61 protein-coding genes, 2 riboswitches and 1 other annotated feature (2 of these 64 running past the window's edge) are annotated in these 57671 nt (G+C 42.9%); of the genes, 17 read left to right on the top strand and 44 right to left on the bottom strand.

The window, feature by feature from the left end:
• Together ACY8D0_RS06775 and ACY8D0_RS06770 are read right to left on the bottom strand one after the other, a co-directional pair.
• A protein-coding gene (locus ACY8D0_RS06775) for an MDR family MFS transporter (protein ID WP_462409711.1) crosses the window boundary here: on the bottom strand, positions 1-1032 show its 5' portion. 189 nt of this gene lie to the left of the window's left edge; 1032 of the gene's 1221 nt are visible here — the first part of the coding sequence; its start codon is at positions 1030-1032; its stop codon lies beyond the left edge, outside the window.
• Between the two features lie 358 nt (positions 1033-1390).
• On the bottom strand, positions 1391-1657 hold the full coding sequence (locus ACY8D0_RS06770) for a phage holin (RefSeq protein ID WP_462409710.1): 267 nt from the start codon (positions 1655-1657) through the stop codon (positions 1391-1393).
• Between the two features lie 349 nt (positions 1658-2006).
• Between ACY8D0_RS06770 and ACY8D0_RS06765 the strand changes: the two genes are divergently transcribed.
• The gene (locus ACY8D0_RS06765) at positions 2007-4109 is read left to right on the top strand and encodes a PBP1A family penicillin-binding protein (protein ID WP_462409709.1); all 2103 of its coding nucleotides are present in this window, start codon (positions 2007-2009) and stop codon (positions 4107-4109) included.
• Positions 4110-4127: 18 nt separating this feature from the next.
• Here ACY8D0_RS06765 and ACY8D0_RS06760 read toward each other — a convergent pair whose 3' ends face one another.
• From ACY8D0_RS06760 to ACY8D0_RS06700, 13 genes are read right to left on the bottom strand one after another with little or no spacing between them, the layout of a single operon-like run.
• The gene (locus ACY8D0_RS06760; RefSeq protein WP_462409708.1) at positions 4128-4847 is read right to left on the bottom strand and encodes an ATP-binding protein; all 720 of its coding nucleotides are present in this window, start codon (positions 4845-4847) and stop codon (positions 4128-4130) included.
• The gene (locus ACY8D0_RS06755; RefSeq protein WP_462409707.1) at positions 4844-5356 is read right to left on the bottom strand and encodes an ECF transporter S component; all 513 of its coding nucleotides are present in this window, start codon (positions 5354-5356) and stop codon (positions 4844-4846) included. The genes ACY8D0_RS06760 and ACY8D0_RS06755 overlap by 4 nt, the downstream gene beginning before the upstream one ends.
• Positions 5331-5915 (bottom strand): cob(I)yrinic acid a,c-diamide adenosyltransferase, encoded by a 585-nt coding sequence (locus tag ACY8D0_RS06750; RefSeq protein WP_462409706.1) that lies wholly within the window; start codon positions 5913-5915, stop codon positions 5331-5333. Before ACY8D0_RS06750 ends, ACY8D0_RS06755 begins: the two co-directional genes overlap by 26 nt.
• Positions 5912-6361, bottom strand: a complete 450-nt coding sequence (locus ACY8D0_RS06745) for a bifunctional adenosylcobinamide kinase/adenosylcobinamide-phosphate guanylyltransferase (protein WP_462409705.1) — start codon at positions 6359-6361, stop codon at positions 5912-5914. The genes ACY8D0_RS06750 and ACY8D0_RS06745 overlap by 4 nt, the downstream gene beginning before the upstream one ends.
• Positions 6313-6924, bottom strand: coding sequence for a histidine phosphatase family protein (locus ACY8D0_RS06740; protein ID WP_462409704.1), 612 nt, complete (start codon positions 6922-6924; stop codon positions 6313-6315). The genes ACY8D0_RS06745 and ACY8D0_RS06740 overlap by 49 nt, the downstream gene beginning before the upstream one ends.
• Complete coding sequence (gene cobS / locus ACY8D0_RS06735; protein WP_462409703.1) at positions 6882-7670, bottom strand: adenosylcobinamide-GDP ribazoletransferase; 789 nt, start codon at positions 7668-7670, stop codon at positions 6882-6884. The genes ACY8D0_RS06740 and cobS overlap by 43 nt, the downstream gene beginning before the upstream one ends.
• Positions 7667-9175 carry a cobyric acid synthase gene (locus ACY8D0_RS06730; protein WP_462409702.1) on the bottom strand — a complete coding sequence of 503 codons (1509 nt, stop codon included), beginning with the start codon at positions 9173-9175 and terminating at the stop codon, positions 7667-7669. The genes cobS and ACY8D0_RS06730 overlap by 4 nt, the downstream gene beginning before the upstream one ends.
• Positions 9172-9747: a bifunctional adenosylcobinamide kinase/adenosylcobinamide-phosphate guanylyltransferase gene (locus tag ACY8D0_RS06725; protein ID WP_462409701.1), complete on the bottom strand. Its 576-nt coding sequence runs from the start codon at positions 9745-9747 to the stop codon at positions 9172-9174. Before ACY8D0_RS06725 ends, ACY8D0_RS06730 begins: the two co-directional genes overlap by 4 nt.
• Positions 9717-10805 carry a threonine-phosphate decarboxylase CobD gene (cobD, locus tag ACY8D0_RS06720; protein ID WP_462409700.1) on the bottom strand — a complete coding sequence of 363 codons (1089 nt, stop codon included), beginning with the start codon at positions 10803-10805 and terminating at the stop codon, positions 9717-9719. Before cobD ends, ACY8D0_RS06725 begins: the two co-directional genes overlap by 31 nt.
• Positions 10780-11745 carry an adenosylcobinamide-phosphate synthase CbiB gene (gene cbiB, locus ACY8D0_RS06715; RefSeq protein ID WP_462409699.1) on the bottom strand — a complete coding sequence of 322 codons (966 nt, stop codon included), beginning with the start codon at positions 11743-11745 and terminating at the stop codon, positions 10780-10782. The genes cobD and cbiB overlap by 26 nt, the downstream gene beginning before the upstream one ends.
• A gap of 2 nt (positions 11746-11747) precedes the next feature.
• The gene (locus ACY8D0_RS06710; RefSeq protein WP_462409698.1) at positions 11748-13208 is read right to left on the bottom strand and encodes an adenosylcobinamide amidohydrolase; all 1461 of its coding nucleotides are present in this window, start codon (positions 13206-13208) and stop codon (positions 11748-11750) included.
• 2 nt (positions 13209-13210) lie between these two features.
• Positions 13211-14272 carry a FecCD family ABC transporter permease gene (locus ACY8D0_RS06705; RefSeq protein ID WP_462409697.1) on the bottom strand — a complete coding sequence of 354 codons (1062 nt, stop codon included), beginning with the start codon at positions 14270-14272 and terminating at the stop codon, positions 13211-13213.
• On the bottom strand, positions 14238-15200 hold the full coding sequence (locus ACY8D0_RS06700) for an ABC transporter substrate-binding protein (RefSeq protein ID WP_462409696.1): 963 nt from the start codon (positions 15198-15200) through the stop codon (positions 14238-14240). The genes ACY8D0_RS06705 and ACY8D0_RS06700 overlap by 35 nt, the downstream gene beginning before the upstream one ends.
• Positions 15201-15364: 164 nt before the next feature.
• Positions 15365-15553: riboswitch (cobalamin riboswitch) on the bottom strand.
• Positions 15554-15669: 116 nt separating this feature from the next.
• Between ACY8D0_RS06700 and ACY8D0_RS06695 the strand changes: the two genes are divergently transcribed.
• Positions 15670-16356, top strand: coding sequence for a Dph6-related ATP pyrophosphatase (locus ACY8D0_RS06695; protein ID WP_462409695.1), 687 nt, complete (start codon positions 15670-15672; stop codon positions 16354-16356).
• A 46-nt stretch (positions 16357-16402) separates the two neighbouring features.
• On the opposite strand, the gene ribH is transcribed toward ACY8D0_RS06695, so the two are convergent.
• From ribH to ACY8D0_RS06650, 9 genes are all read right to left on the bottom strand, one after another.
• Positions 16403-16870, bottom strand: coding sequence for a 6,7-dimethyl-8-ribityllumazine synthase (gene ribH / locus ACY8D0_RS06690; protein ID WP_462409694.1), 468 nt, complete (start codon positions 16868-16870; stop codon positions 16403-16405).
• A 40-nt stretch (positions 16871-16910) separates the two neighbouring features.
• Positions 16911-18104 (bottom strand): bifunctional 3,4-dihydroxy-2-butanone-4-phosphate synthase/GTP cyclohydrolase II, encoded by a 1194-nt coding sequence (locus tag ACY8D0_RS06685; protein WP_462409693.1) that lies wholly within the window; start codon positions 18102-18104, stop codon positions 16911-16913.
• Positions 18105-18134: 30 nt separating this feature from the next.
• Positions 18135-18791 carry a riboflavin synthase gene (gene ribE / locus ACY8D0_RS06680; RefSeq protein WP_462409692.1) on the bottom strand — a complete coding sequence of 219 codons (657 nt, stop codon included), beginning with the start codon at positions 18789-18791 and terminating at the stop codon, positions 18135-18137.
• 13 nt (positions 18792-18804) lie between these two features.
• Positions 18805-19887: a bifunctional diaminohydroxyphosphoribosylaminopyrimidine deaminase/5-amino-6-(5-phosphoribosylamino)uracil reductase RibD gene (gene ribD / locus ACY8D0_RS06675; protein ID WP_462409691.1), complete on the bottom strand. Its 1083-nt coding sequence runs from the start codon at positions 19885-19887 to the stop codon at positions 18805-18807.
• Positions 19888-20005: 118 nt separating this feature from the next.
• A riboswitch (FMN riboswitch) is annotated at positions 20006-20153 on the bottom strand.
• 125 nt (positions 20154-20278) lie between these two features.
• Positions 20279-20746: a GyrI-like domain-containing protein gene (locus ACY8D0_RS06670; protein ID WP_462409690.1), complete on the bottom strand. Its 468-nt coding sequence runs from the start codon at positions 20744-20746 to the stop codon at positions 20279-20281.
• 113 nt (positions 20747-20859) lie between these two features.
• Positions 20860-21693, bottom strand: a complete 834-nt coding sequence (locus ACY8D0_RS06665) for an oxidoreductase (RefSeq protein ID WP_462409689.1) — start codon at positions 21691-21693, stop codon at positions 20860-20862.
• A gap of 158 nt (positions 21694-21851) precedes the next feature.
• Positions 21852-22052 carry a cold-shock protein CspD gene (gene cspD / locus ACY8D0_RS06660; protein WP_462409688.1) on the bottom strand — a complete coding sequence of 67 codons (201 nt, stop codon included), beginning with the start codon at positions 22050-22052 and terminating at the stop codon, positions 21852-21854.
• Positions 22053-22128: 76 nt separating this feature from the next.
• Positions 22129-22896: a Cof-type HAD-IIB family hydrolase gene (locus tag ACY8D0_RS06655; RefSeq protein WP_462409687.1), complete on the bottom strand. Its 768-nt coding sequence runs from the start codon at positions 22894-22896 to the stop codon at positions 22129-22131.
• A gap of 147 nt (positions 22897-23043) precedes the next feature.
• On the bottom strand, positions 23044-23349 hold the full coding sequence (locus ACY8D0_RS06650) for an iron-sulfur cluster assembly accessory protein (protein WP_462409686.1): 306 nt from the start codon (positions 23347-23349) through the stop codon (positions 23044-23046).
• Between the two features lie 384 nt (positions 23350-23733).
• Between ACY8D0_RS06650 and qoxA the strand changes: the two genes are divergently transcribed.
• The 4 genes from qoxA to qoxD are packed head-to-tail and all read left to right on the top strand — an operon-like array spanning position 23734 to position 27558.
• The gene (gene qoxA, locus ACY8D0_RS06645; RefSeq protein ID WP_462409685.1) at positions 23734-24699 is read left to right on the top strand and encodes a cytochrome aa3 quinol oxidase subunit II; all 966 of its coding nucleotides are present in this window, start codon (positions 23734-23736) and stop codon (positions 24697-24699) included.
• Positions 24689-26668: a cytochrome aa3 quinol oxidase subunit I gene (gene qoxB / locus ACY8D0_RS06640; RefSeq protein ID WP_462409684.1), complete on the top strand. Its 1980-nt coding sequence runs from the start codon at positions 24689-24691 to the stop codon at positions 26666-26668. Before qoxA ends, qoxB begins: the two co-directional genes overlap by 11 nt.
• Complete coding sequence (gene qoxC, locus ACY8D0_RS06635; RefSeq protein ID WP_462409683.1) at positions 26658-27263, top strand: cytochrome aa3 quinol oxidase subunit III; 606 nt, start codon at positions 26658-26660, stop codon at positions 27261-27263. The genes qoxB and qoxC overlap by 11 nt, the downstream gene beginning before the upstream one ends.
• A 1-nt stretch (position 27264) precedes the next feature.
• Positions 27265-27558, top strand: a complete 294-nt coding sequence (qoxD, locus tag ACY8D0_RS06630) for a cytochrome aa3 quinol oxidase subunit IV (RefSeq protein WP_462409682.1) — start codon at positions 27265-27267, stop codon at positions 27556-27558.
• Positions 27559-27596: 38 nt separating this feature from the next.
• Here qoxD and pssA read toward each other — a convergent pair whose 3' ends face one another.
• Together pssA and ACY8D0_RS06620 are read right to left on the bottom strand one after the other, a co-directional pair.
• Positions 27597-28292: a CDP-diacylglycerol--serine O-phosphatidyltransferase gene (gene pssA / locus ACY8D0_RS06625; RefSeq protein ID WP_462409966.1), complete on the bottom strand. Its 696-nt coding sequence runs from the start codon at positions 28290-28292 to the stop codon at positions 27597-27599.
• A gap of 257 nt (positions 28293-28549) precedes the next feature.
• Complete coding sequence (locus ACY8D0_RS06620) at positions 28550-29350, bottom strand: TerC family protein (protein ID WP_462409681.1); 801 nt, start codon at positions 29348-29350, stop codon at positions 28550-28552.
• A 350-nt stretch (positions 29351-29700) separates the two neighbouring features.
• Here ACY8D0_RS06620 and ACY8D0_RS06615 point away from each other — a divergent pair, with 350 nt between their 5' ends.
• Positions 29701-31773: a peptidoglycan D,D-transpeptidase FtsI family protein gene (locus ACY8D0_RS06615; protein ID WP_462409680.1), complete on the top strand. Its 2073-nt coding sequence runs from the start codon at positions 29701-29703 to the stop codon at positions 31771-31773.
• Between the two features lie 70 nt (positions 31774-31843).
• Here ACY8D0_RS06615 and ACY8D0_RS06610 read toward each other — a convergent pair whose 3' ends face one another.
• From ACY8D0_RS06610 to ACY8D0_RS06600, 3 genes are all read right to left on the bottom strand, one after another.
• Complete coding sequence (locus ACY8D0_RS06610) at positions 31844-32023, bottom strand: hypothetical protein (protein WP_462409679.1); 180 nt, start codon at positions 32021-32023, stop codon at positions 31844-31846.
• Between the two features lie 221 nt (positions 32024-32244).
• On the bottom strand, positions 32245-32625 hold the full coding sequence (locus ACY8D0_RS06605; RefSeq protein WP_462409678.1) for a hypothetical protein: 381 nt from the start codon (positions 32623-32625) through the stop codon (positions 32245-32247).
• A 133-nt stretch (positions 32626-32758) separates the two neighbouring features.
• Positions 32759-33367 carry a LysE/ArgO family amino acid transporter gene (locus ACY8D0_RS06600; protein ID WP_462409677.1) on the bottom strand — a complete coding sequence of 203 codons (609 nt, stop codon included), beginning with the start codon at positions 33365-33367 and terminating at the stop codon, positions 32759-32761.
• Positions 33368-33463: 96 nt separating this feature from the next.
• Here ACY8D0_RS06600 and ACY8D0_RS06595 point away from each other — a divergent pair, with 96 nt between their 5' ends.
• A complete protein-coding gene (locus tag ACY8D0_RS06595; protein WP_462409676.1) occupies positions 33464-33814 on the top strand; it encodes a hypothetical protein in 351 nt (116 codons plus the stop codon).
• Here ACY8D0_RS06595 and ACY8D0_RS06590 read toward each other — a convergent pair.
• Complete coding sequence (locus ACY8D0_RS06590) at positions 33811-34437, bottom strand: TVP38/TMEM64 family protein (protein WP_462409675.1); 627 nt, start codon at positions 34435-34437, stop codon at positions 33811-33813. The two genes, ACY8D0_RS06595 and ACY8D0_RS06590, sit on opposite strands and share 4 nt — an antisense overlap.
• Before the next feature lie 260 nt (positions 34438-34697).
• The gene (locus ACY8D0_RS06585; RefSeq protein ID WP_462409674.1) at positions 34698-35669 is read right to left on the bottom strand and encodes a C40 family peptidase; all 972 of its coding nucleotides are present in this window, start codon (positions 35667-35669) and stop codon (positions 34698-34700) included.
• Positions 35670-36031: 362 nt separating this feature from the next.
• Between ACY8D0_RS06585 and ACY8D0_RS06580 the strand changes: the two genes are divergently transcribed.
• Positions 36032-37195: a TIGR04053 family radical SAM/SPASM domain-containing protein gene (locus ACY8D0_RS06580; RefSeq protein WP_462409673.1), complete on the top strand. Its 1164-nt coding sequence runs from the start codon at positions 36032-36034 to the stop codon at positions 37193-37195.
• A gap of 44 nt (positions 37196-37239) precedes the next feature.
• Here ACY8D0_RS06580 and ACY8D0_RS06575 read toward each other — a convergent pair whose 3' ends face one another.
• The 3 genes from ACY8D0_RS06575 to ACY8D0_RS06565 are packed head-to-tail and all read right to left on the bottom strand — an operon-like array spanning position 37240 to position 40766.
• Complete coding sequence (locus tag ACY8D0_RS06575; RefSeq protein ID WP_462409672.1) at positions 37240-38343, bottom strand: Ger(x)C family spore germination protein; 1104 nt, start codon at positions 38341-38343, stop codon at positions 37240-37242.
• Complete coding sequence (locus ACY8D0_RS06570) at positions 38340-39413, bottom strand: GerAB/ArcD/ProY family transporter (protein WP_462409671.1); 1074 nt, start codon at positions 39411-39413, stop codon at positions 38340-38342. Before ACY8D0_RS06570 ends, ACY8D0_RS06575 begins: the two co-directional genes overlap by 4 nt.
• Positions 39414-39431: 18 nt before the next feature.
• Complete coding sequence (locus ACY8D0_RS06565; RefSeq protein ID WP_462409670.1) at positions 39432-40766, bottom strand: spore germination protein; 1335 nt, start codon at positions 40764-40766, stop codon at positions 39432-39434.
• 165 nt (positions 40767-40931) lie between these two features.
• Between ACY8D0_RS06565 and ACY8D0_RS06560 the strand changes: the two genes are divergently transcribed.
• A complete protein-coding gene (locus tag ACY8D0_RS06560; protein WP_462409669.1) occupies positions 40932-42308 on the top strand; it encodes a hypothetical protein in 1377 nt (458 codons plus the stop codon).
• Positions 42309-42387: 79 nt separating this feature from the next.
• A complete protein-coding gene (gene corA / locus ACY8D0_RS06555; protein ID WP_462409668.1) occupies positions 42388-43338 on the top strand; it encodes a magnesium/cobalt transporter CorA in 951 nt (316 codons plus the stop codon).
• Between the two features lie 36 nt (positions 43339-43374).
• Here the strand turns inward: corA and ACY8D0_RS06550 are convergent, their stop codons facing one another.
• Positions 43375-43689, bottom strand: coding sequence for a hypothetical protein (locus tag ACY8D0_RS06550; protein WP_462409667.1), 315 nt, complete (start codon positions 43687-43689; stop codon positions 43375-43377).
• 173 nt (positions 43690-43862) lie between these two features.
• Here ACY8D0_RS06550 and ACY8D0_RS06545 point away from each other — a divergent pair, with 173 nt between their 5' ends.
• Entirely contained in the window at positions 43863-44909 is a 1047-nt protein-coding gene (locus ACY8D0_RS06545; RefSeq protein ID WP_462409666.1) for a M42 family metallopeptidase, read from the top strand.
• Positions 44910-45022: 113 nt separating this feature from the next.
• Entirely contained in the window at positions 45023-45238 is a 216-nt protein-coding gene (locus ACY8D0_RS06540) for a twin-arginine translocase TatA/TatE family subunit (RefSeq protein WP_462409665.1), read from the top strand.
• A gap of 74 nt (positions 45239-45312) precedes the next feature.
• Here ACY8D0_RS06540 and ACY8D0_RS06535 read toward each other — a convergent pair whose 3' ends face one another.
• Both ACY8D0_RS06535 and ACY8D0_RS06530 read right to left on the bottom strand, forming a co-directional pair.
• Positions 45313-45438: a hypothetical protein gene (locus ACY8D0_RS06535; RefSeq protein ID WP_462409664.1), complete on the bottom strand. Its 126-nt coding sequence runs from the start codon at positions 45436-45438 to the stop codon at positions 45313-45315.
• A 26-nt stretch (positions 45439-45464) separates the two neighbouring features.
• On the bottom strand, positions 45465-46013 hold the full coding sequence (locus ACY8D0_RS06530; RefSeq protein ID WP_462409663.1) for a hypothetical protein: 549 nt from the start codon (positions 46011-46013) through the stop codon (positions 45465-45467).
• Positions 46014-46294: 281 nt separating this feature from the next.
• Between ACY8D0_RS06530 and ACY8D0_RS06525 the strand changes: the two genes are divergently transcribed.
• Entirely contained in the window at positions 46295-47518 is a 1224-nt protein-coding gene (locus ACY8D0_RS06525) for an NAD(P)/FAD-dependent oxidoreductase (RefSeq protein ID WP_462409662.1), read from the top strand.
• Positions 47519-47669: 151 nt separating this feature from the next.
• Here the strand turns inward: ACY8D0_RS06525 and ACY8D0_RS06520 are convergent, their stop codons facing one another.
• The 4 genes from ACY8D0_RS06520 to hmpA form a co-directional block, all read right to left on the bottom strand.
• Entirely contained in the window at positions 47670-48650 is a 981-nt protein-coding gene (locus ACY8D0_RS06520; protein ID WP_462409661.1) for a DUF2705 family protein, read from the bottom strand.
• Complete coding sequence (locus ACY8D0_RS06515) at positions 48643-49557, bottom strand: ABC transporter ATP-binding protein (RefSeq protein WP_462409660.1); 915 nt, start codon at positions 49555-49557, stop codon at positions 48643-48645. The genes ACY8D0_RS06520 and ACY8D0_RS06515 overlap by 8 nt, the downstream gene beginning before the upstream one ends.
• Positions 49558-49570: 13 nt before the next feature.
• The gene (locus tag ACY8D0_RS06510) at positions 49571-50347 is read right to left on the bottom strand and encodes an SGNH/GDSL hydrolase family protein (protein WP_462409659.1); all 777 of its coding nucleotides are present in this window, start codon (positions 50345-50347) and stop codon (positions 49571-49573) included.
• 260 nt (positions 50348-50607) lie between these two features.
• A complete protein-coding gene (gene hmpA / locus ACY8D0_RS06505; RefSeq protein ID WP_462409658.1) occupies positions 50608-51819 on the bottom strand; it encodes an NO-inducible flavohemoprotein in 1212 nt (403 codons plus the stop codon).
• Positions 51820-52052: 233 nt separating this feature from the next.
• Between hmpA and ACY8D0_RS06500 the strand changes: the two genes are divergently transcribed.
• Positions 52053-52901 carry a DegV family protein gene (locus ACY8D0_RS06500; RefSeq protein WP_462409657.1) on the top strand — a complete coding sequence of 283 codons (849 nt, stop codon included), beginning with the start codon at positions 52053-52055 and terminating at the stop codon, positions 52899-52901.
• Positions 52902-53085: 184 nt separating this feature from the next.
• Here the strand turns inward: ACY8D0_RS06500 and ACY8D0_RS06495 are convergent, their stop codons facing one another.
• Positions 53086-53751 (bottom strand): vWA domain-containing protein, encoded by a 666-nt coding sequence (locus ACY8D0_RS06495; RefSeq protein ID WP_462409656.1) that lies wholly within the window; start codon positions 53749-53751, stop codon positions 53086-53088.
• Between the two features lie 126 nt (positions 53752-53877).
• Between ACY8D0_RS06495 and ACY8D0_RS06490 the strand changes: the two genes are divergently transcribed.
• Positions 53878-54459 carry a YdcF family protein gene (locus tag ACY8D0_RS06490; protein ID WP_462409655.1) on the top strand — a complete coding sequence of 194 codons (582 nt, stop codon included), beginning with the start codon at positions 53878-53880 and terminating at the stop codon, positions 54457-54459.
• A gap of 47 nt (positions 54460-54506) precedes the next feature.
• On the opposite strand, the gene ACY8D0_RS06485 is transcribed toward ACY8D0_RS06490, so the two are convergent.
• A complete protein-coding gene (locus ACY8D0_RS06485; protein ID WP_462409654.1) occupies positions 54507-55067 on the bottom strand; it encodes a GNAT family N-acetyltransferase in 561 nt (186 codons plus the stop codon).
• A gap of 274 nt (positions 55068-55341) precedes the next feature.
• Positions 55342-56772, bottom strand: a complete 1431-nt coding sequence (proS, locus tag ACY8D0_RS06480) for a proline--tRNA ligase (RefSeq protein WP_462409653.1) — start codon at positions 56770-56772, stop codon at positions 55342-55344.
• Positions 56773-56822: 50 nt separating this feature from the next.
• Positions 56823-57040: a binding site (T-box leader), on the bottom strand.
• A 256-nt stretch (positions 57041-57296) separates the two neighbouring features.
• Between proS and ACY8D0_RS06475 the strand changes: the two genes are divergently transcribed.
• Positions 57297-57671 carry the beginning of a cupredoxin domain-containing protein gene (locus ACY8D0_RS06475; RefSeq protein WP_462409652.1) on the top strand. The gene runs 501 nt beyond the window's last position, so only the first 375 of its 876 coding nucleotides appear in the window; the start codon lies at positions 57297-57299; the stop codon falls past the right edge of the window.

Below are 57671 nucleotides of genomic sequence, written 5' to 3'. Positions count from 1 at the left end.
CCCAAAATAAGTTCCCCGTAAGTGTTCCGGTGCAAGCCGGTCAATCATCATGCTATTCGATGGGAAGATTAAAATTTCCCCCAGGGTAAATAGGATCATCGCCAAGATAGCTGTCACCCAGCCATGAACAAGACCAAATCCAGCCAATCCCCCAACCATAAACAGGGACCCCACGATCATGCCTTGCATCATGGTGAGCTTTTCAGCCAAGTGGCTGATTGGCATCTGGAGCACCACTACCATTACGGCGTTAATCGTCAGTAATATCGAGAATAGGTACACCCCGTTTTCGATATTCTTTTCTAAAAACTGTGGGAAATTGGAATCCACTTGGGAATAACCGATATTTATTAAAATAATCCCGGCCACTAAATACCTTAGTGCTTTATCGGTCCTGATGATATGGAAGGCATCCATAAATGATGTTACTTTTTTATTGGCACCGTTCTTTGTAATCGCCATGTTCCGCATGAGGATGAACAGAACGATTCCATATAATAGATAGGTAGAACCTGTAATGGCAAATGAGAGTTTTGCCGAAGTGTTGGCCAAGTAAGCCCCTAATAAAGGGCCGACGGATGCACCAACATTAATGGCTGTATATCGTAAGGAATATACCTTCATCCTGTTTTTCTGCTCGGTTAAATCGGCCATCAAGGCTTGGGCGGTAGGCTCAAAAAACGAATTGCTCAAACCGTTTAGCGCGTTTAGCAGGATAAACCAGCCTGGATCGTTCGCGGCAATAAATCCATAATAGACGAATGCTAACATAAACAAGGCGGTCAGCATTACCGGTTTTCGGCCAAACCGGTCTGACAAGTGCCCGCCGATGAAGCCGCCGACTGTCCCCATCAGCGGACTCATTCCCACGGTCAAACCAATAATGACGGGAGAAATGTCCATATTCCTGGATAAATAGAGCGACAAAAATGGGAGTGTCATAACAGCTGAGCCTCTTGATAACACAGTCCCGATGAGCAACGCCCAAATAATTGGATGGAACTGGCGAATATATTGTTTTAATTTATTCATATGTAACCCTCACACTTTCAAAGACTGCTTTTTCTAGTTAACTATGTTTTTATTTAAAAGTAAAGAATTTCCTGTAAGAAAATCGAAAGCTCCTTGGTCAGCGGCCTATGGCCTCCGCTTTTTGTTTGTGCGATGCCGATGCTGCCGATGCCTTCCTTATGGTGCTCTCCAACTGAGGTAAAGGAAACACGAAGAGCGATAGCGCATTCGTGCTTGACTTATCGTAGGCGGAGAGCGAAGGACACTAGGCGCTGGAGCTGGACAATTCTCGAAGTAAAAATATACTTTCTTATCTTTCAGTCAAAAGAGGCCACTCATTGGAAAAGGTTCTAATCCTCTATGAGCCGGCCTCTTTCGATTAATTCGGGTCTTTATATTTTAATGCCCTGACACTGTCCCGATAGCCTTTTGTTGTCGGGTCCTGAACAATTCCCAACAAGGAGAGCAAAACAAAAACGGCATTGACCAATGTCAGGATGGAATTTTGAATCGTTTCCGTCAGTTGGAAATCGGTGATTCCCAGTGAATTTAACCCTGCAAGGACAAATTGCGCAACAATAAACATCTGTGATAAAAAGGCCAAAACCCAAGTTTTGTTTTTAAACCGGACCTTCCAGTTAATCATCTTTCCATCCCCTTTCCTGCATAAGGTCTCATTACTAACATATGCGGTGGAAAGAAATGGTTGTCCACAGGTACCTATGTTTATTTCATTTCATGCACCAGCTGCATAGAAAAGATTACCATCGATTAAGCGATAATGAAATTAGTATATCTTTATTTATTTTTATAAGATCTACTTATCACCTTGCCAATATCAGTCAGTATTTTGATATTAAAAAAGGCATTTTTTCAAATTGGTAAAATTTTTATAATGTGGGTAAAATAGGTGCAACAATGGGTTTTGTTGGTCTTTTGCGGATAGAAATTCTATAATAGTAAAATCACCATTCCATAGAAGGCAAGGAGATATAATGGAGAAACTACGACCAATATGGGAAATGATTATCCGATTCTGGAAAAAGCGGCACCTTACTCAAATATTCCTTTTGATTATTCTAGTCGTTGTCTTATCGACGATTATTTACTTTGCATGGCTGGCAACACGAGCGAATGTCCAATCATTGAAAGAAGGACTAAGCCAGCCTACCGTTATTTACGATAAAGACGGCGAGGTCGCATCCAACGTGGCGACCAATCGGACCAAGGGCGTTACGATTGAGGAGCTCCCGAAATATGTGCCAAACGCAGTAGTCGCCATTGAAGATGAGCGGTTTTACAAACATAATGGGTTTGATATCAAAGGAATAGCCCGGGCGTTTTTTGGAAACTTGTTTGCCGGTCAGATTACTGGCGGCGGCAGCACGCTCACCCAGCAGCTTGCCAAAAATGCTCTGCTATCACCGGAGCGGACCTATAAACGGAAAGCGGAAGAATTATTTTTAGCCGTTAAAATTGAAAAAGTGTATACAAAAAATGAAATTTTGCAGATGTACCTGAATCAAGTTTATTTTGGGGGCGGCGCATGGGGAATCGGGAATGCGTCCAAAAAATATTTTAATAAAAATATTGAAGATGTATCGATTAGCCAAGCAGCACTATTGGCAGGGCTGCTTCATGCCCCTGACTATCTTAACCCGTACAAAAATTATGACGAAGCCATTCAGCGCCGAAATGTTGTTTTAGCAAAAATGAAGGAATTGAACATGATCAGTGATGCCGAATACACACAGGCAAAAGCTGAAAAAATTACCCTTCATGATGGCGGCGGCAGCAACGTGGAGCGAAAATTCCCCTATTATGTGGATGCCGTGTTAAATGAAGCCGAATCTAAATACGGGCTGACACAAGATGAAATCATGACCCGGGGTTACCGGATTTATACCGAGTTGGACCAAAACCTTCAAACCGGGCTTGAAAAAGTCTATGCCAATAATTCGTTGTTTCCAAAAGGAATGGGCGGCGAACTGGTCCAAAGCGGATCGGTGTTGATGGACCCGACAAGCGGCGGTGTCCGGGCGCTCGTGGGCGGCCGCGGCGAGCATGTCTTCCGCGGATTTAACCGGGCGACCCAATTGAAGGCACAGCCAGGTTCATCGATCAAACCATTGGCCGTGTATACCCCCGCACTGGAGGAGGGATATGACTATGATTCGGAGCTGCAGGATGAACCGATTTCCTTTGGAAATTACAAACCGGAAAACTTCACCAAGACTTACCAAGGAAAAGTCCCAATGTACAAGGCATTGGAAGAGTCATTAAATATCCCGGCGGTTTGGCTGTTAAATGAGATTGGACTGAACAAAGGCCTGGATTCATTGAAACGCTTTGGCATACCAGTTGAAAAAGAAGATGAAAACCTGGCAATCGCTTTGGGTGGTATGAGTAAAGGCGTGTCTCCCTTGCAAATGGCCAATGCCTACACCGTTTTTCCTAATGGCGGTGAGCGCCATGACAGTCATTTAATCACCAAAATTGTCGGACCTACCGACAATATCATTGCCGAGCACAAAGCGAAAACCACCAAAGTAACCACAAAAAAGGTCACAAATAATATTACTTCCATGCTGTTGAATGTAGTTGAGACCGGTACCGGCAAGCGTGCCCAAATACCTGGGGTCCAACTGGCCGGCAAAACAGGCTCGACCCAGCTCCCATTCAGTGGCGTGTCTGGCACGAAAGACCAATGGATGGTCGGTTATACGCCAAACCTTGTCGGTGCGATTTGGATTGGCTTTGACCAAACGGACCGTGAACATTATTTGACAAGCACCAGTTCTGCGAATGTAGTGCCGATTTTTAAGGAAATCATGAGGACATCGGTGCAGTATTTGCCGAAGGAAGAGTTTGAAGTGGTATCGGTTAATGCGCAATTGGCCGGAGAAAATAATCCGGGAAAAAGTGTGAAAGACCAAGCTGCAGAAATTAGTAAAGAACTGAAGGAAAACGCTGATAAAATTGGCTCTGTTATAAAAGAAAAAGCACCTGGGTGGAGAGCCAAGCTGAACCAAACCATCGACCAAGTCGGTGAAGCCGTCGATTCACTAATCGGCAAAATAAAAAGCTCACAAGAATAGCACGCCTGCGATGGCGTGCTATTTTCTCATGATCCTTACCGAATGAAACAGCTCTTTCGATAGTTGCTTCATGAACTCTGCTTGACTTTCGGGAAATGCCGCAATAAAACAGGTGGCCGGCCCTGACGATTTTAAAATATCCACACCGGTTATGACCGACTCTTTTTCTATTATTTCATGAGGAAACATTTGTCTCAACTCATGCAAGACTCCCTTTGAGCCAACCGGCCATGTTACCACGTCCGATAACGTGCATACTTGCCGAAACATTCCCAAGGGGGCCACCTGGTCCTTCTGTTCCATGACCTCGTTCCCGACCAATGGCATCCCGAATACCGCTAGGTTCAGCCCATCTGATGCAAGTGCCTGGGTATCCTTGGCAAGCGGCCTTTTTCCTATGACAACTAACCCTATTGCCGATTGTGATAAAAGAAAATTGCTTTCCGTGCTGCCTGTAACAGGAACCTCTGATAGACCGAGTTCACTTAAACCGGCGCGAATTCCCTTTACCAGTTCTCCCCAAGGTTCATTGCCGCAAAAATTATGGAGAACAACGGAAATGATTTTCCCTCCTGCTGCCATGCATTCCATGCTGGCCACACGAAAGGCATAGTAGCCGACTGTCTCGTACGGCACATGAACAACGTCATTTTGCCTCATGCCTATTCCGCCACTGTTATCACAGGCCAATACTAGACATTGTCCTTCACCAATTGGCACCGTAACAGCATTCCTCATCGATTGGCACCCCCGCCCGAAAAGCCTGGGGCAATTATTGCACGAAGACGTGGAACTAATATGAGTGCGATGACAGTGTTTATAATGGAGCCGATTAACAAGGAAGGAATCATCCCAACAAAAAAGCCGAAATTAATCAAAAAGATAAACGGTATTGGGGCAATCAATGAATTCCCTAAAACAAATACCCCGCCTGAAACCAGTTTATGATTTTTATATAACCTCCCGAACAACCAGACCAATAAGGCCATTTCAGCAGCAATCAGCAAATGCAGCGGTCCTAACGGGAACCCTCCCAGCATCGCTGACAGCAAATGCCCCAATGCTCCGACGGCAGCACCCTCTCCTGTTCCCAAAAGGACTGCGGCGAGCAGTGCCGGAAAGACATCAAGGGCCACACTGCCAATGATGGCCGGTACTTTAATAAACGCTCCAGCGGCTGACAACGCGATGAACATTCCCAGCCAGCTAATCATTTTCCCTTTATTTTTCATCTTTCCGTTTCCCATCCCGAAACACCTTCGCGCTCCGGACATATTCCACATCCTTGACATTTAAGCGGAAGTTGATGACTCTTGCCAAGGCAAAGAAGTAATCCGAGAGACGGTTTAAATATTGCAGGGCAAGTTCCGGGGTTTGCGGATCCTCCTTTAACAGTTTAACCACTAACCTTTCTGCTCTTCTCGTTACGGTGCGGGCTATATGGATGGACGCGGCAGGCTTTGTTCCCCCTGGTAAAATAAACCGTTCCAACTCTGGGGCTTCCTTGATAAACCCATCAATTCTGCTTTCCAAATAATCGATGGATTCCTGTTGAAGCTTTAAAACCCGCTTTTCGGTAATATTGGCGAGATCGCCGCCACAATCAAATAATTCATGCTGGACTTTTTCCAAGTCATCAAGCACGTCCTTAAACAGCACTGGCTCGAGTTCTGCCATCGCCTGACCAACGAAGCAATTTACTTCGTCCACTGTCCCGTACGCCTCGACGCGCACATCATCCTTATCCACCCTGCCTCCAATAATGCTTGTTTTTCCTTTGTCCCCTGTCCTGGTATAAATTCTCATTCATTATTTCCTCCTTTTAATGTTTGGTTAAGCCCATACCAAATGACATCCACTTTTTCCGCCCTTGCCGCCAAGTCTTGATAAAGCCATCCCACAGCATCCCGCCAAATTCTATGCTGTTTTTCGATTGGAACAATTCCTTTTGTGACATCGGTTCCGATAATGACCAAGCGTCGCTGTGTCTCCGCTTGTTCCCAATGCTCCCATTCGGTCAAGCATTGATTCCAAATTTCACGGGTTTGGTCAGGCTCATGTATTTCTATTAATTCTTTAATCCAAACCTCAATCCCTTCCAAAACCACTAAATCATCATGTTTACCCTCCAAGTCTATGGGCAGCGAAGCAAGGTCGTAGGCAGAAATCCAATCTTCGCTTTTCTTCATTATATAGGTTTTCTTTACCCAAGAGCGCTTGCCGTTAAAGGCACCTCCTGTAATAAAATGCATCTAGCGCCCCTCCTTAACCTCTCGCGAGTGAAAATCAATTCAAATCCAACATGATGTGGTGTATGCCAGCTCCAAAAATCACGTTCATCAGGAGCATATCGCGATAACAAATACTTAATGACACCACCATGGGTGATGACAGCACAACTCTTAAGGTTTTCCTCAAGAATATTCGCCTTTGTTTTCGTCCAGCCAGTATCCACCCGTTTGCTGAACTGTTCGTAAGACTCGCCCTGTGGCGGACCGGTAAGAAACGGATTAGCAAGCCATTGTTGATAGTCCTGAAGATGTTTTAGATCCTCGTAAGTTTGTCCTTCCCATTCGCCGAAATACATTTCTCTCCATTCCTTCATTAATTGAAGTCGGGAACCGGGAAATAAGCGGTTTGCCGTCAAAACACACCGCATCAAATCACTGGAAAAATAACCGTCATACACTCGGTTTGTGACAAGCTCTTTTGTATCCCCGCAAAGTGGAGAATCGGTCCATCCTAAATACGCTTTGCGCTGATTCTCTACGGTTATACTATGACGAAATAATGCAATAACCACACGGTCATCCATAACACCAGCTCCGTTCCTTCCACAGAAGCTCCTAGCACATCTCCCGTTATCCCGCCAAAGCATTCAACAGCTTTTCGCCTGGAAAAAACCAAACAGCAGGCCGACACCAGTACCAACACAACTGCCAATAAAAACTTCACATTCACCAAAACGACCGCAACGTATAACAGGAGCAGATAGATAGGATAAACCCAAAGGACTTTTACTGTTGCGGCACTTTGAAACAAGTGGCCCAGGCCCTCCTTTTTGGCGGCTTGAACAGTTAAAAGCAGGATTCCCATTACCGTTTTTCCCAAAAACGGGATGCTGGCGATCAAGATGAATAACAGGGGATGGACATATCCTGTTATTTCGTATATAAATAAAAACCGGGTACTTAGTAAAATGATAACTGAGAGAACACCGAATGCCCCGATTCTAGGATCCTTCATGATTATCAATCTCTTTTCTTGATCCTGATACGAGAAATATGCATCACTCGCATCCATCCAGCCGTCCAGATGAATCCCGCCGGTCAAACAAATCGTCAGCAGCCAGAGCAGGAAAGCGGCAGCCAGATGTGAAAAAGGCGTATAACTGATAATGATAAAGAAGATTCCGGAATAAACAATCCCCTGAAGCAGACCGAGCAGAGGGAAGGCCTGCACGGTACGTTTTAAATGAGCTTCATCCATTGAAAATGTTTTGGTTATGGGAACCGCTGTAAAAAATTGCAGCCCAATCAAAAGGCCAGTAAAAAATTTCATGGTTTGCTTCCCCATCTGTCAATGATGTCTTTGATTAACTCCCAGTTTAAATGGCACCTTAGCTGTTCCGCAAGATGGTCAAAGCTTGCATCCTTATCATTCCGGATCCATTTAATCTCCCGGACATGTTGGCCTTTACTGCTGCGGATTCGGTTTAACCAATGGTTCCTCCATCTGTCATTATGAAACAAATGATGCAAATAGGTTCCGATTATTTTCCCGTCTTTGCCAAAATATCCTTCTTCCCTGCCATCTTCCGTGACGAAAAAAGGATTCCCCCTCTCAGATAAAACGGTTCTGCCAAGATGGATTTCGTAGCCATTCAGCACCTCAGGTTCATGCAGGCCTGTCCCAGGGTGAAACCGTGCAGAAACCCTGATTGTTTGTTTTTCTTGATGAAAAACCGTTCTGGCGGGAATAACTCCCAGTCCTTGCACATGTTTATCCGGTATCCCGGTATCCGAACCCGCTTCATCCCTGATGACTTCACCGAGCATTTGATAGCCTCCGCAAATGCCTACTGAAAAGCCTCCCTTGCCAATGTGCTCGAGAATGCATTGCTCGAGGAGGGTTTCCCTAAGCCATAACAAATCGGCGATTGTGCTTTTCGTGCCGGGGATAATCACCGCATCCGGCTCGCCAAATTCAGCCGGATCTTTCACCCATCGAACGGTTATATCCTCTTCCGATAAAAACGGCTCCAAGTCGCTGTAGTTAGAAATAAACGGCAGTTGAATAACGGCCAGATCAACGGCACCTGTCCCTCTTTTAGAAAATTGCCGGCTGATCGACAATGAGTCCTCCCCGTCCACCATATGATGGTCGATATATGGCAAGACGCCCAAAACAGGCACGCCGGTTCTTTCTTCAAGCCATTTGATTCCATCTTCAAACAAACTGATATCACCACGGAACTTGTTGATGATGACCCCTGCAACCCGCTGCCGTTCACCAGGTTCCAACAGCTCCAGGGTACCCACAACACTGGCAAACACCCCGCCGCGGTCGATATCAGCAACCAGTACAACCGGTACATCCGCCAGTTCCGCCACCTTCATGTTGACCAGTTCACGGTCTTTGAGGTTGATTTCAACCGGACTGCCCGCTCCCTCGATCACAACCAGGTTATATTCTTTTTCCAAGTGGCTCAGTGATTGTTTAATTACCTCGAGTCCCTTCTCATAAAAGGAGTCGCGATAGTTTCTTCCTGACATGGTTTCAATCGCTTTTCCCAGATAGACAACCTCTGATTCCTGTTGGGACCGGGGTTTTAACAAAATGGGGTTCATCCAAACTGTCGCTTCTGTTTTTGCCGCTTCAGCCTGAATTCCCTGGGCACGGCCAATCTCCTTCCCGTCCATAGTGACATAAGAATTATTGGACATGTTCTGCGATTTGAATGGCGCCACTTTTAATCCATCATTGGCGAACATTCGGCACAGGGCCGTCACAATAAAACTTTTCCCGGCATCGGAGGACGTTCCCTGAATCATGATTCCTTTCATTCCCTCACCCCCTTCATCAAAATTGGGATCCCTGCTTCAATCAAGTAAGCACAGTCTGCTTCTTGGACAAAGTGCTGATGCAGATGTCCTAAGAGTCGTCCATACTCATGAACGAGTTCGTTGCCGGAAAATGGTTCATGCAATACTTCATTGCTTACGAGAATGAGAGCTTTGGCATGATGCTTGATTGCCCTTACTCCGGTGATAATGCGTTCTTGAACCTCTTTTAACAGGAAAGAATCCCACGTTTCCCCGTTTGAAAACAGTTCATTATTTAAAAGCGTCGTGATGCAATCCAACAATACGATATCTTGTGGAAGGATAAGATGGGCCGCCTCTTCTATCATGTTTGGCTTCTCAATGATTTTCCATGGCTGAATTCCTATGTTCCGGTCCAGCTTATGTTTTCGAATTCTTTCTATCATCTCTTCATCAGATGGAACTCCTGTAGCAAAATAGGTTAACTGCCCGCCAATTTTTTGCACCAAGTCTCCGGCAAGTTTTTCCGCGAAGCTGCTCTTACCGCTGCGGACTCCCCCGGTTACAAAGAATAAGGATGGGATTTTCTCCACTCCACCAGCACCTCCATCAGACGGGTGTTTTCTTCTTTGCCTTTTATGGCGAAGCGCAGCCATCTTCCTTCCAAGCCAGGAAAATTATAGGTATGGCGCGGGACTATCCCTTTTTGCAAAAGAAAGGTAAATAGCTCAAGCTGGTCCTCAAAATATGAATCTCTCAAAAGATAGAAATTGACTTTTGAATCAGAGGTCTGAAACCCGAAGGATTGAAAAAATTCAAACAGCCGCTCCCGTTCCTGCCCGATAAGCTGTTTGGTTCTGCTGATAAATGGTTCATCATTAAGACAAAGGACCCCAGCCTCTAAAGCAATAGAGTTGATGCTCCAATGCGGCTGCATCCTTCCAAGCCCGGCAATAACTGCTGGGGATGCCGCCAAATATCCCAGCCGTATTCCTGGGATTGCAAACATTTTGGTCATTGAACGAATAACGATTAAATTGGAAAATCGGTTTATGTACGAGATAAAAGACTCATAGTCTTCCAGAAAATCATAAAAGGCTTCATCCAGAATAACAGTACATGCCTGTTTTTCACATTTCTCGATGATGGAAACCACTAAGGAGGTGGAAAATTGGATACCGGTTGGATTGTTGGGATTGCATAAAAACAGTGCATCGGCCCCTGATGTTTTGGCGTAAAATTCCGCCTGGTTCCATTCGAATTCCGGCCCGTTTAACTGGTAATAAGAGATATCACAATCATTCGCCCGGCAGGCAGCTTCATATTCCGTGAAGGCGGGCTGGACAATCAATACTTTTTTTCCTGCCAGCATTCGCCCGACAAGTGTGATGAGCTCTGCGCCTCCATTGCCAACTAATAACGAATCGATTGGGATTCCTTCTTTCTCCGCGATCGCCTCCTTGAGCTGCAATCCGTACGGATCCGGATAGGTTCCTATTTTTTCATAAAATCCAGGCCAGCTTACTTTGATTGATTTTGGCGGCCCCTGCGGATTAATATTGGCGCTAAAGTCAATAAACCGCTCCGGGAGCCTGATATCCAATGCTTGATATAGATGCTTCGGATTAGAGCCATGTAAAGGCAACTTCAAGAATGGTCCCTCCTAACCATAAAAACAGGATAAATAATAACACGGTTTTAATCATTATCGAATTTGCCTTGATGATGTGGATGGCTTGAATCGGCTGTAAAGGATCACCCATCTTGGCCCTGTCCGATACTATTCCTTTATAATAATTCAGCCCGCCCAACTGGATTCCCAGTATCGCCGCGGCAGCGGCTTCCCCCCAGCCACTGTTTGGGCTCGGATGCTTTTTCGCGTCGCGGAATAGGATCCTCCCAGCGTCTCGCCGATTGGCAACCACAGGCCGGCTGCTTACCAGCATCATGATGCCGGTCATCCTGCTGGGCAGCCAATTCATGACATCATCCCACTTTGCTGAAGCCCAGCCAAATTCCTTATATTTTTCACTCATGTGTCCGACCATGGAGTCACATGTGTTAGCCGCACGGTACACCATTGCCATCGGGGCTCCGCCGAGTAATGCCCAAAACAAAGGCGACGTTACCCCGTCGATTGTATTCTCGGCCACCGTTTCAATGGCTCCCCGGGCAATTTCCCCTTCGTCCAATGATTCGGTATCACGTCCTACAATATAGGAAAGTTTTTTTCGGGATTCTATCAAATCACCTTTTGTTAACGGCTGATAAACAGCCATGGATGCTTCTCCCAGGCTTTTCTGCGCGATAGTGGAAGCAATTATGATCCCTTCAACCGCTACACCTGCAAATGGGTGTAACCGATATGCCAGCAGGACAATAAGTGAAACGACCGCCAGTACGGTAAGCAAAATTACGATGAGCATCGCGACACCTTTTGGCTTTTTATGGTTCCCTTGATTCCATCGTTTTTCGAGAAACGCTATGAACGATCCTATCCATCTGACGGGGTGAGGCCAATTGGGTGGATCCCCGATTAACATATCGAGCAAGTAGGCAAGTGTTATTGACATTAAGTGATAAATAAACATGTTTATTTCCTTTTTTGTGAATTTTGAACAGCTTCGGTTGTGCATTGATATACCGCTTTGCCAATCATTGTTCCCAGCGGGGTAATCGTTCCGGCAAATTCCAATTTCCTGCCGGCTTGTGTGGCTGCAACCAGTATACTGTCAGTAGAAGTGCCAGTGGCAATCGTGCCTGTCACACGGTCCTGAATCTGCAAGTCATGGAGCGCTTTTGTTTTTGCTTCCGTTGCCGTCATGATACTTTGGATAAACGCCTCATCCGTCAGGGTGCCGTTGACAAATATCCAGGTGTTGATCGTGCCTGGCACCATTTCATAAACATGGGCCTCGCTTTTGGAAACGTCAATGGCATTCCCGACCCCAGCGGTCACCACCACGAGAATCGAAAACCCATCGTCGGTTAACCGCTTAAACTCAACGTCCTCTAGAAAAACTGCCGTCATCATCCCCACCGTTTCAGTGGGTTCATAGCCTTTTGCCCTTAAGAAGGCACTCATTTCCGCGACATGATCTTCGCAGTTATAATCCTTGTCTACATGCCTGTTAATGAAGGTACGGTGCCAACCCGTTCCAGAACCCGTCACACCTGAAGACATCGTCCGTAAATCAACAGGTGATTCAAGGGTGATCAATCCAGGGGAAATCGACAGCATTTCTTCTGTAATCTCCATCGTCCTGTCTAAAAAATGATTTTCCGGAAGAAGGACCATTTGTGGAGCGGCAACAGTCGGATGTGGATGCTGTTGAATGCTGGTCTGGTAAACTTCCTTGATACGTTCTTCTTTTAAAACCTCAGCCGGAACATGCTGAATATTGATGGTGCCTTTTTCAAGGAGAAGCAGGCGGGTGCAATATAGGCCAGCCAGGTTGAGGTCATGGAAAATGGAAACGACGGTTAATTTATTTTCAGCAGTCCACTGGCTTAAAAGGTCCAATAATTCTTTTTGAAAGGATAAATCCAAGTGGTTCGTCGGTTCATCCAACAGGAGGATTTCCGGCTCTTGGGCAAGTGCCTGTGCCAGAAAAACCCGTTGCCTTTCCCCTCCTGACAGGTCTTGGATGTTTTTATCCTGAAAATCCCCCACCCCCACCTGGTTCATCACCCTTTGGACGACCGCTTCATCCTGTTTGCTCCACGACTGGAACAATCCTGTTTGATGCGCATAGCGCCCCAGCGAAACCGTTTCTTTTACCGTATAAGAGAAGGATTCCGATGAATGCTGCGAAAGGACAGCCACTTTTTGGGCCAGTTGCTTCGGACTAAAATCTTGAAGGCTTTTCCCGCTCATCAAGATTTCCCCTTCCAGAATCGGCAGAACGCCGCTTATCATTTTTAGCAGGGTGGTTTTGCCGCTTCCATTCGGACCAAGAATCCCGAACAATTCTCCCTTTTCTACTTCAAACGACACATCTTTTATAACCGCGTCACCCAAATAGCCCCCCGACACATGTTGAAGCTTTAGCATCCCTATCCTCTTCTTTCCATTCTTTTTCTTTGGATTAAAATCAGCGCAAATGCCGGTGCCCCCAGTAACGCGGTGATGACCCCAATCGGCAGCTCCGTCGGGGAAATGATCGTTCTGGAAACCAAGTCGGCCATTATAAGGAAAGCTCCGCCGATTAAAATGGATAAAGGCAGGAGATGCCTATGGTCAGGTCCCCATACCAGCCTGACAAGGTGGGGAATGACCAAGCCGACAAAACCAATTGTGCCTGATACCGCGACCGCAGCACCAGTTAAAATTGACCCGGCCGTTAGAATAATCAGTTTTCGTTTTTGAACATTTACACCTAAATGGTGTGCCCGCTCTTCTCCAAACGACATCGCATTCAGTTCCTTGCTATTCAGGAACAGAATGCCTGCCCCGATAATAAAAAACGGGAGAATCAATTTAACGTATTCCCAGCCCCTCATCGAAACACTGCCCAGCAGCCAGCCTATAATTTGCCGCAGCTCGTCTCCTGTCAACGCAATCATCAAGGATATCAGTGCGCCTAAAAATGAACTAAAAATAATGCCGGTTAAAATGATAGTTTCCACCCGCATTGATCGCTCAATTTTCCTGGCGAATGCCAGTACTAAAAAGATGGTGATAAAGGAGCATAGAATGCTTAGCAACGGCAGGGTAAAACTTCCAACAAAAGGAAGTGAAATTTGAAGAAAAATCGTCAATACTGCCCCGACTGATGCCCCGGATGATACCCCCAGTGTATACGGGTCAGCCAACGGATTCCGCAGCAGCCCCTGAAAGGCTGCTCCCGCAATCGCAAGAGCGGCCCCCACAAGACCTGATAAAATCACTCTTGGCAATCTTATATCGAAGACAATACTTGTATACATAGGATCAATGCTATCCAATGGGATGAATCCGGAAATCTTGGCAACGAATACTTTCAGGATCGTTGGGATGGAAACAGGCACCGTTCCAATCGAAATTCCCAATAAAATCGAAACGAACAAAAAGAGGCCGGCTATTAGATAGGCTAAATATTTATTATTTAAATACGTCCGGATAAATGGCCTTGGCAAGATCCTCTACTCCTTCGATAACCCTTGGGCCTGAACGTGTGACTCGGTCGGAATCGACATCCGTCACCTGTTTGTTTTTAATGGCATTGACATTCTCCCAGGCAGTCCTGCTCAGGACTTGTTCCGTTGGATTGTCCACATAATAGCCGTACGTTGTAATGATGACATCCGGATTTCTTTGGATAATAGCTTCTTGGTCGACCTTTGCCCAGCCATCTAAGTCGGCGGTCACGCTCTCCGCATTAATGGCGGTCAACATTTCGTCCATAAACGTATTTTTTCCTGGCGAATAGATTTCAGGAGCTGGTGATACTTCCACGAACACTTTTTTCTTCTCTTTTATATTAGCAGCCTTTGACTTAATTTCAGCCAATTTGTCCTTCATGCCGCTAACCAGCTCTTCTGCTTTCTTTGTTTCACCGGATGCTTTTCCGATCATGAGAATCGAATCATAAACTTGCTTAAAATTTTGCGCGTCATTGACGACCAATACAGGAATGCCGGCATCTCTTATTTGGTTTAACCCCGCTTCGGAGTTATGAGCAGAAGAGGCATGGGCCAGAACTAAGTCCGGCTGCAGCGAGATTATTTTTTCGACGTTTATTTCCATACCGCCTACTTTTTCCTTCTTCGTTGCTTCCTCAGGATAATTATCAAAGTCGGAGACGCCGACCACTTCCTCTCCAAGACCTAAAGCAAAAGCCACTTCCGTGTTACTTGGAATGACTGAGACGATTTTTTCAGGCTTTTGTTTAATCGTTACTTCTTTATCTACCGCATCTTTAATCGTCACCGGAAAGGCTGCTTGTTCAGTTTGTTTTTCCCCGGTGTTATTGTCTTCTTTTGGCTGGCTGTTTTGTCCGCCACAGCCTGCTAACACTCCTAAGGTTAATAGAATTGAAAACAAAAGTGAATACCATTTCTTCATTTGTGTTCCCCCTGTACTATGTATTGGTCCATATAAAAAATAGTGGCACGCAATAAAAAAACATCTCCCGTATAATTGGAGATGTTGGCACGAGTAGATTCAATTCATACTTTTAAAAGTAAAAACTGTCTAGGCTTCCACACCTCCCTATCCTCGTAGGTTTGTTGGCGCACAAGAAACAGGCAGGTCTCCTGGCTCATGGTCATCGCTTCCTATGCCTTCCCATCCTTTTCGGACAGTGGCATGCTTAGGTTGCTCCCATTTACAGTGGCGGGACCGCGCTGGTTTTTCACCAGCTTCCCAATTAAGTCAAAATCCCGAAAGATTTTAACACCTATTTCTTTCAAATATTTTTTTATGACAGGTCAATTATAGCGAATTAAAAAAATAAATGCATACATTTTTCATAATAATTTTCCTTTTATTCTATCATTTTCTATTTTATGCTTAACAGAAAGGGGGTAATCGTTTGAAAAAAATTGTCATTTCCTATAGTGGAGGAAAGGATTCCACTCTCGGTTTACATCGGCTGCTGCATTCGGGTGAATGGGTAGTGGATTCATTACTGGTAACTATTTCACAAGAAAGCCATCGGACCAGCTCCCACCTGGTTCGGGACGAGCTGATCGAGCTGCAGGCCGATGCCTTAGGAATACCTGTACGAAAGGTTTATCTTCCGAATCACAGTACAAATGGAGAATATGAACGTGCAATGGGTGAAGCATTTCAACAGATTGTCAGGGACGGAATCTCCCATGTCATGTTTGGAGATATTCACTTACAAGATCTTAAGGAATACAGGGAAAAGCTCGTTCATCCATTCTTGCTTGAAGCGGTGTTTCCACTTTGGGGTGAAAGTCCAGAAAAATTAATGGATGAATTTTTGGATTATGGTTATAAAACCATTGTTACCGCTGTAGATGGCACTAGGTTGGACCCATCATTTGCTGGCAGGGTCATCGACCATGATTTTCTTAAGGACCTTCCATTAGGGGTGGATGTGTGCGGTGAAAACGGTGAGTTTCATACTTTCGTGTTTGACGGTCCGGTCTTCACCAAGCCAATTGAATTCCAGCTTTCAGATTCAGTGATTAAAACAAAGGATTTGCACACAAACAAAGACCGGTTTTACTTTGTGGATTTACTGCCGGGATGAAGGAATGAAAACAAGGAGCAACTTTAGGCTGCTCCTTCTTCTTGGACTATTCAAAACTCCTGCACAAGTTGGCCATTTCAATGGCCGCTGTTGCTGCATCCCAGCCTTTATTACCAGCCTTTGTTCCCGCCCGCTCAATTGCCTGCTCTATCGACTCTGTGGTGAGGACCCCGAACATAACGGGTATTCCACTATCCAACCCCACTTTTGCAACGCCTTTCGACACTTCATTACAGACATAATCAAAATGCGGGGTCGCGCCGCGAATGACTGTACCCAACGTGATGACTGCATCATATTTTTTGCTAAACGCCATTTTTTGGGCGATTAAAGGAATTTCGAATGCACCGGGAACCCAAGCAACATCGACGTCTTCGTCTTTTACGCCGTGTCTTTTAAGGGCATCCTGCGCCCCGCCTAACAACTTGCTTGTTAAAAATTCATTAAAACGACCGACCACAATACCGATTTTTAAACCTGTTCCTACTAAATGCCCTTCAAACAATTGTCCCATTTTTTATAGCCTCCAGAATAATAAATTTTTTAATCTTCCATTAAAAATGAAGCAGATGTCCTAATTTTTCATGTTTAGTCCGCAGATATTTTTCGTTTTCTGCTCTTGTTTCCATTTGCAACGGGACACGCTCCACTACTTCAAGGTCATAACCTTTAAGGCCCTTAATTTTACGTGGATTATTAGTCAACAGCTTCATTTTCTTTATTCCTAAATCCTTCAGTATTTGTGCGCCGATTCCGTACTCCCTTAAATCCGCTGGAAATCCGAGTTTTTCATTTGCTTCGACCGTGTCAAAACCCTGCTCCTGCAGTTTATAGGCACGTAATTTATTTAGAAGCCCAATTCCGCGGCCCTCCTGGCGTAAATAAAGCAAGACGCCATTGCCGGCCTGTTCAATTTGGCGCAATGCTGAATGAAGCTGCGGTCCGCAGTCACAGCGATATGACCCGAAAACGTCCCCGGTTAAACATTCGGAGTGAACCCTGACCAGGGTTGGTTTTGCCGGGTCAATTTCCCCTTTGACAAGTGCCACATGTTCTTTATCATCAACCAGATTCGTATACCCAACGGCTTTAAACTCACCAAAGGCAGTTGGCAGCTTAATTTCGACTTCCCGCTTCACCAATTGATCCTGCTTATTGCGGTACTGAATTAAATCCTTAATGGTAATCATTTTTACATTCAACTGATCGGCAATTTTACGCAGCTGGGGAACACGCGCCATCGTCCCGTCTTCATTCATGATTTCACAGATGACTCCCGCCGGTTTTGCGCCGCAAAGTCTAGCAAGGTCCACGGCCGCTTCCGTATGGCCGGTTCTTCTTAATACGCCGCCCTTTTTGGCCACCAGCGGAAAAATATGCCCCGGCCGTTTAAAATCTGACGGTTTCGCTTCAGGATCAATCATGCTTAAAACCGTGGCAGACCGCTCATATGCCGAGATGCCCGTCGTGGAATACTTATGGTCAATGCTGACGGTAAAATTAGTTCCATGCGGATCCGTGTTTAACGATACCATTGGCATAAGATCCAATTTTGCCGCTATGTCTTCTTCAACGGGTACACAAAGGAGCCCTCTCCCATGGGTAACCATAAAATTAATCACATCGGGGGTCGCTTTCTCTGCCAAAGCGATAAAATCCCCTTCATTTTCCCTGTCTTCATCGTCACATACAATAACGGCCTTTCCCGCTTTTAATTCCACCAAAGCTTCTTCAATCGAGTCAAACATTCTAAACCACTCCTTGTAAACGATAGTTTTTTACAAAAAACCATTATCCTGTAAAAACTCAGCTGATATGCCGCCGGTTTTCTTCGGTTTTGCATTCGGTGCATTTTTTATAAAATGTCCAACATATTTCCCTATCATATCGCACTCCAAATTGACAATGTCCCCGGTTCCTTTTAAACCTAAAACAGTTTCCGACAAAGTATGGGGGATTAACGAAAGTGTAAAACTGGTGTCGGTCACGCCAAACACGGTCAAGCTTGTCCCATCCACCGCGATTGAACCCTTTAAGATGATATACTCCATCAAATCTGGCCCTGTTTCAATTTCATAATATACCGCATTTTCATAGGCCTGTTTTTTCTTAATAACGCCAGTTCCATCAATATGCCCGGACACAAAATGTCCTCCGAACCTGCCGCCGGCTGCCATGGCTCTCTCAAGGTTAACCTTAGAGCCCCGTTTTAAATCCCTTAAGCTTGTCGCTTTCACCGTTTCGGGCATGACATCAACTGTAAAAAACCGCCCCTTGAAAGACGTAACAGTCAAGCAAACACCGTTCACCGCAATACTGTCGCCAAGATGGACATCTTCGAGTATCCTTTTCGCCTCAATGGACAAGACAAATGATTCCCCAGACCGCTTGATATCTGCCACTGTACCAATTTCTTCAATGATTCCGGTAAACATAATTCGTACTCCTTTATACAGGTTCAGCTATAATCCTTAAATCATTGCCAATCAAGTCAACTTGTTTTATCGTTAAATTCACGGCTTCCTCTATTTTTTCAATTCCATACCCGCCGAAAGAAGCTGGTGCCTGTCTACCTCCAATTAGCTTCGGGGCAATATAGGTGATGATTTGCTGGAAGGCTCGTTCTTTTAAGAAACTTCCGTGGACTTCTGCCCCGCCTTCGACAAACAGGGAGGTGATCCCACGTTTGCCAAGGCTGGAAAGCATAGCTTGAATCGAAATTTGCGAGCTATCCATCTTGATGATTTCCACCCCTAATTCCCGGTAGGCCCTTTCATGATCTGCCTTCACTTCAGAACCTGTTATAATCCAAACAGGCGCCTCGCCATCCGTTAGCATCTTAGACTTTAAGGGAGTGCGCAGATAGGTATCCAAAATAATGCGGACCGGATTTTTTCCTCCCGAAGGAAGCCTTGTCGTTAACGTGGGATTATCCTTAATGATGGTATTCACTCCGACCAATATGCCATCGTGCCGGTGCCGGAATTGATGAACGTCCATTCTTGCGTCCTCGCCGGTAATCCACATACTTTCTCCGGTCGAGGTAGCTGTTTTTCCATCCAAGCTTACCGCCGATTTCAAGGTAACGTAAGGGAGGCCCGTTTGGATATTGTAAAAAAACACTTTGTTCAATTCGCGGGCTTCCTGCTCAAGCAGTCCTGCCACAACTTCGATTCCCGCACGCCTCATCCGTTCAATTCCCGTTCCCGCCACTTTCGGGTTAGGATCGGTTGTGGCAACTAACACTTTTTTAATCCCGGTTTGAATCACCAGGTCAGAGCAGGGAGGTGTTTTACCATAGTGGCTGCACGGCTCAAGCGTCACATATAATGTAGCTCCTTTTGCTTTATCGCCGGCCATCCTGATGGCATGGACCTCGGCATGGGGTTCTCCTGCTTTTAAGTGTGCCCCCATTCCAATTAGCTGATTATCCTTAACCAAAATAGCCCCCACTGCGGGATTGGGCGAAGTCTGCCCCAGCGCCCCCTTGGCAAGGTCTAACGCTAGACGCATATAATCTTGATCATTCATCCGACCATCTCCCATTTAAAATGTAAAAAGCCCTGAAGCGTGGTGCTTCAGGGCCTAAAAATGGCAATAGGAAATTAGGGCTTACACACTGTGCAATTTTTCAGTGAATAAACCTATCGTTCTCCTTCTCCCATCCAGACTTTAACTGTCGGCTCTGGAATTTCACCAGATCCACCGTTTAACCAATCGGCTAACCGGGTCACGGACTAAAAAGCATTTGCTTTATCACCGCCGGTTCGGAATTTCACCTGACCCCGAAGGAATTATTTAATTTGGTTTGGTTTTACAATCCTATTATACGTTAATGATTTAAAATGTAAAAATTTTTGTTCTGGCCAGAAAAAAATAGAGAGGAAGATACAGCCCTTCCCCTAAGATTTTATGACTATTTTCACTTATATGTCTTGACCGGCAAGTATATTTCCAATTGAAGATTTCCGTTCTCATCCCGGTCCGGAGACGTCTTTTTATAAACTTCCAAACTTAATGCTTGATGATCCTGGTCATAACCATACTCGTTCATCCATGTAAGCAGTTGCAGGTATGTACTTTGAATGTCGTCGGGTTTTCCGACATGGGTAGTAAACACATAATTCTTTTTCGGAATCGTAAAACCAACCATGCCATCCGGGATACTCTCTAGATTTTCCACAGGTGTTGTGACATAATAGGTAACTTCCGTTTCCCTGCTATGGAATGGCGCGATGAAAACAGGCTCTTCCGTCCTACTTTTAATTTCCTTCTCCCGTTCCTCCATTACTTTAAACAAGCTTGGAATTGAATCCAACTGGGAGTAACAGCCATTCCAAGAGATTCCTACGACTTTCATACTATCTTTCTCTATCACTTTAATATCCACTCATACCCCACCCTTATAAGATATTATCTCTAAATATTCTCATCCTTTCCCGAAAATCCTTCATAAAAAATTCGACTTTTTCCCACAAATTATTATTTTCAAAAAATTATAATTTAAGTAAGTTTTTGCCAAATTATCTTCTCCCATAGCTTCCATGGGATGAAATCCCTAAGAAACATAGTTAATTTTACCCCTTTTCCAATCGGGTAGCGAAGACTGGGCTTGTCCAGAGAAGTGATCTCTGCTACTATTCTAGAAACATCTTGCGGATCCCCATACTGGGCTTCCCCCGCCTCGAGGTATGTTTCTAATTTTTTCATATAAGGATGATATGGGGAATCTGGCAGTGATGCTGAGACTTGTTTGCCAGTGGACCAGATATTGGTTTTAAAGGAGCCCGGCTCCACAAGAACGACATCGACGCCAAACGGTTTCATTTCCAAGCGGAGACTCTCGCTCCAGCCTTCGATGGCATGCTTGGAAGCGACATAGGGGGACAACCCAGGAAAGGCCACTTTCCCGCTAATGCTGCTAATCGTGATGATTTTTCCTTTTCCCTGTTGACGCATATACGGCAAAACGGTTTTTGTGACTCGAATAACCCCGAAAACATTGGTTTCAAATTGCTTTCGATAATCCTCCAATGATATTTCCTCTACAAAGCCCCCAGCAGCATACCCAGCATTGTTGACAAGGACATCTACTTTGCCCAAGCTTCCAATAAATGAGCTAAAATTTTTTACAGATTCATCCTCTGTAACATCCAGCTCATGGATGATGATACTGGATTCCAAACGAAACTTCTTTGCCTCCTCTAGTAACGGTGCTGCTTTCTGTAAATCTCTCATGGTCGCAACCACTTGATAACCACTCTTTGCAAGCTCGATACTAGTAAGAAAACCAAAACCACTCGATGAACCCGTGATAATAGCAATGGGTTGATCCATCTTCTTCCCCCCTTTTAAGACAATTATATAATAGAAGGATTTATTTTCTATATAAAACGTGATGAAAAAACCAACCGCATTATGGGTTCCCTTTTCCCAAATGCAAAATAACAAATGGCAAAAAAAACAGACCCCCCAAGAGTCTGTTTTTATCATCATTATTGTTTGTGCACGTTAACGGCTTGCGGTCCCCGCTGGCCGTTTTCAATTTCAAACGTCACTTCTTGTCCTTCTTCTAAGGATTTGTATCCTTCACCTTGTATTGCAGAGAAATGGACAAATACATCTTCTCCGCCTTCACGCTCAATAAATCCAAATCCTTTTTCATTGTTAAACCATTTTACTTTTCCGTGTTCCATTCTAAATAATGCCTCCCTGAATAATCAAAGCTAAATTAAAATACTTTATATTCTATTTTTCCCATTTTTTCATTTTTTATTCGCCATTTTCCGCTAGTATCCAAGTTCGAATGGCAAAGGCCACGCCATTTTCATCATTTGTCTTTGTCACCCAATCGGCAGCTTGCTTTACTTTTTCTTGGGCATTCCCCATGGCAACCCCCAAGCCGGCCTCTTTAATCATCGCCAGATCATTCAGGCTGTCCCCGACTGCCATGACATTTTCCATCTTTATTCCTAACCGGCCGCAAACAATCTCCAGTCCTTTCGCTTTCGAGATCCCGACCGGGTTAATTTCAATGTTATGGACAAACGAATTAGTTAATTCAAATTCCCCTCTGGTTTGTAATTGTTGAAAAACGGTTTCCCGAATTGTTTCGTCCTCGATATTGAAACCAAATTTCATCCATTCCATATTATGTAAATCTTCGGGCATTTCATCATGCCAGGTCTGCTCCGTACTAATTGCCCAAAATCCAGTGTTGAATTGCCGGGACAGTTGGTACATCCATTCTATCTGTTCAGGTGTTAATAGTTCCCTGCGGAACAGTTCCCTGTTTTCATCCCATATTTCACTGCCATTTACGGTTACCAAATAGGAATTAAGCCCCAATGCATCTGCATGTTCCCTGCATGTGTTAATTGAACGTCCTGTACTAAGGACGACAATAATACCTTGATTTTGTGCCTCTTGAATGGCCAGTTGGTTTTCGTTAGATATTTGATGATTGCTGTTTAATAAAGTGCCATCCATATCCAGTGCCACCAATTTAATTTTCTTGCCATTTATGTGATTAGTCTTCATAAGTACAGCGACTCCCTTCTTCCTTTTTAGATTAACATGTTTAATAGGTAAGAACAAAAATATTCCCTTTATTTACATAATATTTTTATAGTAACGTCTGAAAAGTAAAAAAGCTGGCCCGAATCAGGGTCAGCTCGTCTTTAATGATTAATGATGATGGTGATGACCGCCCATCGCCGGGTTTGTAATCACCCATTCTTCTTGTGGGACTTGGAAATATTGAATCCACACCCCATCCAAATATTCGTCACCTTTTTCCAAAATAAAATCAATATCTTTATCCGTTTTTACGACTTCATCGTTTTCCGTCGGAGTATCGAGCATTAGGTCATAATGTGCATGATCCCCGTGAACATTTGTCACATATACGCGGAACAATTTTCCTTGCGCGTCTTCTGCTTCCATCATTTTTTTTAATGCTTTCGCAGCATTACGGTTAATTTTTACCTTCATAATTGAAATCTCCTCTTTAAAAAAATTCACTGTATTACTTCATTACTATAGTAAAATAGCCAATCCAATGCAAATGAATCCTACTAATAATAATGATTTAAATTACAATCAAAAGGTTTTTCCAAAGAATTCCTTGAATGCCTATTTAAATCCTTAACAAATTTGTCACAAATTTGTTCAAAAACCTATATAAACGTCACTGACATCTTGGTAAACTAATTTATGAACTTTCTTTGTCTGTTAGTAATTATTCTAAAATCATAATGATTATAACAAGTCCTAACAGGCTTTTCCAAATTGGCTCACTACATAAAAGATTGTGAACATATTCACATCAATATAGGCCAATGCATAAATGATTATAGAGAGGAGATTGAATAACAAATGTTTAAGAAACGATGGTTGATTCCCCTGCTTTCACTGTTTACCGCCTTGTTGCTGAGCGGTTGTGACAGCAAAATGGTGGTCTTTGATCCAAAGGGACCAGCTGCAAGAGAGATTTTGGATTTAATTAACTGGTCTCTTGTATTCATGGCCCTGATTGTGGTAGTTGTCGTCGGCTTGTTTGTGTACATTATTTGGAAGTATCGGGCACGCCCGGAAAATGAGGGCTACGAGCCACCTGAGGAACACGGCAGCACAAAACTCGAAATGATCTGGACGGCTCTTCCAATTGTCATCGTTATAGCGTTAACGATTCCAACGGTCAAAACCGTTTATGGCTTAGAAAAGCCTCCTGCGGAGTATGCCGACAAAGACCCTATCGTAATCAACGTTACCTCTGCTGACTGGAAATGGATTTTCAGCTACCCGGAACAAGGGATTGAAACAGTGAATTACGTGAATATCCCTGCTGGCACACCTGTTCAGTTTAAATTAACCTCGGCGGGCACAATGCAATCCTTCTGGGTACCTGCTTTGGGCGGTCAAGTATACACCATGAATAAAATGGAAACAAAAATGTATCTAACCGCAGACCAGCCAGGTGAATTCTTGGGAAGAAACACAAACTTTAACGGACGTGGCTATGCCGATATGGAATTCACGGTGGAAGCCAAAACTCCTGAAGACTTTGAAAAATGGGTCAAAGAAGTCAAAGATACGGCTCCTAAATTGTCTGAGAAAAAATATTTGAGCTTATTAAAGCCAACCCACTTAGGCCGCGAAACCTTCGTTGGCACACATTTACAATGGGTTGATCACGGTAAAATGAATTCAGGTACTTATACGAATCCTGAACTATACGAAGTCCATGGTGTCAAAGGGAAAATTTTTGAGGATGAAAAATCCCAAAGTGAATCCACAACCACGGATAAAAATACTGATGGAGGTGAGCAAAGTGGACATTAATTGGCATGATTTATTTATTGTCGGTAATCCATTAATATTAGGCTCTCAAATTGCGATTCTACTTTCAGTGATTGGTATCGTGGCATTGCTTACCTACCTTAAAAGGTGGAAATGGCTATGGCGCGAATGGCTTACCACTGTTGACCATAAACGAATCGGGATTATGTATATCCTGGCCGGTGTTCTCATGTTTTTCCGCGGCGGTGTTGACGGCCTGATGATGAAGGCCCAAACCTCCCGTCCGGAAATGAACTTTTTAGATGCACAGCACTATAACGAAGTGTTCACCACTCACGGAGTGATTATGATCTTGTTCGCTGCGATGCCGCTTTTAATTGGGATCATGAACTATGTGATTCCGCTGCAAATTGGCGCGCGCGACGTAGCATTCCCGCAATTGAACGCCCTAAGCTTCTGGCTGTTCTTCAGCGGTGCGATGTTATTCAATATTTCATTCGTTATCGGCGGTTCGCCTGATGCAGGCTGGACAGCTTACTTCCCTCTTGCTGGTAAAGAGTTTACGCCAGGTATCGGGAACAACTACTATGCAGTGGCGATTCAGATTGCCGGTATCGGTACATTGATAAGCGGTATTAACTTTATTGTCACGATTTTAAAAATGCGGGCAAAAGGCATGACGCTAATGAAAATGCCGATGTTCACTTGGACATCGTTTATTGCCTCTGTTATTATCGTTTCCGCTTTCCCTATTTTCACAGTTGCCCTTGCCTTAATGGCAATGGACCGTATTTTCGGTACCCACTTCTTCACGCTGAGCGGCGGTGGAATGGATATGATGTGGGTTAACTTGTTCTGGTTATGGGGACACCCTGAGGTTTATATTGTTGTTCTTCCTGCTTTCGGGATGTTCTCAGAGGTTATTGCTACCTTCTCAAGAAAAATGTTATTTGGTTATAAATCGATGGTGTTCTCTGTCGTTGGTATTGCTATATTAAGTATGCTCGTTTGGGTCCACCACTTCTTTACAATGGGTGCGGGACCAGCAGTTAACTCGGTGTTCTCGATCACAACGATGATGATTGCGATTCCTACCGGTGTCAAAATGTTTAACTGGCTGTTCACGATGAGAAAAGGACGGATTGAATTCTCTACCGCGATGCTGTGGGCTCTTGCCTTTATCCCATGCTTCCTAATTGGTGGGGTTACAGGGGTTATGTTGGCGATGAGTGCAGCCGATTATCAATACCATAATACGTTATTCTTAGTGGCTCACTTCCACTATACATTAATACCTGGTGTTGTTTTTGCGGTATTTGCCGGTCTTTACTACTGGTGGCCAAAAATGTTTGGGTTTATGCTGAATGAGAAGCTTGGAAAAATTCACTTCTGGCTTTTCACCATCGGCTTTAACGTTACGTTCATGCCAATGTTCTTCTTGGGACTTGATGGTGCGGTAAGACGTTCGTATACCTATTCTGCCGAATCTGGGTTTGCCCCATTATTTTTAGTTTCAGCGATTGGCGCTGTCATCTTGGCACTAGGTTTTGCTGCATTCTGCTACAACATTTATTGGAGCACAAGATATGCAGACAGAAATATTTCAAACGACCCATGGAATGCAAGAACATTGGAATGGGCAACAGCTTCCCCTGCCCCACTCTATAATTTTGCAAAGGTACCAGAAGTCAAAACATTGGATGCATTCTGGTATATGAAGAAACAGAATGAAGGTTTAACCCTTAGTGATGAGGAAATTAAAGAGATTCATATGCCTAATAATTCCGGTCTTCCGTTCTATATGGGAGTAATCTTCGGAATTACAGGGTTCTTGTTAGTATTTGAATGGAAACTTGCGGCACTTGTTGCTGCTGTCGGCATCATCATCGGGCTGATTATCCGTTCCTTTGATTATAATGACGGCTACCATGTTACGGTCGATGAAATTAAAGAAACCGAGAAATCATGGCGCTCAAGTGTTGGTAAAGGAGTGAAAAATCATGTCGGCTAATGTAAATACAGCCTTACCGCTTGAATACCAAACGGAACAAAACCGCTTGAACATTTTAGGTTTCTGGGTTTTCCTAGGGGCCGAGATTATCCTGTTTGGAACCTTGTTTGCTGTTTATTCTGTTCTTAATGCCCGCTTTGCCGGCGGGCCGACACCTAAGGATCTTTTTGAGATTAAAGATGTCATGATTGAAACGATATTACTGTTAACCAGTAGTTTTACCTGTGGGTTGGCGATCTATGAAATGCGCCGAAACCATAAAAACGGGTTGTTGCTTTGGCTCATCATCACCCTTTTGCTTGGTGCCGGGTTTGTATTTATGGAGGTTACTGAGTTTATCCATTATGTGCATGAAGGAGCAACAATGCAAACCAGCGCGTGGTTATCAAGCTTCTTTACCCTTTTGGGCACTCACGGACTCCATGTCAGCATGGGGATTGGCTGGGCGACCATGGTTATTATCCAAATCATGCAACGTGGATTAACACCGGTAACGGCCCGCAAGACCTTTATTATCGGCTTGTACTGGCACTTTCTTGATGTCGTTTGGATTTTTATTTTCACATTTGTTTATTTATCAGGGATGGTGAGATAGAATGGAAAAACATAAAAACGGATTTCCTATCACACACGTAGTAGGGTTTATCATGTCATTGGTCCTCACCTTTGCGGCCCTTGGAGTGGCATTAAAAACATCCCTTTCGTTTACAGCGATTTTCTGGATTATCGGCTCATTGGCAGTTATACAGGCGATACTGCAACTGTATATGTTCATGCACATGAATGAAGGGGAAGACGGCACCGCGAATACCATCAATATCATTTCCGGTTTCGGGGTCGCCCTTCTTGCAGTCGCAGGATCCATTTGGGTTATGTCATTTGGAATGTAAAAAAACAGGGTAATGAGCATGGGCTCATTACCCTGTTTTTATTTTGGCGTTTTTTTGCGGCGGCGCCTTCTTACAAACTGGTAACTTAAGTAGGCAATGTATAATGGGATCGCTATGTAAAGAAAATACGGAAAGCGATATTTTTCCCTTTTGTAAAAGAGAAAAATCGCGCAAGCCAAAAAGGCGGTAATAATAATTCCGTACTTAGGCAGTGGCACTTCTTTTAAACTTGGAATTTTAATGGTGCTGACCATTAAAAAACAGATGACAAAAAAAGCGATTGGCAAGAATATGCCAGGCATTTTCCCTTGGAACAGCGTCAACAGTGTCAAAATTCCCCCGCCTGCCGTGATGGGAACTCCAGTAAAATATTTTAGCGATGATTTTACGGCGTTTATGTTAAACCTAGCCAATCGATATGCACCAAATAACGGAAACAGACCGGAAATGGCCATGCCGATTATTCCATAAATGGAAAAGTAGGAATAATAGGCCATCATGGCCGGGGCCACGCCAAATGTCACGATATCGGCAAGTGAATCCAGCTCTTTCCCCAGATCACTCTGGACACGCAGCATTCTAGCAATGCGGCCATCCATACTATCCAACATCATCCCAATTAAGATTAATATCGCGGCATTTTTATAATCTCCTTGGGCGGAGTACATCACGGATAAGAACCCAAAAAGTAAATTGCTTAGGGTAAATAGGTTTGGAATACTGTTTCTAATAATATGTATCACTCCAATTTTTGCAAAGCAGTAATTGTCTAATCACCCGCCTAGCTTATTTTTATTATAACGCTTTTCTTTGTCGTATTGGAAAAATAAATTGGCGGTTGTAACCCAAAGCCAGAAAAAACAAATCAAAAACATACCACGCCTGGTTAAGAACGCCAAAATGAAAGCCAGTCATTATTATTATACTGAGTTGGTCCGCTAATACTATGACGAGGGGATGACATTTTTTCATCCCCCCCTTTTTGTATAATCTAGTTCACCTGATGGCTTGATTTCTTTTCCTTATTGACCATTTCCTTCTGCTGCCCCTTCGAGAAGAACCAGCCAGCAGCAGCTATTCCGGCCAGTACCACATAGAACGTAATCTTCCATTCAATCGAATGGGAAAATTCTTCGCTCAAAATCGCCAGCTGTGGATGGGATAACGTGTAAACGGTCAATTTGACACCCACCCAGCCGACAATCGAAAAAGCAGCAATTTCCAAGCCGGGACGCTGTTCAAGCAGTTTGACAAACAGGTTTGCCGCAAATCGCATAATGACTAACCCGATTACACCACCGGCGAAAATGACCAAAAATTTTCCTCCGTCAAGCCCTCCAATATTGGGGATTGGGGTATTGGGGAGCACCACCGCCATAGCCACGGCTGCCAAGATGGAATCCACTGCAAAGGCCATATCAGCCAGTTCCACTTTTAAGACCGTAGCCCAGAAACCTCCTGCCTTTCGAGGCTTCTGCCTTTTCTCCACCTTTTGCACTTTTCCTTTTGCCATTTTTCGGATGATATGGTGAATCGACATAAATAGCAGATAAACGGCCCCGATTGCTTGAACCTGCCATACATCGACTAAATAAGAGATCGCAAATAATGAAGCGAAGCGGAAGACAAACGCTCCGGCCAGCCCGTAGAATAATGCCTTTTTACGTTTTTCTTCAGGGAGCGGCTTTACCATAATCGCAAGAACCAAGGCATTGTCAGCGGCCAACAGCCCTTCTAGAGCAACCAAGATTACTAACACCCATCCGTATTCCATTAGGATTGAGAAATCCATATCTGTTTCCTCCTCTAAAATAATGAGTATCAAATATCCCCAGTGCCCATAAAAATAGGCCTTTACCGTTTACAGTAAAGGCCTTAAAAAAACACAAAAAGACCTTTACAGTAAAGTAAAGGTCTTGCTAACAACGTCAATGTTGCCAATAAAGCCGGAGGATTGAACCCTCGGAATGACGACTTTATTGTAGCAGCTACTCCCCTTTAAAAAGGAAATATTTAATTACTTATACTGTATTATGATTTTCACATATTGTCAATACAATTTTTCCCATCCATAAGTTGTAACATCGGAAATATGAGACATACTAACCATGATGATCTTTCAAGGAAAAGGATGTGTACCACTTGGAAAACCAGAAGCAGAAAAAACCAAAGTCCCACTTTCCTTATCGCTTGAATGTCCTTTTTTTTACTGTATTTTTATTGTTTTCTATACTTATATTACGGCTCGGGTTTGTGCAAATTGTCTATGGCGAGAATTTCAAAAGAGACTTGGAACGGAAAGAAACGACCACTGTAACGATTCCAGTTCCCAGGGGAAAAATGTATGACCGCAATTTCAAGGTAATGGTAAACAATGTCCCGAAAAATGCGATTACTTTTACCAATGAAGGATTCAGTTCCCTCCAAATGCTTGAAACGGCTGAGAAACTGGCAAGCTTGATTGTAAAAAACACTGATAAAGTCTCGGCTAGGGACAAGCGGGATTACTGGATATTAAGGAATCCTGAACGGGCGGATGCCAAAATCACCCCCGATGAGAAACATTTGTTTAACTCAAAGAAACTAACGGATGGCGAATTGTATCAGCTCAAACTGGAGCGGATCACTGACAAAGAATTAGCAGAAATAACTGGACAGGACCTTGAAATTCTGGCCATTTATAAAGATTTCAATAGCGGTTATAAATTCACTTCGCAAATTGTCAAGAATGAAGGGGTTACGGACGAGGAAATCGCAGCCGTGAGCGAGAACCTTCAATCCCTCCCAGGCGTTGACACGACAACGGATTGGGAACGGTCTTATCCCTTCGACCTGACCCTAAGATCAGTTTTAGGCAAGGTCACCAATTCAGAAGAAGGCCTTCCGGCTGAGCAGTTGGAATTTTTTTTGGCAAGGGGCTACAACCGAAATGACCGAGTAGGAAAAAGCCAGCTGGAACTACAATATGAAGACGTATTGAAAGGCCATAAGTCCAAAGTAAAAAATGTGATGGATAAAACCGGCACGATTATTGAAACCCGTCCGGTAACTGATGGAAAAAAAGGAAAAGACCTGATTCTAACCATTGACATCGATTTACAAAAAGCTGTCGACAAAATTATTGAAGAGGAGCTTTGGGCTGTAAAAAGACTCCCTGGAACGGCCCTGACTGACCGGGCCTATGCCGTGCTGATGGAACCGGATACAGGGGAAATACTTGCGATGTCGGGAAAAAAAATAGTGAGAGATTCCATAACGGGAAAACAGGAAATGCAGGATGATGCTCTTGGCGCCTTTACTACTACTTATAATGTCGGCTCCGCTGTGAAAGGGGCTACCATCCTGACGGGCTATAAGACCGGGGCGATTTCTCCCGGAACCGTGTTCGATGATTCGGGGATTAAAATAAAGGACACTCCAGTGAAAAAGTCTTATTCCTACTTAGGAAGGTTAAATGATATCAATGCCTTAAAAAAATCCTCCAACGTGTATATGTTTCACACCGCCATTCGCATTGGAAAAGGAAAATATGAATATGAAAAACCATTAACTTTAGTCAATAAGAATGCCTTTGAGGACATTCGTAATCACTTTGCCTCATTTGGTTTAGGCACCCGGACAGGAATCGATTTGCCCAATGAACAATATGGATATAAAGGGTCGAGCAGACTCCCCGGGCATCTCCTGGACCTTGTAATTGGCCAATACGATACGTATTCCGCCATGCAGCTAGCCCAGTACGTGTCCACCATTGCCAATGGCGGCTATCGGATGAAACCGCATGTCGTAAAAGAAATCCGCAGCGGCGGTCATGACTCAGAGGAACTTGGCCCTGTGGTCCAGTCGATCAACCCAATTGTTCTCAATACGATTGATGTGAAGAAGGAGTGGTTGAATCGGGTGAGACTGGGGTTTAAAAAGGTCATGCAGGAACCTGGAGGAACCGCCTACAAATCATTTCCAAACGTAAACTATGCTCCGGCAGGTAAAACCGGAACAGCAGAAGCCTTTTACGACGGTCCATTAAGAAAAAACTTTAAAGAGCCACCACCTGTCATGAACCTGAGCCTGGTTACCTACGCCCCAAGCGACCACCCGGAAGTGGCCCTAGCCGTATTAGTCCCCTGGGCCTACCAAGGCGACAACGAAAACAAAGCCAACCTCAAAATTGGCCGACGCATACTGGATACCTACTTCCAACTAAAAAAACACTAAACCGTGCCTGCCCCCCCACTAAAGTAACGCGTTAACGCGCCGGGGGACAGGCCCCCACCCCTGTACAGCGTTAACGCATCGGTGGGTGTCCGGTAATCCGTTTTTTTATATCGTCTCGTGGATCCCAGCAGTTGAATTTGTAAGTGGTTTTTGTTTGATAGCCCAGACGGCTGCAGAGGTAGACCATTTGGCCGTTTTTTCTTTCGGCTTGAAAGTTTTTGCATGTTGCACAGCAATGATAGTTTTTCATTCTTCCTTCCCCTTTTTTTAAAAGTTTCTTATTCTATTAATTTTCTATTCATGGTTTGTTCATATTCTCCCGTTATGATTATATCAGGTTCCGTGAAGAACCCTTTTAACCTCCGCCCCCTTTTATATATATGTGTTTGTGCGCCCGGCCACTAGCCGGGCCGTTTTTTTGTTTAAAAAAGGCAGCACGCATGTCAGCTATGCGTGCTGCTTTCGTTGTCCTTATTGACGGAAAGACTGATACTGGGAATTTGAATTTTGGAATGAATGGTTTTGGTATGCAGGATTTCCAAAGGATTGGCCTTGGAATCCGACTGTCCCCATCCCCATTTGTCCAGTTAATTCCCGCTCCAGCTGATTACACTGCGCGATAACTTCTTGACATCGCTGAATGGCCATTTCATGCCCTTGAAGGCTTTGCTGAATGGTTTGTACCGCCATTCTTTCCTTTTGCAACATTTGCTCCAGCATTTGAAGGTTTTGCTGTTCATTTTGTTGCATTTGCTGATAGATCCGGTTGCTTTGCTGCGTTTGATTTATTAATGCTTGAGCAATTTGACGGCATTGATTGATGTGTGTAATCGAATGTTGTGGTGTTAGCATGTCAGTCCTCCGTTTTTAAGTGGATTATCACTTCGGGACAATCGGATTGAGAACTCAACCCGAGTTTAGATTGCACAAGAAAAAACGAATTCATAACAGATATCATCTTCCAATAAATAAAAAGGATATTGCTTTAGACTAGTGTAAAAATAAGATAAATGGCGGTTCCCCACATAATGATAGCGGATATTTTGTTTAAAAGTATGATAAATTTTCCTGATTGGTCCCACTTTCCCAAAATTCGACCGGCTATCGATAACCCAAAAAACCATATCCAAGAAACTAGAATACAGGCCAGCATATAGGCAATCTTCCCAGAACCTGTATAGGATACTGACCCGGTGCCGATTACGCCAATTGTATCTAATATTGCATGTGGATTTAATAGGGAAACGGACGCGGCAAATGCAATTTGCTTGCCGGGCGTGAAAGTCTGATTTGTTGTTCCTGTGGCCCCCGACTTGCTCTTCCATGTCGAGTATCCCATAAAAAATAAAAACCCAATGCCAATTACCAGCAATGTCGTTTGAATCCAGCTGATTGCAAGAACAACAGCTGATACCCCAAAAACCGCCAGCGAAATCAGCAACGTGTCACAGAGTGAAGCAGTTAAAACTACCGGAAGCGTTTTTAGCCATCGCGGCTGAATGGCTCCTTGATTGAATACAAACACATTTTGCGCCCCGAGGGGCAAGATTAAACCAAATGCTAAAAGAAACCCATTTATGGAAGCACTTATCATTGCTAACTCCTTAATGTCAAAACAAATAAAGTATACTTCCCTCTCCAACTGTCAATACCATTACTAAAATAGGACAGAGGAAAGGACGAAGTTTAAATGAAAGCAATCTACTTCATTAATGAACGAATCCGCTTAAATGGTCTTTCAATGGAAGAGAGTATATCCCTCCAGGAAGTATCGATAAAACAATACCTGTCAAGCCTGAACATTGAAATTGTCAAGCCCAATCCCTTTCAACTTAAAGAACACTATACGATTCTTCACGCCCTTTTATATGATTTAAAAAAAGACCCTTTGCAGCTCGATTGCTTTATCCATTATTCACCAGCGGTGGTCGAGGATTTTATGTATACATACCCTGCCAAATGGCTGATACTGAAAAGTTTCTTTAAAGAAATCATTGCCATTGAATCCAAACCGGATTTCAATATTCAAAAGGCCCTTTAATGTTTGAATCCTTTTTTTCTTTTACTATTGAAAACGAGGATGATCAAAAAAATAATAAGCGTGTAAAGCCCATATAACCCCAAAGACAGCCATTTATTTTCATAAAATTTTGAGCCGGCATACGAAAATAACAAGATATTGGGCAGTTTACCGATTGCCGTTGCCCCAATAAATGGCAGCCAGTGCACATAACTCAAGCCGCATAGGATATTGACCGCAGGTGCCGGAATAATCGGAACTAGCCGGAACGCCAGTACTGCTAAAAAGGTGTGCTTTTGTAAAAAAATTGCGTATTCATTTATCTTAGCATAATTACTTAATTTATGTTGGGCATATTCACGAAAACCATAGTGACTCAGCAAAAAAAACATCATGGTCCCTGCCATGACACCGCCCCATGAAATCAACGCTCCATTAACGGGCCCAAATATAGCGCCAATGGTTCCGGCCAACAATGGGAATGGAATGATTGGAAAAAACACTGAAATGGCCGCCAATAGGATACTAATCAAAACGGATATGCCCCCGTCTTCGTTCATTAAAGAGAATAGCTCATCCTTCATGGTATAGCCAAAGAATACAACCAATGCCAAAATGAATAGACTTATCGCTCGTTTAGCCATTGTTCCTCACTTTCACACATCAATCAACATTTAATCCGGTAAGAGTAAAAACCTGTCACCTTACAGTTAAGTATAATAGGAATTGATGATTTTGATAAACAAAAACTTATTTAAATAAAAGGCTGAGTTAAATAAGGCTGTTGACTTCCGCTTCAATCAACAGAGTTTAAAAATCAACAATATCGTTAACAAAGCTAAATAAAAAAAGAGACTGTCCCAATTGGGGCCATGCCCAAGAGAGAAGCCTCTTTACCTGTAAATTAAAATGCTGTTCTTGCTCCTAAATAACGCGGTTTCCAATAGGTATTTTCCATATCGGTAATCGCGGCACCTTTTGAACCCACTTGGATAAATTGATTGTTCCCTATATAGATTCCCACATGGGAAGGCCCTGGGGCATAGGTCTCAAAAAATACTAAATCGCCGGGATTCGGTGCACTGACCGCCTTCAGTCCCGACCATTGTGTGGCTGAGGTCCGTGGGATGGTTACCCCCACTTTGTTAAAAACATAACTGGTGAACCCGCTGCAATCAAATCCTGCTGGTGTCGTCCCTCCCCATAAGTAAGGTGCGCCGATATATTTTTTTGCTTCAGCCACTACCAATTGTGCTTTGGAAGCCGTGACATTAGGCGCCGGAGCAGGCGAAGCAGCTGTGGAAGGAATGTTTAAAACTTGTCCAACATGAATGGTGTCAGTAGTTAATTGATTGATAGATTTTAATTGAGCAACGGTCACATTATACCGCGCGGCAATAATAGACAAGCAGTCCCCGCTTTGAACTGTATAAGTGGAAACCGTTGGGTTCTGTACCGTAGTAGTTTGGGTGCTGCTGATTGCAAGCTTTTGCCCGACATAAATCGTGTCTGTTGATAATGCGTTTAGTGTTTTAACGGCAGTAACAGTGGTGCCATATTGTTTGGCAATGCCCGAAAGCGTGTCCCCTGCCTTCACCGTATAAGTAATGGAAGGACTAGTTGGAACTGTTGGAGTAGTCGAAATGTTTTGGGTATTCGGTGCAAGTAAGGTTAGTTTTTGATTGGCATAGATCGTATCTGATGATAAATGATTCCATGTTTTTAAATCAGTTATGGATATTTTAGTAGTTTGCGAGATGTTCCAGAGGCTGTCCCCCGGCTGGACGGTGTATATATTTTCATCCGCGCTTACGGCTGCGCCGAAAGATGAAAACAAGAGGCCCGCTGTGGCTGCGGCTGTCAGAAAATGTTTCATGTACGGTAGCACTCCCTTTGTAAAGATAGATTTATCATATAGGAATCTGCCCGCTGGTTAAAATACCAAAGATATGGTTTACAGTGTAATTTTTTACTAAACAGGAAATAAGAGGTTCCACTATTACAATTGTTTTGCAAGGGGGTTACTTTTTTGACAGGGATTTCCCTCAAACCTGGCCCAAGTTCTGTAACGAATTTGTAACAGTACTGTAATACATTATTTTTCATTGTCTTTGGATGGACAGTAATGTAGAAATATTGTAACAAACCTAAGATTCATCCTGACACTGCCAAATTTATAATAAACCTATAGAACCTTTTAATATCGTTTTAAAAATAAATATGAATTTGGTGATGAACATGCAAGGAATAGGAAAAGGACACCCCCATGGAGTGGGAAAAGCTATAAATTATGATGAAAACCCATTTATTGTCATTTGGGAAGTGACAAGAGCTTGTCAACTTAAATGCATACACTGCAGGGCCGATGCACAGCTTACGGCCGACCCGCGTGAACTGACATTTGAGGAAGGCATCAATCTGATTGATCAAATATATGAGATGGATAATCCGATGCTGGTATTTACAGGCGGAGACTGCATGATGCGGGAAGATCTCTACGATTTGGCAGACTATGCCATAAAAAAAGGCATGCGCGTCTCGATGACACCGAGTGCTACCCCAAACGTGACGGTCGAAAAAATGAAGCGGTTTAAAGAAGTTGGACTTTCCCGCTGGGGCTTCAGCTTGGATGGGCCAACACCGGAAATCCATGATTTTTTCCGGGGAACACCCGGCTCGTTTGATCTTACGATTGAAAAAATCAAATACTTGAATGAATTGGACATGCCATTGCAGATTAATACGGTTATATCTCGGTATAACTATGACTCGCTTGAACAAATGTCCAAGCTGGTGGCAGAATTGGGCGCTGTGATGTGGTACATTTTCTTGCTTGTCCCGACCGGACGCGGACAGCTTGATGCCTGCATCTCCCCGGCTGAACACGAAAAGGTGTTCCGCTGGTTATATGATCTCAGCAAAACCGCTCCATATGATATCAAAACAACGGCTGCCCAGCATTATCGCCGCGTTGTTTTGCAGCAAAAGATGCGGGACCAATTGATTGATAAGGGAGAAATTCATTACGAGGACACCATCACCACTGATTTCGCCTCGATGCATGATGGTCTAAAACGGGCACCAAAGGGAGTGAACGATGGGAATGGCTTTGCGTTTATCTCCCATATTGGAGATGTATTGCCAAGCGGATTGCTCCCGATTGTCGGCGGCAATGTCCGTGAACAACCGCTTGCTGAGATTTATCGGAATGCAAAGGTATTTAAGGACTTGCGCCAGCCTGATAACTATAAAGGCAAATGTGGCGTTTGCGAGTACAATAAAATCTGCGGCGGCTCACGCTCAAGAACCTATGCGGTGACAGGCGACTATATGGAAAGCGAACCATTCTGTGTCTATACTCCACTAGCAATGAGAAAAAAAGAATCAGTACCACAAGCTTAAGTTAAAAAATAGGGACCATGCCGAATAAGGCAGGTCCCCTTTTGTTATTCAATCAAGCCAGTATCGGAGATTTGTACATCCGCTATAACCTTAAAGGTTATATTTGGATAAATACGCTTCCATTGTTCCCAGTCATTCTTATTGAAATGGCGGGCCCGGTAGCGGAGCCCAAACCCGATTGGGTCCAAATTGGCTTTTTGGAGTTTTACTAACACATCTTTCAGTTCTTTGCTCAGTTGTTTTTCAGCAGTAGCTTCGTACTTGTATAACTGCATGTTGCGTATAACCCGATTGGTCTCTTCTAGCCGTCCCTTTATCGATATACTCACTTGAATATAAGGGGGATTTCCTTTGGGTGTTATGATTTTATAATGTGTTTTCACTCTTTGTGTATCGATGGTATAGATATGTTTTCCTCTTACGACCTTTTGCGCACTCTTACTTTCCCTATTTAACATATAATTAACCATTTTCGTTTCTTCCTGGTCAAGTATTAATGTCATTTTACTCTTATCTCCAACACCTAGCGAGTTGATCTGAAATAAATTTTTCCCATCGGGCTCAATAATTGGCATCATCGGGTCTAATCCCCGCTCGATTAGTCTCTTTTTGAAATCAAATAAATACTGTGAAATGATATAAGGGGTCTCAGAACCATCTTCGCCGAGCGACAGAAACAAGGCATTTGCCGGAAGCCGCTCGGACTTGGGCATAATATGAAGAATACCAACTGCGGTTGGTTTTCCAATAGCCACCCAGGCAACTTCCTGGATATCCCTTCTTCTTGTAAACCAATAAAAAATCCCGCCGTTCCCTCCGCTTTTAACTACCTTTTCCCCTATAAGAACAACCTTTAAATGGCTGAAATCTAATTCTCTTTCCACTTTTGTTTTAATCGTTCTAACCGCCTCGCTCATCGTATCAGCTTCAGCGGAAACAATAATCGCATCAGTAGGCTTTTCCTTGGAGGCACGGGTAATCGCCATCTTTAAATTGACTAAATACTTCTTATTGCTATGTTTTGCAGGGTCAATACCCATGGCAAGGACAAAAAATCGTTTATCGATGTCTTTATATCCGCACCCATTTAACGTAAGGACTGCAGTTAGAATAAGGATGAACCAATAACACTTTTTTGAAAGCTTCATGTGGCCTTCCTCCTGCTCCAGATATAAAATGACACGACGAATAACGTTTCCACTACGAGCCTGACAATCATCCAATATTCGGTTATTTTATTTAACCGGATCGTATTAATTTGGTATACCGAGAATATGGAAATAATAATAAACCCAGCAATAACCAGCCATTTCTTTTTTTCTGTTGCTTTTTTACCAAACGTCCCCTTTAACAATTCCAAGGCAACATGCCAATGAACGGAAACACTGATTAGCGTGATCCCCATGTATAGCATCAAAAATAAGAAAATCACTCGTTCGATTGGACTATAGACAAGTCTTAAAGAATCGGCAGTAGAAATCCAAGGGAATAGGTATTCTTGAGCACCATCTGCACCATGATAACCAATTGGTATCATGAAGGTGGTAAACAAATTAAAAATGCCTACTAGAAGAACAAAAAGATAATTCCAAATTTTTAATTTTCCCTTTATGACACGGTTAAAAATGATTAAATTGACATATCCAGAAAAAACATAAGTTGCCGCCGCGAAAGCTTTTAAATTTGGCCATTCAAAAACGTAAGTAGTTACTTCAAAAATAGAATCCCAGCTTAACTCTTCACCTGTATAGGCTTTAAATACTATAAAACCAAGAAACGGAACACTGAAAAACAAAATGATCTCCACAAAATACATGATTCGTTCTGTCGGCATGCCGATCACAAGAAAAACAGCCGCCAAATAAATTATCAAAAGATAAAGTCTTGGTTCTTCAGGATTGACAAACCGGCTGAGGATATCCAGAAACCCAAGCAAGGTGATCAGCCCCGCTGTGAAATAGGCGAGTTGAATAAACCCCATGTGAAGGTTGCTTAACAATTTGTGCTTGGTATTAGCTAATATCTCCGGAAGGCCTTGTTCCGGAAACTTTGTAAGCGCCTTGCTGTAAAGGTAGGTCATAAGGATTCCATAAGGGATGGACAGAAGGACGGATGCCACAGCACCATTAAAGCTATACTTTATTAGAATGGAAGGCACAAAAATAATGGCATTAATAAACATATTGATTAGGACTAAATAAAGAAAATACCGATTCATGCACCCTCCCCCAAATGATTAATTTTTTGGCTTACTTTGTAAAAGGGTCAAATATGGCACACCAAAGCTGTCCAGTTTTACCATATAAGCATTGATCATTAAAAAGCCGAGTACTACCCCCACCAATCCGAAAACAGTTCCCAATGCCCATATCAGATACTTCAATACTCTGATGGTAAAACTGAAGGTGTTAATCGGGACGACAAAATTCGTAATCGCTACAAAGGAAACGATAATGACCATGATGTTGCTCACCAGACCTGCTTCTGTTGCAGCTTGCCCTAAAATCAAACCACCTACAGTTGTGGCGGTTGGACCAATCGCTTTGGGAAGCCGGATACTTGCCTCTGTCAGAAGTTCCATCATAAACAGCATGATTAAAACCTCGATAAAAGCTGGATAGGGGACTGCTGTCCTGCTGCCGGCAATGGATAACGCTAGCTGAACACGGAATACCTCAGGATTATAGGCAGTCATGGCAACATACAAGCCAGGCAGGACAACACTTATATTAAAGCCGACATAACGCAACATTTGGAGGAAACGGCCGACCCAATAAGTTTGATAGATATCCTCCATCGACGACATGAAATCCTTCATCACCGTTGGAGCAATGACAGCAAACGGTGAGCCGTTTACCAAAATAATGAGTTTTCCGGTCGATAGATTAATGGCCGCCCGGTCAGGTCTCTCCGTAACCAACATCGTTGGAAAAAACGATCGGTTATGTTTGGTAATGCTGTCAAGCAGCTGTTCTCCAGATTGAAACATTTGGATATGGACAGATTTCAGGAAGTCTCTCATCTCCTCGACGGTAGCCGGATCAGCAAATCGGCTATCAAAGAGCAGCATCACATCCGTTTTAGAAAGTGACCCAACCGAATGTTGTTCAACCGTTAATTCAGGTACAGGGTACTTTTCCCGAATAAGTCCGACATTGGTATGCAAATTTTCTGTAAAGCCTGATTGTGGACCTTGAACCGTTGTTTCCACAACCGTTCCCGAGGTGTCTTTTGCTAAGTTTGCTTTGCTATCAAAAGTGAATATATCATTTTGGTAAAAGATAATCACTAAGCCTTTCAGCAAATCGTCAACTGCTTTTTGCTCATCCTTAAAGGGTGTGGATTTTGGATGTGATTGCAAAAAGGTTAAAAATTCCTGTTGATTTTCCATTTCAAAAAAAGGGGTCAAAAGCTTATCATGTATGATTGCCTCGTCGCTAATTGTGCTTATGTATAATATTTCCATATACTTATCTTTTGTCCGTACTTCTTTTGTAATCAAATCCACTGAAGGTGCCTTGATTTTGCTCAATAAATTCTTCCTAATCGACTCTACCCTCGTTGTCGGCATAAGAATTTCACCCTACCCACTGCTTTTCCCTAATTTCCCCTATTAAAGGAATTTTATTCTAGCGCATTTACCATTACACTTTAACTAAGGTACATGTTTTCCGGTTAAATTATAAAGGTTTCGGGCATGTTGAATTTAGATTCCTATGCGAGAGGATTTAGAGAAATGCAGCCAGCTTTGATAAAAATCCCAACCGTTCAAATGATATGGGTCTTGCCGTTCTCTTACCCGGCAACTTCCCTGAATGACTGCACAGAGTTTTTAAACCATCATGGTTTTCAAAGGTTAAAATCGGAAGCTGCAAGGGTGGACAATGGAACCTATCCGCTTTTGGATTCTTTTTTTCTGCCCATGACCAACCATTTCCTGTTTCCCGAACCGGAACAGTCAAAAGGGCTTCATGGATTTGGAAAAACACTTGATTCAGTTATTCGGATTATGAAAAATGAACGGGATGTTCCATTACAGGTTCATGCTGTTGAATTTTTATTTTGTCCCTTTGAAATTGGATTTTTAACGATACGTACCCAACTAAATGATCTTCCCTTCCAGGAAAACTTAAACGCAGCCAATCAGTTTTGGGCACTTTTGCTGGAAAAATCGGCTGTACACGGAAACATGTTTAGGTATGATGATAAGGAAATAACCACTATCAGCCAATTAATGGGATGTTTAGTTTCAGGTATGCCTGAATTCTCGCTTCATAACAAAATAATCTATGACCCTAGTTCATTAGCGGTACAATCGTTATTCTATTTTGAAAAAGGAACGCCTATTAGTGAGGAAGAAGTTTATTTGGCCAGTACTTTAGGAACAAGCCGAGGGACCAATAAGGACTATATAACAGATTTTATTGAAAAACATAGTTATTGCCGTTGGGTGCCCAACACTTGGCTAGTATCAGATGATACTATTTTTTCTTGCTTGACCACAGGAGAGACAGAACATGATGAACCACTTACCCAACAATTTCTTGGGCCGATGTACTACGCTTTACTAATATCGATGTTTCACCAGCAAAAACTTCTGCAATTGATAGAGGAATATGCGAACATTAAGCTGGACCAAGACCAGCAAAAAATTAAAAAGCTCATTTATACCATTGACACCTTTACCTCCAATTTCTTTTTCACGGTACAGCCGGCTAATCGTACCAGCCGGGAAATTTTTGAATTAATCCAAAAAGGTTTTCAGATTCAATCCTTATATAAAAATATTAAAGAAGCTCAGGTCAGCTTGTTTAATTATGAGGAAACAGCCGCAACCAAACGGGACAGTTACTTACTTTTGGTGTTGACAGTATATACGGTTATTTGCGGTATTTTCAGCATGAATCTGTTCGCCCATGACCTTGTGGGCACGATTCATTGGAATCGTCTAAAATCGTATAATCCCTTTGAATATTTGGCGGTTGCTATTGTGTTCAGCGGCATTTTGACAGTAGGCAGTCTTTTGTTGCAAAGCCTTTTTCAAGGGATACAATCCAAAATTAAGCAAAAAAAATGGAAGAAGGAAACCGTGCTATCCACTAAAAAACAATGAAAGAGATGAAGAACCGCACTGTTATTTTTGCTGTCTTTCCTTTATAGTGGTGTTATAGATTTACCTATAAGGAGTACATATGATAAAGACCATTGCCATAACGAAGAATGCCGATATTGTACTGGATGTGGAAATTGAAAGGCTTATCAGCGGGGAATATAAATGGTACTGGATAGATTTTTACCAGCCCAATGAATTGGAAATCGGAAAACTGACCGATCCCTTAGGCTTTCATCCGTTAGCCGTTGAGGATTGTATTCAATTTCTACAAAGGCCCAAACTTGATTATTATGAAGACTACACTTTCTTTGTGACCCAAGCGTTAAACCAAGAAACGATTACCAAAGAGGAAATTGATTTTTTCCTCAGCAGCAAATACATTGTCACGTTCCATTACGAGCCATCCCCTGAAATAGACGAGGTTTGGAACCGGATGCGTCAATCAGGCCATGTAAAAAAGTGGGATCCGGCCCATGTGCTATACAATGTAATTGACAAAATGGTGGATAACTATTTTCCACTGGTCTATAAAATCGAAGATCGGCTCAATGAGATTGATGAAAACTCAGCGGACAGGTCAATGGAAGTATTGCTGGAAGATTTGTTTGACACAAGACATCAGCTGCTGTCACTCAGGCATACCGTAACACCGATGCGTGATCTGATTTATCGGATTCTGAATTCGCAGCGCATGACAGAGGTTCAAGGAAAGGTGGTTTATTTTTCAGACATCCATGACCATCTGTTAAAGCTGACGGAGATGATTGAAGCAAGCCGGGAGCTGACCACCGACATCCGTGACAGTTATATTTCAATTAATTCCAATCAAACCAATCATGTTATGAAGGTGCTAACCGTCATAACGACCATCTTTATGCCGTTGACGTTTATTGCCGGCATTTACGGTATGAATTTCCACTATATGCCCGAAGTAACCTGGAAATACGGTTATTTTGTCATACTCATCCTTATGTTCCTCATTGGGGTCGGCATGTCTTGGTGGTTTAAAAAGAAGGGTTGGTTTAAATAAGGTTAGCGGAAGCGCCTGTAAATGCTTTCGCTTTCCTTATTTATTCCAGTTCTCATAGGTAATGGTTCCGCCTGTTAGGTCAATCGTATTTTGATCCCCTTTGTAATACATTTTGCCGTTTTTCTCAACAATTAAATTTTCATAGGTATACACCTTCTGCCCGTTTGGCATATGAATCACCACTTTCTTACCAACGTTTTCTTCCGGGGCATCTATTCTGATTGTGCTTTGATAATAGTGGCTGAAGACGAACAAGGAAACGGAGAAAAAAACCGCCCCTAACAGGATAAGAATTAGACCCTTCCACGGGAATGGCCTTGAATTTTTTTGGTGTAGTTCGACTCTGGTCAACGTTCTCATCACCCCATTTTGACAATTTTTTGATTATTCCCATTTATGCCCGATTATATCTAGGCTAAACCTGTTTTTTCAATTCAACATTAGTAACCTATGCCAGAGTTCGGTAAATATTGCCGATTAGTTATATAATAAGAATGTATCTTATCGTGAAAGGGGAAAGAGAAATGACTTATTCCAATACCGATGAAACAATGAAATTGTTGTCTGAACTAGTCTCCATCCCAAGCCCATCCGGGAATACTGGGAAAGTGATTTCGTTTGTGGAAAAATTCCTGGGTGATGTTGGCGTGGAAACAAGAAGCAACAGAAAAGGAGGATTAATTGCCACCATTCCTGGCAATGATTCGAGCAGGCATCGGATGCTTACCGCGCATGTCGACACTCTCGGCGCTATGGTCAAAGAGATTAAATCCAACGGAAGATTGCGGATAGATTTGATTGGCGGTTTCAAATATAACTCCATTGAAGGAGAATACTGTCAAATCGAAACAAGCAATGGAAAGGTTTATACCGGAACGATTTTGATGCACCAAACCTCTGTCCATGTATATAAAGATGCCGGAAAAGCGGAACGGAATCAGGAAAACATGGAAGTCCGGATAGATGAAAAGGTACATAGTGCTGAAGAGGTTCGGGCCCTTGGCATCGAAGTGGGCGATTTTATCTCGTTCTACCCCAGGGTGGAAATCACACCAAGCGGATATATTAAATCCAGACATCTGGATGACAAAGCAAGCGTTGCTATCCTACTTCAATTAATCAAACAAATTAAAACCGATCGCATCACACTGCCTTTTACAACTCATTTTCTTATTTCAAATAATGAGGAGATTGGTTATGGCGGGAACTCGAATATTACCCCGGAGACGGTCGAATATTTGGCTGTCGATATGGGTGCTATGGGTGACGGACAATCCACCGATGAATATACAGTTTCCATCTGCGTCAAAGACGCCAGTGGCCCTTACCATTATGGGCTCAGAAAACATTTAGCAGGTTTGGCGGAAGCCAATCAAATTCATTATAAATTAGATATTTATCCTTACTATGGTTCGGATGCGTCTGCAGCAATCCGGTCAGGACATGATATTGTCCATGGACTGATTGGCCCTGGGATTGACTCATCACATGCTTTTGAACGGACCCATCAGCAATCCATTGAACAAACCGCGAAGCTTTTATATCATTACGTCCAATCCGATTTCGCGTAAATAATGCCGGACCCTATCTGCTTTTAATAGTTTTCGGCACTCCTACTAGCTACCACTCCCCATTGGAGTTATAATTGGCTTGTATGATGAACTCTTCACTAGGGGATGAAAATATGCTTTCTAATATTGGCGTTCCGGGCATGATATTAATTGTAGTCATTGCCTTAATTGTTTTTGGACCCAGTAAGCTCCCGGAAGCGGGCCGTGCCGTCGGAAGATCAATCCGTGAATTCAAGAATGCCACCCAAGGAATTACGGATGATATAAAAAAGGAAATCACGGAAGATGTACAAGAGGCCAAAAAATCCGCACCTGATTTAAAAAAATAACAAAAGTTAAAAAGCAAGCTGAATCGATGGATTCACCTTGCTTTTTTGCTGTTGAGTATGTTCTAGAGCCAATGTTACCTTCTGGACTTTTCAGCCAAACTTTGGAATTGGTTCATGATTTGTTTTCTTGATTTTTCGTTACGAAGCAAATAGGCTGCTCCTAAAGCCACCGTTGTCATCATCATTGTTTTTCTGCCCATCTAAAAACCCCTTTACCGTTTCTGGTTTACTTCAATTTCTCTCTCAGCATTTTATTGCGCTCTTTATATTGGACCAATAACTGGTTCAATATGGCGGTTGCTTGTGCACTATCCTGTTTTTCCACGGCTAGCCGCAGGTCATGGAATGACTTCCATTCTTCTATACCTTTTCCACCATGGATTTGTTTTATGAATTCCTCTTTTGTGATTTTGCCTTCCTCCAATTGTTTTCGGAGTTCTTTCATTTTTGCCATTTTTTCAGTTTTCCATTTTTCCCGCTTAGTGGCATTTTCCGGGCTCATCCATTGGTTACGAAGTTCTTTTCTTTCCGCCATTACTGTTGTCCATTCCTGTTTTTTGTCAGGAGTATATTGGTCAACCCAAGCTAACAGCTTTTGCTCCCTTTTCGCCTGTTCTGCCTGCCAATCCTTATGCATCATCTTATGATGGCTTCTGTGTTCCTCGCTGCAATTCAGACATGGCTTTTCATTTGTTTCCCCATTGCTGGAACCTTCCGCGCCGGCAATTCCAGGTAACGAAATCAATAAAGCCATAATCAACAATAACCTTTTCATTATTTTTCTCCCTTCACTATTCTAAATCTTCAACACAATAGGATCGTTTTGAACGAATTTATCATTCCCTGTTTATGGCAAAAAAATTTACCAAATTGACATAAATATTGGCTAAACCGTCTTGAGATTTTTGTAAAAATATCGTAATCTTATTGTTGTAAACACTTGTGAAGTATTTCACAATAAAATATTCCAGAGTTCGTCTTATTTTTTTGACTCTATTTGTGAATTATTTCACAAAAAATATATAAAAATAAATATCGGGGGCAGGAGTGGTTAGCATGTCAAAACCAAATATTGTTATTTTAGGTGGCGGATACGGAGGAATGATTACAAGCAAACGTCTTGAAAAGTTCTTGGAATCCGGTGAAGCCAATGTCACAGTTATCAATAAGCACGATTATCATTACTTAACAACTCAATTGCATAAAATTGGAGCAGCCACTGCTACAGACAAGCAGATTGCTCTTTCAATACCTGAATTACTTAATCCGGAAAAAACGACTTTCCTAAAAGCTGAAGTCGATACAGTCGATACGAACAACCAGGAGGTTTGCCTGGTTGGAGGAGAAAAAGTGCCGTACGATTACCTACTCGTCGCTCTAGGATTTGAGGTTGAAACTTTCGGAATCCCTGGCATCAAGGAACACGCCTTTGAAATCCGCAGTTTCAGGAGCTCAAAAGCGATCTATCATCATATCATAAAACAATTTAATTCATACAAACAGGACCAGGACCCCTCCCGCTTGACCTTTGTCGTGGCTGGCGGCGGCTTTACTGGAATCGAGATGGTCGGCGAATTGGTTGATGCCCTGCCAAAATTATGCAAAGAACATAATGTTCCATTTGAACAAGTTAAGATTGTCGCAGTGGAAGCCGCACCATCCGTTATACCGTTTTTCCCTAAGCAATCAATCGAATATACAACCCAGTTTTTCGAAAAGCATCAAGTGGAGTTAATTACTTCCAAGAAAATTTTAGAATGCACACCGGAAGAAATCCGTCTGGAAAATGGAGGAGTAATTCCTACCCGTACCGTCATTTGGTCTTGTGGTGTAAAAGGAAACACAATCGTGCAAAAGTTCGGTCTTCCAATAGAAAAAGGAAAGATCCCAGTCGATTCTTATTTACGAGTGAAAAACATGAAAAACGTGTTTAGTATTGGCGACAATGCATTATCTATGAAAAATGAAAAATCAGCATTGCCTCCAACTGCGCAAGTAGCGTTGCAGCAAGCGCCCGTTTGTGCCAAAAACATTGTCGCGGCGATTCGCGGTGAAGCATTAACGCCGTTTGAGTATCATCATAAAGGATCTGTTGCCTCCCTAGGTACATGGGAAGCAGTCGGCCTTGTTGGCAGTGTCCGATTATCCGGATTAATTGGCGCCTTTATGAAACAGGTCATTGAGGCCCGGTACCTATTTATGCTTGGCGGTCCTGCTCTTATTATGAAACAGCACTTTGGCGTCAGCCACGAGCCCGTCAAAATTACTGTTAAACAATAGTCATCTCTTATTACTGTTATCCCACAGGCAGCGGGGACCCCTCCCTGCTGCTTGGGTTATGGAATATAACATCCCAATTTAATTGCCTTATCCTTCCCCTGTTTAAGGCAAACAGCCCACTCCTAAACGGAATGGGCTGTTTTTTTATATACTAATACACATCTTTTTTCGTAAATACTATTAAAGAAACAGCAAATGCCGCTGCCCACCATACAAATAAGACCATCAGGGAAAACGAGAGTGTCATGCCTTCAATCGGGGGCGGGTTCCCTTGCATATAATCGGTTAAGCGCAAATTCACCATAAAAAAGTATTTAGCCGATTCCCACGAAGAAACCATATTGCTCAAGATAGCCCCTGAAATAAGCGCGGCCAGCATCACACCCATACCTGCTGCTGTACTGCGAATCAAAACCGAAAGCATGAAAGACAATGTCCCCACTACAAGCGCCACGAACCACACGAGTCCAAAGTCCATCAACAAAAACTTCCAAAGGCTCAAAAGGTGCACATCAGATGTGTTCAATCCTGTATCCGTGACATTAAATCCTGTTAATATCGGCGCATCCCAGCCTTTGTAGCCAAACACAAAACCAGATATTATAAAGGACAGAATACCGGCTATGGCGATAATCAGCGAGATGGCGAAACATAAGGTGATATATTTACTCATTAATACTTTCCAGCGCTTGACCGGTCTGGTTAACAGCAGCTTGACCGTCCCCATGCTGTGCTCCGATGACACAAGGTCGCTTGCGATGACCATCACCATCAGGGGAATAAATAAATCAATGGAATTCTCCAAAAAGATCCTCATAAACGTAGGTGCACCAGGTTCGGATGGATTAATATCATGATCCAAATAATATTGCTTCTGTTGCAGGGAAATCTGCAGTTCCTGCCTCCATTCATCAGATAACCGGTTGCTGCTCAGCCGGTTAGTTGTATCGACAATTTGCTGCTGGAGGATCGTTCGCCAGTCATTGGTCCCCAGCTTTTCACGTTCTCTCTGCACTTCCTTATATTGGGCATAGGTAAACAGGACGACCAATACGCCAATGATTAGGGCGATCACCACAAGGCGTTTCTTGGCAATCAGCTTCATCATTTCATTTTGAATCAATTTATTCAATGGATTCCCCTCCAGTTAACTCCAGGAACAAGTCTTCGAGAACCGGCATTTTTCGGTTCATTTCCAATACCGAGACACCGGCTTCCACCAGCAATTTGTTCCATTCCGGGGTTCTTTGTTCATTAAATTCCGTCAGGACCGTTTGGTTGTCCGCTTCCTCAATTGGGGTCAATGCCGCTAGTATATCCCTGCCCTTCTCAAAAGGAGATAGCCGCCATGCAACGCGCTCACGGTTGGACAAGAGTCTTTCCACTGTGTCCGTCCGGATAATCGACCCTTTGGCAATAATCGCCACCCGATCACACAATAGCTGGATTTCGCTCAATAAATGGCTTGAAACCAAAACACTCAAACCCTCTTTTTCCGCGAGGAAACGAATAAATTCGCGCATTTCCCTAATACCCGCGGGGTCCAAGCCGTTGGTCGGCTCATCAAGAATTAACACTTTGGGGCTACCAAGCAGGGCTTGGGCAATACCGAGGCGCTGACGCATTCCAAGAGAATAGGTCTTCACCTTATCGTGAATTCTCTCTGTTAACCCGACGAGCTTGGTGACTTCTTTGATGCGTACATCTCCAACGTTCGGCAACATTCTCGCGAAATGCAACAGGTTATTATAACCCGATAAAAATGGATACAACTCCGGGTTCTCGACAATACACCCCAGATTGGCCAAGGCCTTTTGAAAATCTTCCGCGATATTGGTTCCGCAGATTTCAATGCTTCCTGAAGTCGGTTTAATCAGCCCCACAAGCATCCGGATGGTAGTCGTTTTACCGGCACCGTTTGGGCCAAGGAAGCCGAATACTTCCCCTTGACGTAAATCAAAAGTTAACCCCTTAATAATTTCCCTTCTGCCAATGACTTTTCTCAAATCTTTCACTGCTAAAGTAATGTCTTTCTCCATGAATCCGTTCTCCTTACCAGGTAACTAATGAGGCCACTCGTTCAGCAATTAAGCGATACCCTTTTGTATTTGGATGAAACTTGTCTGTATACAAATAATCGTTCACCTTCAACTCAAACAAGTCAAAGGTAGGAACAAACACCACCTTCGGAAAATTTGCGCTTACTTCGGCACTGTCATAATTCCAGCGGCGGACAATTTTGGACATTTCTTTCCCCTGGTCCATTTCGATGAAAGGGTTATACAAGCCAACAAAAAATACCGTCGCCTCCTGATTGTTTTTTCGGATTTGTTGGAGGATAAAATTCAGGTTGTCCAAGTATTTTTTCTCGATTTCCGTTATATTGTCCGTTTCAAAATCCACCAAACCCTGGCCGCCACGAAACAAATCGTTTCCGCCAATGGTCACCAAGATGATATCGGCCTTTTGAAGCTGCCTGCCCACTTCACTTTGCTGTACCTGCTGTTTTAATTGATCCGAGGTTTGTCCATTGATGCCGAGGTTGGTTAACTGGATAGTCTTCTTCGTTTTTTTCTTCAATTCATCCACCAAATCACCCACATATCCCTTACCGGTCTCGTCCCCCGTCCCTCTTGTCAACGAGTCCCCTATAGCGGTAATCGTGAGTCCTTTTTTACTGTCGACTGTTTTTTCATGGGGACTGGTTTGGGGGATTGACTCCGGTTTGCCGGCATAATAATTCCCGACAGCCCAGCCAAGGCCACCCAGCCATAGGAGAGAAAATACCGCTCCAATGATTGTAACCAAGCGAACATAATTCTTGCTCAAGATTACTCTTCCTTTCTTGCTTTTAACCTTTTCTATTATTTAATCACAGTTTCTGGTGGTTTCAAACTTTCAAGACACTTCTTTATGGGGGAATTTTGCCTATCCGTTCAACTATTATTCATATTTATGATAAAGGCCCTGTTAAAGATGGCTGTTGATTTCCAATCCAGTCAGCAGGGTTTTTAAAAATCAACAATATCGTTTAACAGAGCCATAATAAAAAAACCGACTCCTTGGGTTTGGAATCGGTTTTTGAACTATTAATCTAAGTTGCCTTTGGGGCCGAAGAATTCAAAATGAATTCGCTCTTCATTCACACCTAAATCCTTCAAGGAGCGGTTTATTGCTTTCATGAACGGCACAGGTCCGCAGAAATAAAAATCACATTCATTAACAGCTAAGTTAGTTTGCAGCCATTCTTTGGTTACATAGCCTTCAACATCATAAGAATGGTTCTTACGGTCTTCCTCTGTAGGAGAATCATAAAATACATAAGATTTTACATTGTCGAGGGCTGATAATTCTTCTACCTCATCTCTAAGGGCATGAACATGACTGTTGGCAGCCGAGTGGATAAAGGTAACCTCTCGGGTTGGCTGCAGGGTTACAACCGTTTTTAGCATGCTCATCATCGGAGTTAATCCAACCCCGCCGCTCAATAGTACAAGTGGTGAAGTTTTTTCTGTATCCAGAACAAAATCTCCAGCTGGTGCACTTACATTTAGGGTATCTCCTTTGTTTATGTGCTCATGCAGATAATTGGAGACCACTCCGTCTGGATTCTCTGTGCCCGCTTCTTTCTTGACACTGATTCGATAGTGATTCTTTCCTGGGGCATCAGATAAACTATATTGGCGAATATGGGTAAATTTTTGTCCTGGGATTTCTAGTTTAATACTTATGTATTGTCCTGGTTTAAATCCGGCAATCCCTTTTTGGTCCACAGGTCTTAAATAAAATGAGGTAATGACCTCACTTTCCTTCACTTTTCGTTCCACTGTGAAGCTTCGGAATCCATCCCAGCCTCCTGTCTGATTCTTGGCTTCATCATACATTTCTGCTTCCAAACTGATAAATACATCCGCAATTAAACCATAAGCTTGTTCCCATGCTTGGATGATCTCATCAGTCGCTGCTTCTCCCAAAACTTCCTTAATCGCCAAAAGAAGATACTTACCGACAATTGGATAATGCTCAGGTTTAATACCTAGACTTCTATGCTTGTGATTGATTTGTTGAACAACCGGTATAATCACTTCAAGGTTATCGATGTATTTTGCTGCAGCATACACAGCCCCTGCAAGTGCCCTTTGCTGCCTTCCTTGTTTTTGGTTAGCATGATTAAAGATATTCAATAATTCAGGATGATTACTGAACATGAGTTGATAGAATTTTGTCGTAATTGCCTCGCCGTGTTGTTCCAATATGGGGACAGTTGATTTGATGATTTCTACTGTCTTTTGATCTAGCATTTTTACATCCTCCTTGCGTTTTCACTATGAACATGTTGTTAATTATACAATGGAAAACACAGGTACTAAGTGATGTAAATCACACTTATTATTATTTAACGAAAATTTTTTAAAACATGACAAATATAACTAGCTTACTAGCTATTATTTTAGTAAGGTAATCCTATTGTAAATGCTTTTTAATAAAACGTTTTATATCATTGGTAAAAGAATTCCTACCGGAGGAAGAGAAAATGGTCAAAGCTAAGATTGCATGGATAACTGACACAACCGCTTCTTTAAATAATGAATTTATAGATGAGCATCAAATACATGTCATTCCCTTGCATGTGGTGATAAATGATGAATTTTACAAAGAAACAGTCGATATTACCGAAAAAGAGTTCTATGAAAGGATGCAAAAGGAAGATGGCAAGTTTCAATCCTCTCAACCTTCCATTAATGATTTTGTAGAGCTTTATCAGAAGTTAAAAGAAGAGTATGATTTCGGTATCGCGATCCATGCTTCCAGCACTTTAACAGGAACGTATCAATCATCTGTTATGGCAGCAGAGATGGCAGATTTCAAATTGTTTGCGATTGATTCTCTAACAGGTTCTTATCCTCTATCTTTTATTATTAAAAGAGGAATTGAATTGGCTGAATCGGGCCTTGACATTGCGGATGTCGTTTCCCAACTAAATGCCCTGCGTGACCATACACGATTATATCTAGTTCCCTCTAATCTTGATCAGATGCACAAAAGCGGCCGCGTATCCGGAAGCCAAAAAATTTTGGCCTCCTTGTTTAATATCAAACCGATCTTGGCGATTGAAGAAGGTGCCGCCAAGATTAAGGAAAAGGTCCGCACTGATAAAAAGGTTTTATCATGGCTGCTTAATCAATTAAAAGAAGATGCTTCAGTTAAAACCATAAACAAAGTAGCTATTCTACATGCCAATGACAATCAAAAGGCAGCAGAACTTGAAAGATTAGTGAAAGAAGCCTTTCCGAATATGGAAACAGAAGTTTTGATGCTGATAACCGTTGCAGGTGTGCATACCGGTGTTGGGACAATTGGGCTGTCATGGGTTTGTGAATAGGAAAACTGTAAGCGCCCTGGGCAGCACACAACAGGCCTCCCTCCAAAAAGCTACCGTTTTTTTGTTCATGCGAAGCCTATGCTGACGAAGCTTTCCTTGTGGAGCTGGACAATCCTCAAAGACAAATAATGATGTTTCGTCTCTTAGAAAGGACTGATTGTACTCAGTCCTTTTTTGCTTCCAACTACAAAATCCCTTTTGACGTGGCTTCTGATAACCAAGATGGAAACTCATTTAGTAATTGGTTATACAATTCTTCATCTGTTGTTTTTTCGATATCTTGGATATGAAAAAAGTTGGCGTTATCGACGAACCGCCCTTCCATGGTGTCCAATTTTTGAAGAACTTCAAAATTAGAGTCCCCAATGCCGACAAATTGCCAAAAGATTGGCTTAGTGGATGATTCCACGACTGGTTTCTTAATAGTCCTTTTGCAACCGCCATCATTGATAAAAACGATAAAACTGGGATCCTTTGATGGTGACTCGACGGTATATTTTTTTATCACATCTTCCATTACAAGCGGCTCATCATTCCTGCCGAATTTATGAATTAAATCATTTCCTAGTATGTATTCTTCAACATAGTTATCAAAGTCCCGCTCTGTAACCGACTTTAAACGAGAGAATTCATTGTCGTACACCCAAACATCCAATGTGCCGTCATCATCAAATTGGCTGGCCACCGCGAGGATTCTCTCCACCACTTTTTGTACAGTTCCGTTTTTGTAAAGGGTCCTCATTGAGCCTGAAATATCCAAAACCAGCCCTATCCTTGCAGTGACATTTTTTAGATTTTTCTTTTCCAATACAATACTTGCCGTTTTTTTCATTAAAGTAATCGTTGACACGTATATACCTCCTAAAAAAGTGGTGCATTCTTTTTTCTATTATTATACATTATTTGAATTAATTGATAGAATAATAATACTGTTTAAATTTTTTATCGTTGATACTAACCAGATTGGAAGGGAAATATGAAAAGAAAAAAGAAAATAAAATATACGCTGGGAATCCTGTTAATTCTAGGCCTTTTATATGCTGGAATATTACAATATAAAATTAGTCAATACAGTCATTTGGAACCTCCTAAGAATGCCGACTATATAATCGTTTTGGGAGCACGAGTGAAAGGCACCACTCCGACTTCTGTATTTGCCACGCGTATTGATGCCGCCGCAGATTATCTGAAGGAAAATCGGAAAACATTCGTCATTGCATCCGGAGGCCAGGGCCGGGGTGAGGATATATCGGAGGCTGAAGCCATTAAGCGCGAGCTGGTGAAACAGGGAATTGATGAGTCCAGGATTATCCTTGAGGACCAATCGACAAGTACCTATGAAAATATTTTGTATTCTAAAAAACTCCTTCCTAAAAATATAGGACAAGGAGTGATCGTGACGAACACATTCCATATGTACCGGGCCATTGCCATTGCCCGCCAACAGGATTTGGACCTATCTGGCATGCCGTCAAAAACGCCTTTTATTTCCGTTCCTAAAAACTATTTTCGTGAATATATGGCCATTACTAAATATTTATTGGATGGAAAAATATAATGTCTTCTTACAAAAGAGTGCCAGTTTTGGCACTCTTTTAATTTTTGTTATTTTGTCTTTGCAAAAACGCATGTATCCCGAAGCTCCGTACCATCTGCGGATCTTCCATCCTTTTTTAAGATACCTTCCAATGTAAATCCAAGCCGCTCGGGAATCACCCTGGATTTACTATTATTTGTATCGCAGCGGATTTCCACCCGTCTTGCCTTGAGTTCCTGAAAGGCAAAATTAGTGATTGCCTCAACAGCCTCTGTTATGTATCCCCTTCCACTATGCCTGGTGTCAATCCAATATCCAATCTCAAACTTCGGGATATCCCAATTGATGCGGTGCAGGCCAGAGGAACCAATAAACTCACCGGTACCTTTATCATATAAGTGAAGCCGCAAATCTTCCCTAGCTAAAAACTTAACATGGGCATCGCGCATATTGGCTTCTACATCTTCTTCTGTTTGGTTTCGATGCGCCCAAGGCATCCATGGTTTTAATTCGTTCATTGAGGCCTGCATCGCTTGATAAACGGCTTTGCCATCTCCAGGCATCGGCTTGCGGATAAGTAACCGTTCTGTATATATTTCTTCTGGGAATTCTATTAATATTGGTTTCATAATGTTGTGCCCCCCTTAATACCTCTTAATATTTCGACCAAAAGTGCCAAAATCCTTTAACAGATTAAAAAACCGCCTTGATATACACACGTTGCCGGCCATTCACATGATTAATCCAGCATAATGGAATACCTTACCAGCGTTTTTTAGTATATTACCGGCACTTTTGGGCCCCTTACCGGTGCTTTTTTAAATTTACCGGCACTTTTCCATTTCGCCCACTTTCCAAATAAAAAGAGATTCTTCCAAATAGGAAGAACCTCTTTCAAATCTTTTAGTATGCTTTTGCCCAATACACCATATGCTTGGCGTCTTTGCCACAGCACACACATTTTTCATCTACTTGTTCTTGCTCGAATGGAATGCATCTGGAAGTCGCACCTGCGTCTTCTTTGATTTTTTCTTCACAGGCCAAATCGCCGCACCACATGGCTTTGATAAAACCTGGTTTGCTTTCCAATGATTGTTTTAATCCATCCAGCGTTGTCGCAACTGATGTTCTCTCTTCACGATGCTTGAAGGCTTTATTATAAAGATTGGATTGAATATCATCCAATAACTCGACAAGTTTGGTCTCTAGTTCGTCCATGGAAACCACGATTTTTTCCAACGTGTCGCGTCTTACTAGAACCACCTGCTTGTTTTCAATATCTTTTGGACCCACTTCTAAACGGACTGGGATTCCCTTCATTTCGTATTCATTGAATTTCCAGCCTGGTTTTTTATCGCTGGCATCAATATCCACGCGGGCTACTTTTGCCAGAGACTGTTTCAAATCATAAGCAAAATCAAGGACGCCCTCTTTATGTTGGGCAATTGGCACGATCATGACTTGGGTTGGTGCGGCTTTTGGCGGAATCACCAAACCGCGGTCATCGCCATGAACCATAATCAGTGCCCCAATAATCCTTGTAGTAAAGCCCCAGGAAGTTTGATGTACGTACTGCAGCTTACCATCCTTGTCCGTATATTGGATGCCGAACGCTTCAGCAAACCCGGTTCCAAAATGGTGAGAAGTACCGGATTGCAACGCCTTGCCATCATGCATTAAGCTCTCGATGGTAAAAGTAGCTTTAGCTCCCGCGAATTTTTCTTTTTCCGTCTTCTGCCCTTTGACAACCGGTATCGCCAATATCTCTTCACAAATAGCGGCATAGACATTCAACATTTTGATGGTCTCTTCCATTGCCTCTTCGTCAGTCGCATGGGCCGTGTGGCCTTCCTGCCATAAAAACTCCAGTGTTCTTAAGAATGGACGGGTTGTCTTTTCCCAGCGGACGACATTGGCCCATTGGTTATAAAGCTTTGGCAGGTCGCGATAAGAATGGATGATGTTGCTGTAATGCTCACAGAATAATACCTCTGATGTTGGACGGACCACCAGTCTTTCGGTTAACTCTTCCGAACCGCCATGAGTAACCCAAGCCACTTCCGGAGCGAAGCCTTCCACGTGGTCCTTCTCTTTTTGCAGCAGGCTTTCAGGGATGAATAAAGGCATATATACATTCTCATGGCCGGTTTCTTTAATCCGCCGGTCCAGTTCGTTTTTTATATTGTCCCATAATGCCATTCCATATGGACGAATAATCATCGATCCGCGAACACTTGAATAGTCAATCAGATCCGCTTTCGTCACGACATCCGTATACCATTGGGCGAAATCATCGTCCATTGCGGTAATATCTTTTACAAATTCCTTTGCCATGTTAGACACCTCATTATTATTCATATAAATATAAAAAGGCCTTAATCCACAAAAGGGACCAAGGCCTGGCGGTACCACCCTAAATTTTTTAAAGCAATTGCTTTAAACTCTCGACATGATAACGGATTTTATCCGCGTGCATCTTCATGAATATCCGATACAGAACTCGTGAGGCAGGTTCAAATAACTGTCTTAAGATACCTCGCACCAATGGTATCCTCTCTTTGTAAGACCGGTTCATTTTACTAGTCCCCGTCATCGCTTCAATCATATTTTATTGAAAAAATTATATATTTCCCGACCTTAAAAGTCAATTCTTACTAATAGAAAATTTTTTTGTTCCTCATAAGAACCAAATGAGTACAAAAGATATATTAACAGAGTTGCCAATCTTTGAAAAGCTTAAACCTTGGTTCCGGATGAATAAGTTTCATAAAACGTTCAAATCGTTTGTAAGCTAGTCCTATTTCTTACCTTTATAATTTACGTATGTTGTTAAGACTTACATACGAGGGGAAATACTCATGAATATTTTTTTCATTATTACTGCCGTGATTGTTGCCGCAGCTTCCGGATTCTCCATTTATCTTTTATATCATTATAAAACCAAGATGAGCAAAACCGCAGGGATGCTGGCATCGATTGCGGTTTCTGCCGTAACCGGGCTATTGTCTGGGGCTGTCCTCGGGTTAATGTCAGGGGAAATCTTCCTTGTGACAGGAATCAGCTTGTTATTGGGATTTTTTGTTGGGTTTTTAGCTGGGCATCCAGCAGGGCTCCCATCGATATTACTCAGCTCCATAGCCGGTTTATTAGGAGCAATTACCGGGGCGATTCTAGGAATCCTGCTCCAGTTCATCAATCCTGCCATCTTACTTGGAATATTATTAGGTTTGTAT

Source organism: Neobacillus camarae (assembly GCF_054950115.1).
The sequence above is the reverse complement of the archived record's forward strand: the minus strand, read 5'-3'. Positions and strand labels throughout refer to the sequence as shown.

Coding starts and splice junctions, on each gene's coding strand:
- ACY8D0_RS06545 (WP_462409666.1), top strand. CDS start 43,863: ATGACTTATTCCAATACCGATGAAACAATGAAATTGTTGTCTGAACTA.
- ACY8D0_RS06485 (WP_462409654.1), bottom strand. CDS start 55,067: ATGAAACCAATATTAATAGAATTCCCAGAAGAAATATATACAGAACGG.
- cbiB (WP_462409699.1), bottom strand. CDS start 11,745: ATGTTTATTTATCACTTAATGTCAATAACACTTGCCTACTTGCTCGAT.
- ACY8D0_RS06760 (WP_462409708.1), bottom strand. CDS start 4,847: ATGAGGAATGCTGTTACGGTGCCAATTGGTGAAGGACAATGTCTAGTA.
- ribE (WP_462409692.1), bottom strand. CDS start 18,791: ATGTTTACCGGAATCATTGAAGAAATTGGTACAGTGGCAGATATCAAG.
- ACY8D0_RS06765 (WP_462409709.1), top strand. CDS start 2,007: ATGGAGAAACTACGACCAATATGGGAAATGATTATCCGATTCTGGAAA.
- ACY8D0_RS06650 (WP_462409686.1), bottom strand. CDS start 23,349: ATGAAGGTAAAAATTAACCGTAATGCTGCGAAAGCATTAAAAAAAATG.
- ACY8D0_RS06600 (WP_462409677.1), bottom strand. CDS start 33,367: ATGATAAGTGCTTCCATAAATGGGTTTCTTTTAGCATTTGGTTTAATC.
- ACY8D0_RS06595 (WP_462409676.1), top strand. CDS start 33,464: ATGAAAGCAATCTACTTCATTAATGAACGAATCCGCTTAAATGGTCTT.
- ACY8D0_RS06530 (WP_462409663.1), bottom strand. CDS start 46,013: ATGAAAAGGTTATTGTTGATTATGGCTTTATTGATTTCGTTACCTGGA.
- ACY8D0_RS06730 (WP_462409702.1), bottom strand. CDS start 9,175: ATGAAAGGAATCATGATTCAGGGAACGTCCTCCGATGCCGGGAAAAGT.
- qoxC (WP_462409683.1), top strand. CDS start 26,658: ATGTCGGCTAATGTAAATACAGCCTTACCGCTTGAATACCAAACGGAA.
- ACY8D0_RS06500 (WP_462409657.1), top strand. CDS start 52,053: ATGGTCAAAGCTAAGATTGCATGGATAACTGACACAACCGCTTCTTTA.
- ACY8D0_RS06585 (WP_462409674.1), bottom strand. CDS start 35,669: ATGAAACATTTTCTGACAGCCGCAGCCACAGCGGGCCTCTTGTTTTCA.
- ACY8D0_RS06525 (WP_462409662.1), top strand. CDS start 46,295: ATGTCAAAACCAAATATTGTTATTTTAGGTGGCGGATACGGAGGAATG.
- ACY8D0_RS06570 (WP_462409671.1), bottom strand. CDS start 39,413: ATGAATCGGTATTTTCTTTATTTAGTCCTAATCAATATGTTTATTAAT.
- proS (WP_462409653.1), bottom strand. CDS start 56,772: ATGGCAAAGGAATTTGTAAAAGATATTACCGCAATGGACGATGATTTC.
- ACY8D0_RS06620 (WP_462409681.1), bottom strand. CDS start 29,350: ATGGATTTCTCAATCCTAATGGAATACGGATGGGTGTTAGTAATCTTG.
- ribH (WP_462409694.1), bottom strand. CDS start 16,870: ATGGGACAATTGTTTGAAGGGCATTTAGTAGGAACAGGTTTAAAAATC.
- ACY8D0_RS06740 (WP_462409704.1), bottom strand. CDS start 6,924: ATGGATGACCGTGTGGTTATTGCATTATTTCGTCATAGTATAACCGTA.
- ACY8D0_RS06560 (WP_462409669.1), top strand. CDS start 40,932: ATGCAGCCAGCTTTGATAAAAATCCCAACCGTTCAAATGATATGGGTC.
- ACY8D0_RS06665 (WP_462409689.1), bottom strand. CDS start 21,693: ATGGATCAACCCATTGCTATTATCACGGGTTCATCGAGTGGTTTTGGT.
- ACY8D0_RS06710 (WP_462409698.1), bottom strand. CDS start 13,208: ATGCTAAAGCTTCAACATGTGTCGGGGGGCTATTTGGGTGACGCGGTT.
- ACY8D0_RS06575 (WP_462409672.1), bottom strand. CDS start 38,343: ATGAAGCTTTCAAAAAAGTGTTATTGGTTCATCCTTATTCTAACTGCA.
- corA (WP_462409668.1), top strand. CDS start 42,388: ATGATAAAGACCATTGCCATAACGAAGAATGCCGATATTGTACTGGAT.
- ACY8D0_RS06610 (WP_462409679.1), bottom strand. CDS start 32,023: ATGAAAAACTATCATTGCTGTGCAACATGCAAAAACTTTCAAGCCGAA.
- ACY8D0_RS06770 (WP_462409710.1), bottom strand. CDS start 1,657: ATGATTAACTGGAAGGTCCGGTTTAAAAACAAAACTTGGGTTTTGGCC.
- ACY8D0_RS06605 (WP_462409678.1), bottom strand. CDS start 32,625: ATGCTAACACCACAACATTCGATTACACACATCAATCAATGCCGTCAA.
- ACY8D0_RS06565 (WP_462409670.1), bottom strand. CDS start 40,766: ATGCCGACAACGAGGGTAGAGTCGATTAGGAAGAATTTATTGAGCAAA.
- qoxD (WP_462409682.1), top strand. CDS start 27,265: ATGGAAAAACATAAAAACGGATTTCCTATCACACACGTAGTAGGGTTT.
- cobS (WP_462409703.1), bottom strand. CDS start 7,670: ATGAAATTTTTTACTGGCCTTTTGATTGGGCTGCAATTTTTTACAGCG.
- ACY8D0_RS06755 (WP_462409707.1), bottom strand. CDS start 5,356: ATGGGAAACGGAAAGATGAAAAATAAAGGGAAAATGATTAGCTGGCTG.
- ACY8D0_RS06535 (WP_462409664.1), bottom strand. CDS start 45,438: ATGGGCAGAAAAACAATGATGATGACAACGGTGGCTTTAGGAGCAGCC.
- ACY8D0_RS06580 (WP_462409673.1), top strand. CDS start 36,032: ATGCAAGGAATAGGAAAAGGACACCCCCATGGAGTGGGAAAAGCTATA.
- qoxA (WP_462409685.1), top strand. CDS start 23,734: ATGTTTAAGAAACGATGGTTGATTCCCCTGCTTTCACTGTTTACCGCC.
- ACY8D0_RS06745 (WP_462409705.1), bottom strand. CDS start 6,361: ATGCATTTTATTACAGGAGGTGCCTTTAACGGCAAGCGCTCTTGGGTA.
- ribD (WP_462409691.1), bottom strand. CDS start 19,887: ATGAATGATCAAGATTATATGCGTCTAGCGTTAGACCTTGCCAAGGGG.
- ACY8D0_RS06700 (WP_462409696.1), bottom strand. CDS start 15,200: ATGAAGAAATGGTATTCACTTTTGTTTTCAATTCTATTAACCTTAGGA.
- ACY8D0_RS06540 (WP_462409665.1), top strand. CDS start 45,023: ATGCTTTCTAATATTGGCGTTCCGGGCATGATATTAATTGTAGTCATT.
- ACY8D0_RS06685 (WP_462409693.1), bottom strand. CDS start 18,104: ATGTTTGACTCGATTGAAGAAGCTTTGGTGGAATTAAAAGCGGGAAAG.
- ACY8D0_RS06655 (WP_462409687.1), bottom strand. CDS start 22,896: ATGAAGACTAATCACATAAATGGCAAGAAAATTAAATTGGTGGCACTG.
- hmpA (WP_462409658.1), bottom strand. CDS start 51,819: ATGCTAGATCAAAAGACAGTAGAAATCATCAAATCAACTGTCCCCATA.
- ACY8D0_RS06515 (WP_462409660.1), bottom strand. CDS start 49,557: ATGGAGAAAGACATTACTTTAGCAGTGAAAGATTTGAGAAAAGTCATT.
- ACY8D0_RS06590 (WP_462409675.1), bottom strand. CDS start 34,437: ATGGCTAAACGAGCGATAAGTCTATTCATTTTGGCATTGGTTGTATTC.
- ACY8D0_RS06490 (WP_462409655.1), top strand. CDS start 53,878: ATGAAAAGAAAAAAGAAAATAAAATATACGCTGGGAATCCTGTTAATT.
- cspD (WP_462409688.1), bottom strand. CDS start 22,052: ATGGAACACGGAAAAGTAAAATGGTTTAACAATGAAAAAGGATTTGGA.
- ACY8D0_RS06750 (WP_462409706.1), bottom strand. CDS start 5,915: ATGAGAATTTATACCAGGACAGGGGACAAAGGAAAAACAAGCATTATT.